47 protein-coding genes and 2 pseudogenes are annotated in these 51,919 nt (G+C 73.3%); 27 read left to right on the top strand and 22 right to left on the bottom strand.

Annotation, left to right across the window (positions count from 1 at the left end; all coding sequences use genetic code 11):
- Positions 1-91: 91 nt before the first annotated feature.
- On the bottom strand, positions 92-490 hold the full coding sequence (locus ACFYY6_RS34585; protein ID WP_351516467.1) for a DUF6221 family protein: 399 nt from the start codon (positions 488-490) through the stop codon (positions 92-94).
- A 271-nt stretch (positions 491-761) separates the two neighbouring features.
- Between ACFYY6_RS34585 and ACFYY6_RS34580 the strand changes: the two genes are divergently transcribed.
- From ACFYY6_RS34580 to ACFYY6_RS34560, 5 genes are all read left to right on the top strand, one after another.
- Complete coding sequence (locus ACFYY6_RS34580; RefSeq protein WP_351516466.1) at positions 762-1,532, top strand: dienelactone hydrolase family protein; 771 nt, start codon at positions 762-764, stop codon at positions 1,530-1,532.
- A 309-nt stretch (positions 1,533-1,841) separates the two neighbouring features.
- Positions 1,842-3,728 (top strand): transketolase, encoded by a 1,887-nt coding sequence (locus tag ACFYY6_RS34575; RefSeq protein WP_389197253.1) that lies wholly within the window; start codon positions 1,842-1,844, stop codon positions 3,726-3,728.
- A gap of 421 nt (positions 3,729-4,149) precedes the next feature.
- Positions 4,150-5,115 carry an aldo/keto reductase gene (locus tag ACFYY6_RS34570; protein ID WP_351516464.1) on the top strand — a complete coding sequence of 322 codons (966 nt, stop codon included), beginning with the start codon at positions 4,150-4,152 and terminating at the stop codon, positions 5,113-5,115.
- A gap of 103 nt (positions 5,116-5,218) precedes the next feature.
- A complete protein-coding gene (locus tag ACFYY6_RS34565) occupies positions 5,219-6,007 on the top strand; it encodes an SAM-dependent methyltransferase (protein ID WP_351516462.1) in 789 nt (262 codons plus the stop codon).
- A gap of 351 nt (positions 6,008-6,358) precedes the next feature.
- Entirely contained in the window at positions 6,359-7,027 is a 669-nt protein-coding gene (locus ACFYY6_RS34560; RefSeq protein WP_351516461.1) for a response regulator transcription factor, read from the top strand.
- 38 nt (positions 7,028-7,065) lie between these two features.
- On the opposite strand, the gene ACFYY6_RS34555 is transcribed toward ACFYY6_RS34560, so the two are convergent.
- Both ACFYY6_RS34555 and ACFYY6_RS34550 read right to left on the bottom strand, forming a co-directional pair.
- Complete coding sequence (locus tag ACFYY6_RS34555; protein WP_389197251.1) at positions 7,066-8,253, bottom strand: amidohydrolase; 1,188 nt, start codon at positions 8,251-8,253, stop codon at positions 7,066-7,068.
- Positions 8,254-8,336: 83 nt separating this feature from the next.
- Positions 8,337-8,759 carry a DUF5997 family protein gene (locus ACFYY6_RS34550; protein ID WP_386609521.1) on the bottom strand — a complete coding sequence of 141 codons (423 nt, stop codon included), beginning with the start codon at positions 8,757-8,759 and terminating at the stop codon, positions 8,337-8,339.
- Positions 8,760-8,817: 58 nt separating this feature from the next.
- On the opposite strand from ACFYY6_RS34550, the gene ACFYY6_RS34545 reads away from it, so the two are divergent.
- Positions 8,818-9,618, top strand: a complete 801-nt coding sequence (locus ACFYY6_RS34545; protein WP_388651929.1) for a LysR substrate-binding domain-containing protein — start codon at positions 8,818-8,820, stop codon at positions 9,616-9,618.
- Between the two features lie 115 nt (positions 9,619-9,733).
- Here the strand turns inward: ACFYY6_RS34545 and ACFYY6_RS34540 are convergent, their stop codons facing one another.
- Entirely contained in the window at positions 9,734-11,065 is a 1,332-nt protein-coding gene (locus ACFYY6_RS34540; protein WP_351516454.1) for a geranylgeranyl reductase family protein, read from the bottom strand.
- A gap of 997 nt (positions 11,066-12,062) precedes the next feature.
- Between ACFYY6_RS34540 and ACFYY6_RS34535 the strand changes: the two genes are divergently transcribed.
- A complete protein-coding gene (locus ACFYY6_RS34535) occupies positions 12,063-13,508 on the top strand; it encodes a helix-turn-helix transcriptional regulator (protein ID WP_351625889.1) in 1,446 nt (481 codons plus the stop codon).
- Between the two features lie 57 nt (positions 13,509-13,565).
- On the opposite strand, the gene ACFYY6_RS34530 is transcribed toward ACFYY6_RS34535, so the two are convergent.
- The 3 genes from ACFYY6_RS34530 to ACFYY6_RS34520 all read right to left on the bottom strand — a co-directional run bounded on the left by ACFYY6_RS34530 (position 13,566) and on the right by ACFYY6_RS34520 (position 19,563).
- Positions 13,566-17,072 carry a M28 family peptidase gene (locus tag ACFYY6_RS34530; protein ID WP_388651932.1) on the bottom strand — a complete coding sequence of 1,169 codons (3,507 nt, stop codon included), beginning with the start codon at positions 17,070-17,072 and terminating at the stop codon, positions 13,566-13,568.
- A gap of 357 nt (positions 17,073-17,429) precedes the next feature.
- Positions 17,430-18,620, bottom strand: coding sequence for a protein kinase (locus tag ACFYY6_RS34525; RefSeq protein ID WP_351516605.1), 1,191 nt, complete (start codon positions 18,618-18,620; stop codon positions 17,430-17,432).
- Positions 18,621-19,047: 427 nt separating this feature from the next.
- Entirely contained in the window at positions 19,048-19,563 is a 516-nt protein-coding gene (locus tag ACFYY6_RS34520; RefSeq protein WP_388651934.1) for an Lrp/AsnC family transcriptional regulator, read from the bottom strand.
- A 226-nt stretch (positions 19,564-19,789) separates the two neighbouring features.
- On the opposite strand from ACFYY6_RS34520, the gene ACFYY6_RS34515 reads away from it, so the two are divergent.
- The 5 genes from ACFYY6_RS34515 to ACFYY6_RS34495 all read left to right on the top strand — a co-directional run bounded on the left by ACFYY6_RS34515 (position 19,790) and on the right by ACFYY6_RS34495 (position 26,530).
- A complete protein-coding gene (locus tag ACFYY6_RS34515; RefSeq protein ID WP_388651936.1) occupies positions 19,790-20,767 on the top strand; it encodes an alpha/beta hydrolase in 978 nt (325 codons plus the stop codon).
- Entirely contained in the window at positions 20,760-21,938 is a 1,179-nt protein-coding gene (locus ACFYY6_RS34510) for an acyltransferase family protein (RefSeq protein ID WP_388651938.1), read from the top strand. The genes ACFYY6_RS34515 and ACFYY6_RS34510 overlap by 8 nt, the downstream gene beginning before the upstream one ends.
- A gap of 284 nt (positions 21,939-22,222) precedes the next feature.
- Positions 22,223-23,575, top strand: coding sequence for a sensor histidine kinase (locus ACFYY6_RS34505; RefSeq protein ID WP_351516446.1), 1,353 nt, complete (start codon positions 22,223-22,225; stop codon positions 23,573-23,575).
- A 243-nt stretch (positions 23,576-23,818) separates the two neighbouring features.
- Positions 23,819-25,324 carry an FUSC family protein gene (locus ACFYY6_RS34500; RefSeq protein WP_351516445.1) on the top strand — a complete coding sequence of 502 codons (1,506 nt, stop codon included), beginning with the start codon at positions 23,819-23,821 and terminating at the stop codon, positions 25,322-25,324.
- A gap of 132 nt (positions 25,325-25,456) precedes the next feature.
- Positions 25,457-26,530: a lactonase family protein gene (locus ACFYY6_RS34495; RefSeq protein WP_389197248.1), complete on the top strand. Its 1,074-nt coding sequence runs from the start codon at positions 25,457-25,459 to the stop codon at positions 26,528-26,530.
- A 114-nt stretch (positions 26,531-26,644) separates the two neighbouring features.
- On the opposite strand, the gene ACFYY6_RS34490 is transcribed toward ACFYY6_RS34495, so the two are convergent.
- Complete coding sequence (locus ACFYY6_RS34490; protein ID WP_351625906.1) at positions 26,645-27,568, bottom strand: hypothetical protein; 924 nt, start codon at positions 27,566-27,568, stop codon at positions 26,645-26,647.
- A gap of 129 nt (positions 27,569-27,697) precedes the next feature.
- Entirely contained in the window at positions 27,698-28,675 is a 978-nt protein-coding gene (locus ACFYY6_RS34485) for an N-acetylglucosamine kinase (RefSeq protein WP_386609530.1), read from the bottom strand.
- A gap of 444 nt (positions 28,676-29,119) precedes the next feature.
- Here ACFYY6_RS34485 and ACFYY6_RS34480 point away from each other — a divergent pair, with 444 nt between their 5' ends.
- Positions 29,120-29,797 (top strand): uracil-DNA glycosylase, encoded by a 678-nt coding sequence (locus ACFYY6_RS34480; RefSeq protein ID WP_351516440.1) that lies wholly within the window; start codon positions 29,120-29,122, stop codon positions 29,795-29,797.
- 138 nt (positions 29,798-29,935) lie between these two features.
- On the opposite strand, the gene ACFYY6_RS34475 is transcribed toward ACFYY6_RS34480, so the two are convergent.
- Positions 29,936-31,024 carry an exo-alpha-sialidase gene (locus ACFYY6_RS34475; protein WP_351625909.1) on the bottom strand — a complete coding sequence of 363 codons (1,089 nt, stop codon included), beginning with the start codon at positions 31,022-31,024 and terminating at the stop codon, positions 29,936-29,938.
- 185 nt (positions 31,025-31,209) lie between these two features.
- Here ACFYY6_RS34475 and ACFYY6_RS34470 point away from each other — a divergent pair, with 185 nt between their 5' ends.
- A complete protein-coding gene (locus ACFYY6_RS34470; protein ID WP_351625910.1) occupies positions 31,210-31,926 on the top strand; it encodes a cupin domain-containing protein in 717 nt (238 codons plus the stop codon).
- Here ACFYY6_RS34470 and ACFYY6_RS34465 read toward each other — a convergent pair.
- Complete coding sequence (locus ACFYY6_RS34465) at positions 31,914-32,468, bottom strand: GNAT family N-acetyltransferase (RefSeq protein WP_351516435.1); 555 nt, start codon at positions 32,466-32,468, stop codon at positions 31,914-31,916. The genes ACFYY6_RS34470 and ACFYY6_RS34465 overlap by 13 nt on opposite strands.
- A gap of 120 nt (positions 32,469-32,588) precedes the next feature.
- Between ACFYY6_RS34465 and ACFYY6_RS34460 the strand changes: the two genes are divergently transcribed.
- Positions 32,589-32,969 carry a hypothetical protein gene (locus tag ACFYY6_RS34460; protein ID WP_351516433.1) on the top strand — a complete coding sequence of 127 codons (381 nt, stop codon included), beginning with the start codon at positions 32,589-32,591 and terminating at the stop codon, positions 32,967-32,969.
- Positions 32,970-33,228: 259 nt separating this feature from the next.
- The gene (locus ACFYY6_RS34455; RefSeq protein ID WP_351516431.1) at positions 33,229-34,326 is read left to right on the top strand and encodes an NADH:flavin oxidoreductase/NADH oxidase; all 1,098 of its coding nucleotides are present in this window, start codon (positions 33,229-33,231) and stop codon (positions 34,324-34,326) included.
- A gap of 72 nt (positions 34,327-34,398) precedes the next feature.
- Here the strand turns inward: ACFYY6_RS34455 and ACFYY6_RS34450 are convergent, their stop codons facing one another.
- On the bottom strand, positions 34,399-35,034 hold the full coding sequence (locus ACFYY6_RS34450; RefSeq protein WP_389197246.1) for a DinB family protein: 636 nt from the start codon (positions 35,032-35,034) through the stop codon (positions 34,399-34,401).
- A 106-nt stretch (positions 35,035-35,140) separates the two neighbouring features.
- On the opposite strand from ACFYY6_RS34450, the pseudogene ACFYY6_RS34445 reads away from it, so the two are divergent.
- Positions 35,141-35,553, top strand: a pseudogene (locus ACFYY6_RS34445) (acyl-CoA thioesterase); the annotation flags it as partial.
- A gap of 120 nt (positions 35,554-35,673) precedes the next feature.
- Complete coding sequence (locus tag ACFYY6_RS34440; protein ID WP_386609529.1) at positions 35,674-36,051, top strand: ArsR/SmtB family transcription factor; 378 nt, start codon at positions 35,674-35,676, stop codon at positions 36,049-36,051.
- Positions 36,052-36,102: 51 nt separating this feature from the next.
- Here the strand turns inward: ACFYY6_RS34440 and ACFYY6_RS34435 are convergent, their stop codons facing one another.
- The 7 genes from ACFYY6_RS34435 to ACFYY6_RS34405 all read right to left on the bottom strand — a co-directional run bounded on the left by ACFYY6_RS34435 (position 36,103) and on the right by ACFYY6_RS34405 (position 41,837).
- Entirely contained in the window at positions 36,103-36,282 is a 180-nt protein-coding gene (locus ACFYY6_RS34435; protein WP_073782460.1) for a hypothetical protein, read from the bottom strand.
- Between the two features lie 69 nt (positions 36,283-36,351).
- Complete coding sequence (locus ACFYY6_RS34430; protein ID WP_388651945.1) at positions 36,352-37,053, bottom strand: HAD family hydrolase; 702 nt, start codon at positions 37,051-37,053, stop codon at positions 36,352-36,354.
- 19 nt (positions 37,054-37,072) lie between these two features.
- A complete protein-coding gene (locus tag ACFYY6_RS34425; RefSeq protein WP_389197244.1) occupies positions 37,073-37,789 on the bottom strand; it encodes a phosphatase PAP2 family protein in 717 nt (238 codons plus the stop codon).
- A 33-nt stretch (positions 37,790-37,822) separates the two neighbouring features.
- Positions 37,823-38,758, bottom strand: coding sequence for a M56 family metallopeptidase (locus tag ACFYY6_RS34420; RefSeq protein ID WP_351516424.1), 936 nt, complete (start codon positions 38,756-38,758; stop codon positions 37,823-37,825).
- Positions 38,759-38,842: 84 nt separating this feature from the next.
- Complete coding sequence (locus tag ACFYY6_RS34415; protein ID WP_389197242.1) at positions 38,843-39,424, bottom strand: DUF5134 domain-containing protein; 582 nt, start codon at positions 39,422-39,424, stop codon at positions 38,843-38,845.
- Between the two features lie 161 nt (positions 39,425-39,585).
- Entirely contained in the window at positions 39,586-40,410 is an 825-nt protein-coding gene (locus tag ACFYY6_RS34410; protein ID WP_073782450.1) for a phosphoenolpyruvate hydrolase family protein, read from the bottom strand.
- A 116-nt stretch (positions 40,411-40,526) separates the two neighbouring features.
- Positions 40,527-41,837: a Tm-1-like ATP-binding domain-containing protein gene (locus ACFYY6_RS34405; RefSeq protein WP_351516419.1), complete on the bottom strand. Its 1,311-nt coding sequence runs from the start codon at positions 41,835-41,837 to the stop codon at positions 40,527-40,529.
- 104 nt (positions 41,838-41,941) lie between these two features.
- Here ACFYY6_RS34405 and ACFYY6_RS34400 point away from each other — a divergent pair, with 104 nt between their 5' ends.
- The gene (locus tag ACFYY6_RS34400) at positions 41,942-43,357 is read left to right on the top strand and encodes a PLP-dependent aminotransferase family protein (protein ID WP_351516418.1); all 1,416 of its coding nucleotides are present in this window, start codon (positions 41,942-41,944) and stop codon (positions 43,355-43,357) included.
- Positions 43,358-43,432: 75 nt separating this feature from the next.
- Here the strand turns inward: ACFYY6_RS34400 and ACFYY6_RS34395 are convergent, their stop codons facing one another.
- Complete coding sequence (locus ACFYY6_RS34395) at positions 43,433-43,819, bottom strand: VOC family protein (protein WP_351625932.1); 387 nt, start codon at positions 43,817-43,819, stop codon at positions 43,433-43,435.
- 99 nt (positions 43,820-43,918) lie between these two features.
- Between ACFYY6_RS34395 and ACFYY6_RS34390 the strand changes: the two genes are divergently transcribed.
- Positions 43,919-44,482 carry a GNAT family N-acetyltransferase gene (locus ACFYY6_RS34390; protein WP_351516415.1) on the top strand — a complete coding sequence of 188 codons (564 nt, stop codon included), beginning with the start codon at positions 43,919-43,921 and terminating at the stop codon, positions 44,480-44,482.
- Here ACFYY6_RS34390 and ACFYY6_RS34385 read toward each other — a convergent pair whose 3' ends face one another.
- Entirely contained in the window at positions 44,483-45,166 is a 684-nt protein-coding gene (locus ACFYY6_RS34385; RefSeq protein ID WP_351625936.1) for a glycerophosphodiester phosphodiesterase family protein, read from the bottom strand.
- 376 nt (positions 45,167-45,542) lie between these two features.
- Here ACFYY6_RS34385 and ACFYY6_RS34380 point away from each other — a divergent pair, with 376 nt between their 5' ends.
- The 4 genes from ACFYY6_RS34380 (at position 45,543) to ACFYY6_RS34365 (ending at position 49,501) form a co-directional block, all read left to right on the top strand.
- Positions 45,543-46,940 (top strand): DUF6421 family protein, encoded by a 1,398-nt coding sequence (locus ACFYY6_RS34380; RefSeq protein ID WP_351516412.1) that lies wholly within the window; start codon positions 45,543-45,545, stop codon positions 46,938-46,940.
- A gap of 26 nt (positions 46,941-46,966) precedes the next feature.
- The gene (locus ACFYY6_RS34375; RefSeq protein WP_351516411.1) at positions 46,967-47,734 is read left to right on the top strand and encodes an SDR family NAD(P)-dependent oxidoreductase; all 768 of its coding nucleotides are present in this window, start codon (positions 46,967-46,969) and stop codon (positions 47,732-47,734) included.
- Positions 47,713-48,792 carry a low specificity L-threonine aldolase gene (locus tag ACFYY6_RS34370; protein ID WP_073782434.1) on the top strand — a complete coding sequence of 360 codons (1,080 nt, stop codon included), beginning with the start codon at positions 47,713-47,715 and terminating at the stop codon, positions 48,790-48,792. Before ACFYY6_RS34375 ends, ACFYY6_RS34370 begins: the two co-directional genes overlap by 22 nt.
- A gap of 109 nt (positions 48,793-48,901) precedes the next feature.
- Positions 48,902-49,501, top strand: coding sequence for a transglutaminase domain-containing protein (locus tag ACFYY6_RS34365; protein ID WP_389197239.1), 600 nt, complete (start codon positions 48,902-48,904; stop codon positions 49,499-49,501).
- Positions 49,502-49,581: 80 nt separating this feature from the next.
- Here ACFYY6_RS34365 and ACFYY6_RS34360 read toward each other — a convergent pair whose 3' ends face one another.
- Positions 49,582-50,304: a lysophospholipid acyltransferase family protein gene (locus tag ACFYY6_RS34360; RefSeq protein ID WP_351516408.1), complete on the bottom strand. Its 723-nt coding sequence runs from the start codon at positions 50,302-50,304 to the stop codon at positions 49,582-49,584.
- Positions 50,305-50,524: 220 nt separating this feature from the next.
- Here ACFYY6_RS34360 and ACFYY6_RS34355 point away from each other — a divergent pair, with 220 nt between their 5' ends.
- From ACFYY6_RS34355 to ACFYY6_RS34345, 3 genes and pseudogenes are all read left to right on the top strand, one after another.
- On the top strand, positions 50,525-50,851 hold the full coding sequence (locus tag ACFYY6_RS34355; protein ID WP_073782428.1) for a thioredoxin family protein: 327 nt from the start codon (positions 50,525-50,527) through the stop codon (positions 50,849-50,851).
- Positions 50,852-51,045: 194 nt separating this feature from the next.
- Positions 51,046-51,552: a flavin reductase family protein gene (locus ACFYY6_RS34350; protein ID WP_389197237.1), complete on the top strand. Its 507-nt coding sequence runs from the start codon at positions 51,046-51,048 to the stop codon at positions 51,550-51,552.
- Between the two features lie 286 nt (positions 51,553-51,838).
- Positions 51,839-51,919 (top strand): annotated as a pseudogene (locus ACFYY6_RS34345) (electron transfer flavoprotein subunit beta); the annotation flags it as partial.

Here is a 51,919-nt window from a genome sequence, read left to right as displayed (position 1 = left end):
GCTGGTCATGGTGGAGACGCCTCAGCCAGACCCGGGCCCGCCGCAGTCACTACAAACGCCGAGGCCACAACCTGCAACTGTGATTGCAGTACTAGTGGATGAACCGCGGCAGCCACTTCGCCCGGTAGTCGGGATGGCCCGCGTGTTCCGCGGCCAGCTGCCGCACGGCGAAACCGAGACCGACCGCGCGGCCGGACGAGAAGTCGTGGTCGGGACGGTCGGTGTCCTGGTCGGCCACCTCCGCGTACTCGTTGAGGAGAACCCTGCTCGTCTCGATGCGACGGCGGGTGCGCGCGGGGTCCTGGAGGGCGATGTGCTGATCGAAACCGTGACCGCGCAGGCTGAACGTGATGGCACCGGTCCGGTCGTGGACCTCGCCGGACATCCCGGACGGGCAGCGCCAGCTGTCCCCGCCCGCCGCCTGCGCGATCCGCTCCTCCTCGGCGAGACGCGCCCGAACGAATTCGATCATGTCGGAGTTGTCTGTCATCGGGGTTCCGCATCCTTCACCGTCCTGGTCCCCTGCCGGAAACCGCACCTGCTGTCCGCCCGAGTACTGTTCTTCGACCGAGGCTGCCGCTCGACGATACCGAGTCGGGGGACCGGAACAGTGCTCATGACATGGTCGGCGCCGCCCGCTCCCGCCGGGGCGCCGGTCACCTTCCGCCCGGCCGTGCCCGCGCGCCGGGCGGCGGCACGACCGGGAAGAACCGCCGCGAGCACGAAGAGCCGCCACAAGCGAGAAGTGAAGGGAACCGCCCATGACCGCCGTGCACGGGACGTCCGTGGACATCGCCACACCGGACGGCGTCGCCGACGCCTATCTGGTCCACCCGGACGACGGAGTACCGCATCCCGCGGTCCTCCTCTACATGGACGCCTTCGGACTCCGGCCCCGGCTCAGCAGCATGGCCGACCGTCTCGCCGGAGCCGGATACACCGTCCTGGTCCCCAACGTCTTCCACCGCCACGGCCGGGCCCCGGTGGTCGAACTGCCCGACTTCATCGATCCGGCCGCACGTCCGGAGATCTTCGAGCGCCTCGGGCCGATCCTGCGCTCGCTCACCCCCGACCTGGCGATGCGCGACGCGGACGCCTACCTGACGTGGCTGGCGGACTGCCCCGCGGCCGCCGACGGGCCGGTCGCCGTCACCGGGTACTGCATGGGCGCCGGCCTCGCCCTGCGCACCGCGGGCACGTACCCGGACCGGATCGCGGCCGCGGCCGGCTTCCACGGCGCGCGGCTGGCCACCGATTCCGCCGACAGCCCCCATCTGCTCGCCGACCGGATCACCGCGGAGCTGTACTTCGGCCACGCCGACGAGGACCCCGCGCTGCCGCCCGAGCAGATCGCCCGCCTCGACGAGGCTCTCACCGCAGCGGGCGTGCGTCACCGCGGCGAGGTCTATGCCGGGGCACGGCACGGATTCACCCAGGCGGACACCGCCGCGTACGACCGCGACGCGGACGAGCGTCACTGGACCGCGCTGCTGGCCCTCCTGGACCGCACCGTCGGACCGTCCCGCGCCTGAGGGCCCGTCGGGGGACCGGTGACCGGTGCGGCCACGCCCAGGTGCGCACGTTTCCGGCGCCTTGGCACCGCGCGCCGTGCCGCGTCCGGCTTCCGGCCGAAGGCCACCCGGCAGGCTCTGAATCGCGGCCCGCGCGCCCGGGACATACGGTCGGCAAGGGGCACGGTGCCGTGCCCCGCTGTGCCGCCCCGCTCCCGGGCGCGCCGCCCCGTGGCCGCGCGCCGACGGCCGTGGAACGCCCGGAACGCGGAACCGGACCGTCGGGAGGTGGCGGACGGGAGGCGGAGGACCGGACGAGAGGAGGCCGTGATGACGGCCGAGAACACCCGCACCCCCCTCGGACCCGACGGCGGCCTGGACGAGGTCTTCGAACTGGCCCAGCAACTGCGCGTCGACTCCGTTCGCGCCAGCACCTCCGCCGGTTCCGGGCACCCGACCTCCAGCCTGTCCGCCGCCGACCTGATGGCCGTCCTCATGACCCGCCATCTGCGCTACGACTGGCAGCACCCGCACAACCCCGCCAACGACCACCTGATCTTCTCCAAGGGACACGCCTCGCCCCTGCTGTACGCGATGTTCCTCGCCGCCGGCGCGATCGGCGAGGAGGAGCTGATGACCACCTACCGCCGCGCCGGTGGCCGCCTCCAGGGGCACCCCACTCCGGTGCTGCCCTGGGTGGACGCGGCCACCGGATCGCTGGGCCAGGGCATCGCGTACGGGGTCGGCATCGCGCTCGCCGGACGCGATCTGGAGCACGAGCCGTACCGCGTGTGGGTCCTGTGCGGCGACAGCGAGATGACCGAGGGCTCGGTGTGGGAGGCCCTGGACAAGGCGGGCCGCCACCGGCTGGCCAACTTCGTCGCGATCATCGACGTCAACCGGCTCGGCCAGCGCGGCCCCACGGAGCTGGGATGGGACACCGGCGCCTACGCCCGCCGCGCCGAGGCGTTCGGCTGCCGCGCCCTCGTCGTCGACGGCCACGACCTCGAGGCCGTCGACGAGGCCCTGACCACCGCGCGCGACGGGCAGGCCCCCACCGTCGTCGTCGCCCGCACCGTCAAGGGCCAGGGCGTCTTCGAGATCGCGGACGCCGAGGGCTGGCACGGCAAGGTGCTGCCCGACGACCTCGCCGCCCGTGCCGTCGCCGAACTCGGCGGGGTACGCCACCTCACCGTGCGCGGCCACCGGCCGCCCGCGGCCCCCGTGGTCGCCCCGCCCGCCCCGGTGCGGGTCGTGCTGCCGCAGTTCCGGACCGGCGAGACCGTCGCCACCCGCGTCGCCTTCGGCAAGGCGCTCGCCGCGGTCGGCGACCGGCCCGACATCTTGGCCCTGGACGCCGAGGTGGGCAACTCCACCCACGCGGAGGACTTCGGCAAGGCCCATCCCGAGCGGTACTTCCAGACCTACATCGCCGAACAGCAGATGATCGCGTCCGCGGTCGGCATGGCCGCGCGCGGCTACCGCCCCTACGCCACCACCTTCGCCGCCTTCCTCACCCGGGCCCACGACTTCATCCGCATGGCGGCCGTCTCCGGGATCTCGATGAGCCTGTGCGGAACCCACTGCGGGGTCGAGATCGGCGCCGACGGGCCCTCCCAGATGGGTCTGGAGGATCTCGCCATGATGCGCGCCGTCCACGGCTCCACCGTGCTCTACCCCTCCGACGCGACGTCCGCCGCCGCCCTGACCGCCGCCATGGCCTACCTGGACGGCATCTCCTACCTGCGCACCACCCGGGGCGCCTACCCCGTCCTCTACGCACCCGACGAGACGTTCCCCGTCGGCGGTTCCAAGACCCTGCGTTCCGGCCCCGACGACCGGGTCACCCTCGTCGGTGCGGGCGTCACCCTCCACGAATGCCTCGCCGCGGCGGACGTGCTGGCCGCCGACGGTGTCCCCGCGCGCGTCGTCGACCTGTACTCCGTCAAGCCGGTCGACCTCGACACGCTCGCCCGCGCCGCCCGGGACACCGGAGCACTGGTCGTCGCGGAGGACCACCACCCCGAGGGAGGCATCGGCGAGGCCGTGCTGTCCGCGCTCGCCGCGCAGCGGCTGACCCCGGTGTTCGCCCATCTCGCCGTACGCGACCTGCCGGGTTCCGGGACCAGCGCCGAACTGCTCGACGCGGCCGGCATCTCCCGCACCCACATCGCGCGGACCGGGCGGGAGCTCGTCGGCCGTCGAGCCGGCGGCTGAACGGGGCGCGGCGCCGGGGGAGACCGCCTTCGCACGCGGCGGCGGTCAGGATTCCGGTTCCTCCTGCGAGCGCGGTCCGGCGCGGGGCCGCACCGCGGTCCCGGGTGTATGGGCCGTCGGCAACGTCGTCGACCCGGGCCCAGGTCGTCCCCGCCGCCGGCGCGGGTTCAGCCGCCGCGTTCGCCATCGACGCCGACGTGTTGGAGGAGGACGTCGGCCGGGCCGTCGAGCGGCGTCGTACCGGCGCCGCCGCCCGGTGAGCCCGCTCCCCACCGTGGCGGGTCCGTCGTGCGCGCGCCGCGGTGGCGGTCTTCGCGAAACCCACCCGTCACATCAGCCCCAAGTCGCTTATCGTCGAGGGGGATTGCCCGGTGAGCGCGACGGCGCCGCCGGGAAGGGGACGACGACGAGGAGGACGACTGTGCGCTGTCGCGCGCTGGGACGCAGTGGGCTGTCGGTGTCCGAGATCGGTTACGGCGCCTGGGGCATCGGCGAGTCCGCCTGGGTGGGGGCCACGGAGAGCGAGTCCGTGCGCGCCCTGCACCGCGCCGTCGAACTCGGGGTCAATTTCGTGGACACCGCCCGGGGTTACGGCGAGAGCGAACGGATCGTCGGCCGGGTCGTGCGCGAACGGCCGGGCGACGAGGTGCTCGTCGCCACCAAGGTGCCGCCGAAGAACCGGATGTGGCCGGCCCCCGAGGGCATCGACCCGGCCGAGACGTTCCCGGGCGAGCACATCCGCGAGAGCCTGGAGACCAGTCTGCGCGTATCGGGGCTGGACCACTTCGACGTCCTGCAGTTCCACGTCTGGAGCGACGACTGGGTCGGCCGCGGCGACTGGCTGGAGACGATCGGCGCGCTCAAACAGGAGGGGAAGATCCGCCTGTTCGGCGTCTCCGTCAACGACCACCGGCCCGACAGCGCGCTCGCGCTCGTACGCAGCGGCGCCGTGGACAGCGTGCAGGTCATCTACAACGTCTTCGACCAGGCACCGGCCGACGAACTGCTGCCGGCCTGTGCGGAGCACGGCGTCGGCGTGATCGTCCGGGTGCCGCTCGACGAGGGCGGTCTGACCGGTCGCATCACCGCGGGCACGACGTTCCCCGAAGGGGACTGGCGCGGGCGGTACTTCCGCGACGACCGCCCGGCACAGGTCGAACGGCGCGTGGCCGCGATCGCCGCCGACCTCGGTGTCCCGACGGACGGGATCGCGGAGTACGCCCTGCGGTTCGTGCTGAGTTCGCCCGAGGTCTCCACCGTCATCCCCGGCATGCGCAGCGCGCGCAACGTCGAGCGCAACACGGCAGTGAGTGACGGGCGTTCGCTCACCGCGGAGCAGCTCGCCGTGCTGGCCCGGCACCGGTGGCAGCGCAACTTCTATTCCTGAGCACCGCGTTGCGACCGACGCACCTGCGTGGCCCGAACCTGCGCGGGCCGCGCCCGCCGCGCCGACCGGGCGCGGAGAACGACGACGAACCAGGCGGTGGAGCATGAACCAGCGGGAGACCGAACGGGTCGGCGGCCGGGCCCATTCGGCACGGGTGTACGACTGCATTCTGGGCGGCAAGGACCACTACGAGGTGGACCGCCTGGCGGCCGAGGCCTCGTTGAGGGCCTGGCCCGGTCTGCGCACGAGCATGCTGGCGAACCGGGCGGCGATGCGCCGCATGGCGCACTGGCTGGCGACGGAGGCCGGGATGCGCCAGTTCCTCGACATCGGCACCGGCATCCCGACCGAACCCAACCTGCACCAGGTCGTGCAGGACGTGGCCCCCGAGGCGCGGATCGTCTACGTCGACAACGACCCGGTCGTCCTCGCACACGCCGACGCACTGATGCGCAGCACCCCCGAGGGCCGGACCGCGTACATCCAGAGCGACATGAACGCCCCCGGCACCCTCCTGGCCGACCCGGCCCTCCACCAAACCCTCGACCTGACGCGGCCGGTCGCGGTGACGGTCATCGCCATGCTCCAGTTCGTCGCGGACGCACAGGGCCTGGTCGAGACGCTGATGGAACCGCTCGCGCCCGGAAGCCATCTGGCGGTCACGCTCGCCACCGCCGATCTCGCGCCGGGTTCGAAGGCCCTCGCGCGCGAGTACACCGAGCGCGGCATCCCCATGTACCTGCGCGACCGGGCGGAGGTCGAGGGGCTGTTCACCGGATTGGACCTGGTGGACCCCGGTGTCGTGCCGATGACTTCGTGGCGGCCTCCGGCAGGCGAGGAACCGCCCGCCACCACGACGAACATGTACGCCGGAGTGGCGCGCAAGCCCTGACCGCCCCGGTCGCACGCCCCGGGCTCCGCGGGCCCCGCGCCCGGTCCGGCAGCCCTCGGGGGCGCCGGACGGGGAGCGTACGTGTACGCACCGCGCCCTCGCCGCACGGGGCACCGTGCCCGCCCGCGTCCCCGTCGCCCACGGTCGAAGGACGCCCCGGCCCGTGTCGGAGAACGTCCCTGCGCCGGAATCGCTTCCGCGGCATCGGCCGGAACTCTCCCGCCCCGCCCCGGCGTTGTCCGGGACCCGGGGCGGCACGGCCCCGGTGTCCTCCGTAACGGGACTGCGGGATGATCGTGTCGCCGCCCGGGCGGCTCCCCGCACAACCGCCGGATCCTCTGGAGGCCCTCCGTGACGACCACCCGTGTGCTGATCGCCGACGACCAGGTGATGGTCCGTCAGGGCTTCACGGTGCTGCTCGACGCCGAACCTGGCATCGAGGTCGTCGGGCAGGCCGTGGACGGCGCCGACGCCGTCGCCAAGGCAGCCGAACTCGCCCCCGACGTCGTACTGATGGACATACGGATGCCCGGGGTCGGCGGCATCGAGGCGACCCGACGCGTCACCGCGTCGTCGTCCGCCACCAGGGTGCTCGTCCTGACCACCTTCGACCTCGACGAGTACGTGTACGAGGCGCTGCGCGCCGGAGCGTCCGGATTTCTGCTCAAGGACGCCTCGGCCACGGAACTCGCCCATGCCGTACGGGTGGTGGCGGCCGGCGAGGCACTGCTCTCGCCGAACATCACCAAGCGCCTCATCGCCGAGTTCTCCCGGATCTCCGACGTTCCCCGCGGTCCCTCCACGTCACGCAGCGGCAACCTCACGGAACGCGAGACCGAGGTCCTCGCCCTCATCGCGCAGGGCCTGTCCAACGCGGAGATCGCCGAGCGTCTGGTCGTGGCGGAGCAGACCGTGAAGACGCATGTGAGCCGCATCCTGGCCAAGCTGGGCGTGCGCGACCGCACCCAGGCCGCGATCCACGCCTACGAGACGGGGCTGGTGCGCCCGAGCGGGTACTGAGCCGCCCGGGCGTCGGGCCCCGCGCCCTTCCGGGAACGTCAGACCCGCAGCTCGCCGTCGCGCACGACCACCTGGCCGCCGGAGATCACGAGCTGCCGGCGCGGCGCGCGGACGAGGGCGTCCTGCGTGTTCTCGGCGTCGACCAGGACGATGTCCGCGCGTGCCCTCGCGACGAGGTCGTGGACCGCTCGGTGGACGAACCCGGCCGCGCGGGTGGAGGCCAGCTCCACCGCGTGGGCGAGGTCCTCGTCGGTGCGCAGGCCGTGGAGCCGTGCGAAGCCGAGGGCCACGCGCAGCAGGTCGCCATCGCCGAACGGCGACCACAGATCGCGGATTCCGTCGGTGCCGAGACCGAGCGGGACACCGCGTTCCCGCATCCCGCGCCAGGGGAGCGGCGCGGTACGGGGCGGGGCCACGGTCGTCCAGGCGATGCCGGTCTCCGCGCAGCCGTCGAGCAGGTCCTGCCGGCGCTCCGCCGGAAGCTCCCCGAGGGCGAAGCCGTGGGAGATCGTCACCCTGCCGTGGAGCCCGGAGCGCCGGGTGCGGTCGATGATGAGCTCGAACTGGAACGCGCCGAGTTCCCCGCCGTCGTGCAGATGGATGTCGAGGCCCACGCCACGCCGCTCCGCGACCGCGAACAGTCCGTCGAGCTGTGCCACGGGATCACGGTCGATGGACGCGGGGTCGATGCCGCCGATGCTCGTCGCTCCGGCCGAGGCCGCGCGGTCGAGCAGATCCAGCACCCCGGGACGGCGGACCACGCCGTCCTGCGGGAACGCGACGATCTCCACCTCGATGGCACCACCGAGGGAGTCCACCGCCTCGCGAACGGTCTCGATGCCGCGCAGCCCGACACCGAGGTCGACGTCCACGTGGCTGCGCACCGCCGTCGTGCCGTGCCGGAGGAACTCGCGGAGCACCGCAGTGGTCGAGGCCGCGTTCGGGATACCAAGCCCGTCGCGCGTCGCGCGTTCGTGGGCGATACGACCCTGCGTCGTGGCCTCGCCGCCGTACGGGACCCAGGGCTGCCCCCACCAGCTCTTGTCCACATGGGCATGCGCGTTGATGAAGCCGGGCAGCGCCAAGAGCCCGCCGCCTTCTATGCGTTCGCCGCCGCCGCTCGCCCGGCCCGCGGGCACCACGGCCTCGATCGCGGCCCCGGACATCACGATGTCCACGGGCTCGGCGCCCCAGGGGCGGACGTTCACCAGAGTCGCACGGGTCATGGAGGGATGGTATGCCGAATGGGCCCTTGGGGGGCTGGAAAGCTCCCTCGCGACGGCCCGGGGGCCGTCGCGACACGCGGGAGTCAGTCGCGCGGGTCGGCGCTCCGTCCGGAGTCCTCCGCGCGCTTCTCCTTCTGCGCCTGCTTCTCCTTGATGCGGACCGCTTCCTTCCGGACCTCCGCCTGGGTGGTGCGCTCCCGCTGGAGCCAGTCGGGGTTCTCCTTCTTCAGTTCCTCGATCTGCTCCGTGGTGAGCGCGTCCGTGATCCCGCCGCGGGCGAGACCCGAGATGGAGACCCCCAGCTTCGCCGCGACCACGGGACGGGGGTGCGGGCCGTTGCGTCGCAGCTCGCGCAGCCACTCGGGCGGATCGGACTGCAGCGCGTTCAGTTCGGTGCGCGAGACGACACCCTCCCGGAACGCGGCGGGGGTGGCCTCGAGGTACACACCCAGTTTCTTCGCCGCGGTCGCGGGCTTCATCGTCTGGGCGGTCTTGTGCGACGTCATGGTGTCCAGGGTATCGAGCGTGCGCACCGCCTCTGACCAGGGCCGGTAACCTTGCGGGGTGACCAGCTCCGAAGAAGCCCCCGTGTTCCGGCTCGCCCATGCCCCGGGGGTGACGCCCGCCAAGTGGGTGCGGATCTGGCGCGAACGGCTGCCCGACGTTCCGCTGGAGCTCGTCGCGGTGCCGGCCGCCGAGGCGGCCGGCCTGCTGCGGGACGGCGGCGCCGACGCCGGGCTGCTGCGGCTGCCGACCGACCGGACGGGCCTCAGCGCGATCCCGCTCTACACGGAGACGACGGTCGTGGTGGTGCCGAAGGACCACGTCGTCGCGGCGGCCGACGAGGTCTCCACGGAGGATCTCGCCGACGACATCGTGCTGCACCCGCTCGACGACACCCTCGACTGGGAGCGCCCGCCGGGACGTCCCGCGATCGAGCGCCCCGCCACGACCGGGGACGCCGTCGAACTGGTGGCGGCCGGAGTGGGCCTCCTCGTCGTTCCGCAGTCGCTCGCTCGCCTCCACCACCGCAAGGACCTCACCTACCGGACGGTGACCGACGCCCCTCAGTCGCGGGTCGCGCTGTCGTGGCCGGAGGACGAGACGACGGACCTGGTGGACGACTTCATCGGCATCGTCCGCGGCCGGACCGTCAACAGCACGCGGGGCCGTCCCAGGACCCCGGCGCAGCCGAAGGACGAGAGCCCGCGCACGGGCGGCGCGCGCCGCAAGCCCTCGGCCGGCGGCGCGGGCAGGGCGGCCGGCAAGTCGGCCGGTCAAACGACCGGCAAGGGCCGGCGCGGCACCTCCGGCGGCGGCACCAAGGGCGGCAGCGGGCGCAAAAGGCCCCGCCGCCGGTCCTGAGGGCTGTCCCGTCGTCCCTGGCGGACGCCCGACGGCAGCTGTCGCGGGCGACGGCACCGGGAGCCGACTCCGGCCGGCGGGCGGCGGCGCGACGCGCGGTGACGCACGCCCCGGCTCAGCGTCCGGTCCGCATCCTCGGTTCCGGCACGACGCGTACGACACCGTTCAGCAGGTGGTCGACAAGATCGCGCGAGGGCCGGTCCGTGAGGTTGGTCAGCAGCCGGGCGAGGGTGTTCAGCAGGAACGGCGACCCCATCACGTACCGGTTGAGGACCGGCTGGAACCCCGACCGGCTGAAGACGAGGTCGGCGGCCGCGTTGCCGAGGCGGTAGTAGCGCCCCCAGCGGCGGTTCATCTCCACGGGATAGCCGCGCAGCACCCGCTCCCTGCCGGGGCCCGGGGGGAGGGCGAGCGCGAGCGCGGCGGTCTCGGCCGCGACCTCCCCCGCCTCCATGGCCTGCCCGATCCCCTCACCGTTCCAGGGGCTGATCATGCCCCCGGAGTCGCCGACGAGGAGGAGTCCGCGGGTGTACAGGGGATGACGGTTGAAGCCCAGCGGAAGAGCCGCGCTCCGCACGGGACCCTCGGCATTCTCCTCGCTCAGCCCCCACGCGCTCGGGGTGCGGTCCAGCCACCGGTCCAGCGCCGCGCGCAGATCGGCCGAACCGCGCTTGCGGTGGGGCAGCGCACCCAGACCGACGTTGACCCGGCCGTCGCCCATGGGGAAGATCCAGCCGTAGCCCGGGAGGTAGTCGTCGCTGTCCGGGAAGCGCAGATCGGCCCACAGCTCCAGGTACTCCTCCCGGGAGCGCTCCGGGCTGCGGTAGTAGCGGCGGGCGGCCGTCGCGATCTGCCTGCGCGCGTCCCGTTGCAGCCCCAGGGCGATGGCGAGGCGGGCCGATGCGCCGTCGGCGGCGACCACGATCGGCGCGCGGAACGCCAGCGGTTCCTTGGTCGCGGTCGTGGTGGCCGTGACGCCCGTGACGCGCCCGGCCCGGTCGGTCGACGGCCCGGTCACCTTCACGCCGGTGCGCAGCCGGGCCCCCGCGGCGACGGCGTGCCGGGCCAGGATGTCGTCGAAGTCGTGCCGGCTGCGGGTCAGCCCGAAATCCGGATAGCGCCCGAGCGACGGCCAGTCGATGTGCACCCGGTGGCCTCCGGCCACCCAGCGCATCCCGCGCGAACGCGTCCACCCCGGAGCCTTGATGTCGACGCCCATCCGGATGAGCTGGTGCACCGCGCGAGGCGTCAGACCGTCCCCGCACACCTTCTCCCGGGGAAAACCGGACTTCTCCAGGAGCAGGACGTCGACCCCCGCCCGCGCGAGATGAAAGGCCGCCGACGAGCCCGCGGGCCCCGCCCCGACCACGATGACCTGGGCCTCCACGTCCGGACCGCGAACGGGCCCCTCGTCCGACGGAGACCGGTCCGGTGTCGCTTCCCGCATGGGACCCCTTCTTCCTGATTCCGCGTCGGCCGGTGCCGTACCGAGGACGGCGGCCCTGGGCCCCATCATCGATCAGGGAGGGGCGCCGCGGAACCGGGCCCGGGTCGTCGAGCGCGGACGGATGGACCCGCCGGGCCACCTCCCTCGGTTCGGTGAGGACATCCCGGGCCTCCTCGTGCGCCTGCCGGAGCAGCGCGCCCGCCTGCTCGGGCGTCCGGTTGCGGCGGGCCCGTGGCGGGATGGGGCAGCCTGGTCACCAGCACCCCGGCCAGGACGGCACCGCGGGCGAGCAGCGCGAGCACGGCACTCGTCAGCATGCCCGCGCAGCTGCGCACGGCGAGGTGGCGGAGCACTTCCGGCCCGGCCACCCGGCGCGCGGGGAAGCGGTCACCGAAGAAGAGGACGCGACGCCCGCGCTCCGGTTCCACGCGTCGGCGCCCTCCGCGCTCAGCACCGCCGGTGCGCGCCGACGCGTGCGGGGTCGCAGGAGGAACGGCCCGTCGGCACGCCGACGACGGTGCAGTACAGGAGTCCCGCCCAAGACGTGCAGCAGCCGACAACGGGGCCCGCGATCCGGAGGAGACGTGGAGGGGGTCCGGGCACCACCGGTGCTCTTCTCCCGCCGAGCTCCGCGTCGTGCGGGCGCGGACTCAGTACGGCAGCGGCCGACCTGACGGGGTCCGGAGGTCGAGGGGGCGCGGCCGTGACGGCGGCTGCGGACGTCGGACGATCCTGATGCGGCCCACGGCCACCACCTCCACTCGGATTACCGGTCGTATGCCCGTTGAGCGACTTCTTCATGCGGCCCTGCCCGGTCCAACCGGCATGGGGAGCACGGGGGTTGTGCACGGGCGGGGTGGATGTCCGGGCGGGGAGCGGGGCGGCGCCGTCTTGCCGACGCACCGGGGACAGCGCGCACACGCACTCGCTATTCTCCCGCCATGAGCCATGGACATGGCACGGGAGGGGCGTCCCGCACGGCTCCGCGGAGCACCGCGTGACCGAGTACGCGGGCCCCTCGCCGGATGCCCGCACCGCCGAGGCGTGGCTGGTCTTCGGGACCCGGCTGCGCCAGTGGCGCAGGCGCGCCGGGCTCACCCAGGCCCAGGTCGGTGCCCGTGTCGGATACGACCACACCGCCATCAGCAAGCTGGAGCACGGCACCCGCAAGACGCCGCTGCCGCTCGCCCGCAGGCTGGACGACCTGCTGACCGCGGGCGGCGACCTCCTCGGCGCCTGCGAGGCCGCGGAGGCGGAGGGGCCGGGAACCGTCCCGGAGGACGGGCCCTCGACGCGCCGGCCGACGACCGGTGCCCGCACGGGTCCGCTGCCCGGCGAACCGGCGGGAGGCGACCTGCTCTCGATGCTGCCGCCGGACGTCGTCCTGCCCGCACGACTGCCCACCTACGGGCTGGTGTGCCCGCTGCACGGCCGCGACGGCTGCGCCGTGCCCGCGCTGGCCGACATCGTCGCGCTGTACTCGGACTTCTGCGAGCCGGGTCCGGCCGCCGTCGCGCGCCCACCGCTGGACGCGGACACCGTGCACGCCCTGACGGCGCTGCTCGCGGCCTGTCTGCGCGCCGACGAGGAAGGGGCCTGGCCCGGGGCGACCGCCGTGGTCGAACGCACCCTGCACGCCATGCTCCGCTGGATGGCGCTGCCCGCCGCCCCGTACCAGCGTCAACTGGCGCCACTGGCCGCCGAGTACGCGCAGTCGGCCGGGTGCCTGCGGCTGCTGCGGGGCCGCAACGCGACGGCGATGGCCTGGCTCGACCGGTCGCTGATGTGGGCGGACCTGGCCGGTCATGTCGGGACGGAGGTGGCCGCGCTCAGCGACATGAGCACCCTGGCGCGGCTGGAGGGCGACGCGCCCTCCGCGCTCTCCTACGGCGGCGCCGTCCGGCAGGCCGCCGCCGGGCGGGACTGGGCCGGTGCCATGAGCGACGTCTACCTGGCGCGCGGGCACGCGGTGCGGGGCGACATCCGGCAGGCCCTGGGGCATATCGACCGCTCCCGGGCGCAGTTGGACCGGGTCGGCGAGCGGGACGAGGGGGAGGCGCCGTGGCTGTCCGTCGCCTCCGTGCGTCTGAGGGTGGAGTCCGGGGCCGCCGGTGCGCTGCGGGACCTGGCCGTCACGACCGGGGAGCGGCGGCTGGCGCTGCGCGCGGTCGAGGCGAGCCGCGCCGCACTGGAACTGCTCCCGCCGGGTATGCGCTCGGCGCGGGCACTGCTCCTGGTGCGGATGGCCGACGCCCATGCCTGCGCCCGCGACCCGCAGGCGGCGATCGCCATCGCCCGGCCCGTGCTGGACACTGCGGAGGTCACGGCATCGGCGCTGCTCGGCCTCGAACTGCGGGGTCTGCTCAGCAGGTTGGCCGTCGGACGCGCCGGCCGTGCGGAGAACGACGACTTCACCCGTCGGCTGGCGGCCGTGGTCCGCTGAACGGTGAGGGCGGGGCGCGTACGCATGCGCCCCGCCCGGTGTGCCGCGCGGGCTTCGTCAGCTCGCGTTCAGTGTCACGTCGTCGACGACGAAACTGGTCTGCAGGTAGGCGTCCTCACTGCTGGTGAACCCGAGGGTGAGCGTCTGTCCGGCGAACGCGCCGACGTCGAAGGTCTTCTGGACGTAGGAGTTCGTGGCGTCCGCGTTGGAGTACGTGGCGAGCGTCCTGGTGCCCAGCTTGACGGTGAGCGTGTCGTAGGCGGGGGAGCCCGCCGACTCGGCGGTGTCGGTGCGCAGGTGGAACGACAACTGGTACGTCGAGCAGCCGGCCGGGACCGTCAGGGGCTGGGTGAGGGTGTCGGTGTGCGTGGAGCCCCAGCCGCCGAGCCACGCCATGTACGAGCCGCTGTGCGCGGGCTTCTCCGACGTCCGGTTGTTGATCACACCGTCCGTCTGGCTCCACGGGGCGACCCCGCTCTCGAAGCCGCCGTTGACGACTGCCTGGGTCGCCTGGCAGCCGCCGCTGCCACCGCCGACGACGAGCGAATAGGTGGTGGTGTGGGTGGCCGTGCCGGTACCGGTCACGGTGAGGGTGTAGGTGCCGGGCGTGGTCCCGGACCCGGCGGAGACGGTCATGGTGGACGAGGAACCCGACTGCGCGGAGGCCGGTTCGAACGAGACGGTGACCCCGCTCGGGGCGCCCGAGGCGGTCAGTTTCACCGTCTGGGCGGAGCCGCTGGTGGTCGCGGTCTTCACGCTCGTGGTGACGGATCCGCCCGGCTGGACGCTGCCGGAGGCCGGCTGGACCGCGACGGAGAAGTCGTCGACGGGCGCGGTGCTGCCGACGGAGGTCTTCCACACCGTGTAGGCGATCCCGTCGGCGCTGCGGTCGAGCGCGGTCGTGTTGATGTTGGCGGTGGTGTCGCAGGACTGGTGGTAGCAGGGGTCGTAGGAACGGCCCGCCGTGCCGCCCCACTTGGCGGCCTGCGCCGAGGTCTTGGTGTCGCTCGCGCCCGTGGCGTAGCCCGAGGTGGGGATGCCGCCCTGCTGGAACGAGTAGTCGTCGGACCGGCCCTGGCCCTCGACGTTCTCCTCGGGGGCGAGGTTCAGCGAGTCCCAGTACTCCTTCATCGGGGCGGACGCGGCGGAGGTGAGGTTGTTGATGAAGTAGCCGCCGTTGGTCGAGGCGACCATGTCGAAGTTGTAGTACGCCTTGATGGCGGCGCGCTGGGTGGAGGTGAGCTGTCCGACGTAGAACTTCGAGCCCTGCAGCCCCTGTTCCTCACCGTTCCACCAGGCGAAGCGGACGTGCTTGGTCATCGTCGGATTCGCCTTGGCCAGGGCCAGCGCGTTCTCCAGCAGCGCGGCGGAGCCCGAACCGTTGTCGTTGATGCCGGGGCCGGCCGAGACGCCGTCCAGGTGGGCGCCGAACATGACGGTCTGGTCGGACGGGCCGCCCGGCCAGTCGGCGATCAGGTTGTTGCCCCGGTAGGTGCAACTGGTGCAGGTCTGCTCGGTGACGGTGTAACCGGCCGCCTCCAGCTTGCCCTTCACATAGGCCACCGACGCGGTGTGACCGGCGCTGCCCGCCCGGCGGTTGCCGCCGTTCTGGGTGGCGATGGTGTTCAGCTGCGTCAGGTGTGCCTGCACGGCGGCGACGCCGATGTCGGGCACCCCGCCGCCCGGGTTGCCGCCGCCGTTGTCGACCGTGAGGGTGTACTGGACGGTGTGGCTCTGGGAGCCGTCACCCTTCACCGTGAACGTGTACGCGCCCGGAGCGGCGGACGACGACGCGGACACGGTCATCGTGGAGGACGCCCCGGACTGTACCGAGGACGGGCTGAAGGAGGCGGTGACGCCGCTCGGAAGACCGCTCGCCGACAGCTGCACCGTCTGCGCGTTGCCCGAGCCGACCGTGGTCCGCACCGCGGCGGTCACCGAAGCGCCCGGCTTCACGGAGCCGGACGACGGGTCCAGGGACAGCGTGAAGTCGTTGTTGCCGTTGGAGGTGCAGGTCGGGTCGCCGCTCTGCGCGGGCACGTCGACGGCGTCCCACGCCGCCTTGGCGCGGTCGAACAGGACACAGCTCGCGTCGAGGTTCTTCGCGGCGGTGAGGGTGGCCGTGCGGTAGCGCTTGTAGGTCATCCCGCTCGTCTTGAGCAGCATGCCGCCGTAGAAGACCTTGCCGGCGCTCTGGATGCCGACACCGGTGACCGAGGAGCCGTTGCACGTCGGGCTGGCGGGCTTGCCGCCTCCCGGGCCGGAGCCCTCGGCCAGCAGGTAGAACCAGTGGTTCAGCGGACCGGCCGCCGCGTGCTCCTCGGTGTTGGGTATCGAGGAGCTGTAGCAGTTCGGGTCGCCGGTCCGCGAGGGGTCGTACATGATCCGGATCGGACCGTTGCCGACCAGGTTGATCTTCTCGCCGACGGTGTAGTCGGGGTCGTCGTACGGCGTCGGCTCGTTGGTGTACGCCTCGGTCAGGGCGCCCATGATGTCGCCGGTGGCCTCGCCGAGACCGGACTCGTTGTTGGCGCCGCCGGGTGTGTACTGGTCGATGCCGTGGCCGAACTCGTGGCCCACCACGTCCATCGCGCCGATCCACTGGTTGGCGTTGTTGTGCCCGATGGAGACCGACGAGCCGTCCCAGTAGGCATTGACGTCGTTCAGACCGACCTTGACCGGCCAGCTGCGGCCGTTGCCGTCGTGCCCGTTGCGGCCGAGCCAGTCCCGCAGCATGTTCCACTCGTGCTGGGCCGCCCACATGACGTCGACGCAGCCGGTCTCCTTGCTGGAGGCGTTGCCGGTGCCCCAGGAGTCGCTCGACTTGCCGAAGACGCCGCCGGTGCTGTAATCGGCGCAGCTCAGCCCGGTCCGGTTCGGATCGCGCAGCGAGTAGCTACCGCCCGACGCGGTGGTGTCGATGGTCAGCGGGTTGGGGCCGTTCCACTGGCTGTTGCCGGTACCGGCCTTGACGTCGTCGTAGCTGTCGAGCACCTTGCCGTTGCCCGCGTCGACGAAGACGTGCAGGCGGCTCGGCGCCTCGGCCGTGCGTCCGGTGAGGACCGTCTCCCAGGCCAGGCGAGGGGTCCTGCCCGCGGCGCGCACCACGAGGCGGTGCGATTCCACCCGGTCCACGGCGGTGAGCCGCTTGCGGGAGACGCTCTCGGCCGTGGCGGCCGGGACGGTCGGCGTGGTCGGTACGTCGATCCGCCGGGGGAGCGCCGACTGCGTGCCGCGCACCCGGCCCTCGGAGTCGGCCATCACGACGGCGTCCCCGCCGACGACCGGCAGACCGCGGTAGGTGCGCTGGTAGGCGACGGAGTACATGCCCTTGACCCAGGGGGTCACCATCTGGCGTTCGTACCGCTCGTCCGGCCCCTTCGCCAGCGTGTCGAGACCGCTGGCGGCGGCACGGTCGGCCGCCGACACCGCGGCCTGGATCGCGGCGCGGGCGGTGGGGGCGGGCGGGGAGGGTTCGGCGGAGGCCGGCCGGCCGCCGCTGACGACCAGCATTCCGGCAAGGACGGCCAGGGTGGTCCCGGCCGTCAACGGTCTGCGTTTCATCGAGGCTCCTCGGGTCGGTGGGGGCCCCGATCACGGGCAGCGACGCGCGGTGTCGCATCCGCTTCGGCCGTGTCTTCGAACCGGCGGTGTCCGGCCGTACAGCAGACGTCGGTTCGAAGGCACGGCCTCGGCCGCCCGCGTCGCCGTCGTCCGTGATCGAGCGACCGAACACTCACACGTCGTCATGGCCGCGTCAATGAATCGCGGAGGCCGCCCGGCGACTTGGCAAGTTTGGTCAAGCCGCGTGGCCGATTCGTACAAGGCCCCCGGGAGCGCGCGGAGTTCGTTCCGGTCCGCCGTGCCCCGACAAGGCGTCGGAGCGGGTCCGGCCGGATCGCCGGTACTGCGGTGCGCCCCTCAGTCCTGTTCGTCGCCCTCGTCGTCCCCGCCGTCCCGGGCGGGGGGCGCCGGGGAATCGGGGGCCCCGGTGTTCGCGGTGGGACCGCTGTCCGGGGTGTCCGCCGGGCCCGAGTCGGGGGCGAACAGGCTCATCCCCAGGTACACGGCCGCGATGAAGGCGACGGTACCGGCGATGGCACTGGCCACCCTGGGCCGACGCCTGATCGCCGCCCGGGCGGTGGTGAGCCGCAGGGCGGGCGCGGGCGGGGCCGGCTGGCGGCGCCGGTGCCCCCCGGTCTGCGGCATGCGGTACGTCGTCGGGCCCGGTGCCTCCGGTGCGCCGCCCGTCGCCGGGGCGGGGCCGAGCCGGGGCGCGGGAGCCGAGGCGTACGGGACGCCGCCCGGCGCCGCGGCGGGCGGCGTCCCGTACAACGGCATGGGCTCCGGACGACCCCGCCACGCGTCGCTCTGGAACCAGTCGGCGACCTGCTGGGCGGTGGGCCGGTCCTCGGGCTGCTTGGCGAGCAGCCCCAGCAGGTAGGAGTCGAAGGCCGGAGGCACGTCGACGCCCCGCTGCCTGAGCGGCACGGGCGCCGTGTCGACGTGCTGGTAGAGCGTGGCGGTCGCCGTGTCCGAGCGGAACGGCGGCTCGCCCAGCAGCAGTTGGTAGATCACGCAGCCGAGGGAGTACATGTCGGACGCCGCCTCGGCGGTACGTCCCAGGGCCCGCTCGGGGGCGAGATAGAGGCTGGTGCCGACGATCTGCCCCGTGGTGGTCAGCGCGGCCGACGGGTCGTCGACGAACTGGGCGATGCCGAAGTCGCCGATCTTGACGGAGCCTTCGGCGTCCAGCATCAGGTTCCCGGGCTTGATGTCGCGGTGCACGATGCCCTGCCGGTGGGCCGCGGCCAGCCCCGCGGCCGCCTGGCCGGCGATCCGGGCGACGCGCTCGGCGCCGAGCCGCTCCTCGGCGGTGAGCAGACCGCCCAGGCTGATGCCCTCGACGAGCTCCATCACGAGGAAGAAGCGGCCCTCCCAGGCCCCGAAGTCGAACACGGCCACCAGGTGAGGGTGGCTCAGGCGGGCCGCGGTCTGGGCCTCCAGGCGGAACCGGGCGGTGGCGGACTCGTCCGCGTGATCGCCCAGCAGCAGCTTCACGGCCACCGCGCGGCCGAGCACTTCGTCTTCGGCACGCCACACCTCACCCATGCCGCCACGGCCGATGGGGGACGTCAAGCGGTACCGACCAGCTACCAGCACCTGTGCACCATTCTCGAATTGTGGGCCGCTCCGACTGCCACGGCGCGCCCCGACCGTGATCGGGGCGAGGTGGGGGGCGCGCGGCATGATCAGGATATCGGGCCGCCGGACCGCGACGGCACGCCCCGCTCCCACCCGTACGGTCCGCGCGGACCCATGCGGATTCGCCGTGTTTCAGGGGGTTTCGGCGCGCGGACGGCTCGTGAGGCGCCGGTGGCCGTGCCGACGGCGGCCCAACGACGTCCTCCGGCCGCGCTCCCGGCCGGGACACCGGCACCGGTGGACCTCCGACGCCGGTCGGCCGGGCCTGCGGAACCCGGCGGTCTCCGGGACCCGGCGTCGGCGTGGGGACGCCTCGCGATCCCCCGATACGGCGTCAGCGCCTGCCGGGCGACCGGCCCGCCGACACGTCCGGGCCCGCCGCGGCCGCTCGGCCCACCGATTCGACCAGCGGCAGCAGCCGGTGCGGCACCCGCTCCCGCAGGGCCACCTCGGTCCGCGTCCGCACCACCCCGGGCAGCCGGATCAACCGCTGGATCACGTCCTCCAGATGCTCGTTGTCACGGGCCACCACCCGGGCCAGCAGATCGCCGCCGCCCGTGGTCGAGAACGCCTCGACGATCTCCGGCACCGAGGCCAGCGCCGCACCGACCTCGTCCAGATGCCCCTGGGTGACCTCCAGGTGGACGAAGGCCAGCACCGGGTGGCCCAGCGCGGCGGGGGAGAGGGCCGGCCCCGTTCCGGTGATCACCCCGGCCCGCTCCAGCCGGTCGATACGGGCCTGGAGGGTGCCTCGGGCGACGGAGAGGATGCGCGCGTACTCACGGACGCTGGTCCGCGGCTGCTCGATGAGCAGCCGCAGAATGCGGGTGTCGAGGGCGTCCACCGCCATGCTCCGTCGGCCTCCTGTGCGGGACGATCCGGCTGCGACTGTACCAATGACCCGTCAATGCCCTTGCCGGACAGACCGGGAGAGGCCGGGCGGCCCCCTCATACCCCTAGTCCTCCGGAGCTACGGGAGAGCTTCACGCCCCGGCGTGACGCCGACTACGGGGCCGCTTCCCTAGCTTCGGTACCCGATGGCGACCCGGCCGTCCGGTACGGAAGGAAACACCGTCATGCCGTCCCCACCGCGCGCCTCCCGCCTGCGTCGCGGCCTGCTCGCCGCACTGGTGGCCGCCTCGGTCGCGGTGCCCGTCGCGGGAGCCGCCGGACCCGCGGCCGTACCGGCACCCGCCCCGGCCGCACGGGACCCGTTGGGCACCGCCACCCCCGGGGCACTGGCCGAACGCTACGCCGCGACCCGCGCGGACATCCGGGCGGCCGAGCGGGCCGCCGCCGCCCACGGCGACCGCGGACGGGCCGCCGCGCTGCGCGCCATGGCACAGCCCGGACGCCGCTTCCTCTCCTTCGACGGCCGCGACGGCGGCCGTGGTGCCGAGGTCTTCGGCGACCTGGCGCACGCGGAGCGGATCGCCGTACTGGTCCCCGGCGCGGGGATGGACCTCGACCACTACGGGCGGTTGCGCGGCGGGGGAACGGCCCTCCACGAGGAACTCGGCGACGGAACGGCCGTCGTCGTCTGGCTCGGCTACCGGACCCCCGCCACGGTGAGCCCGGCCGCGCTCACCCCCGGCCGGGCCGCCGAAGCGGCGCCCGCGCTCCGGGACTTCGTCCGCGAACTGCGCGCACTCAGGCCCGGGGCCGGGACGGCTCTCCTGTGCCACTCCTACGGCTCCGTCGTCTGCGCCAGGGCCGCGCACGGACTGCCCGTCCAGGACATCGTTCTGTACGGAAGCCCCGGCACCGGCTACGCGACGGCCGCCGACCTGCGCACCACGGCCACCGTCTGGGCGGGCCGCGGCGGCGACGACTGGATCGCGGACGTGCCCCACCTGAGGCTCCGGCTCCCCTTCGCGGACATCGGATTCGGCACCGACCCGGTCTCGCCCGCGTTCGGCGCCCGGATCTTCGAAGCGGGCGACGGCGGACACAGCGACTACCTCAGCCCCGGCTCCGTGCCGCTGAGGAACATCGCCGGGATCGTGGCCGCGGCAGCCCCGGCCACCGCACCCGGGGGAGACCGCCGTGCGTGACCTCGTCCGGCGGATCGACGCCGCCACCCCCGCCGACCGCGACCGCGCCGTCGACGCCCTGCGCGCCCTCGCCATCCTCGGCGTGGTCCTCGGCCACTGGCTGGTGACCGCGCTGGTCGCCGACAGCGGCACCCTGCACGGCGCGAGCCCCCTGCGTGCCATGCCCGCACTCGCCCCGCTGTCCTGGGTGTTCCAGACCCTCGCCGTCTTCTTCGTGGTCGGCGGGCTGGTCGGCGCGCGGAGCCACGCCTCCGCACGCGCCCGCGGCGAGAGCCACGGGCAGTGGCTGCGCGGGCGGCTGACCCGGCTGCTGCGGCCGGTCGTCGTCGTGCTGGTCGTGTGGGCCGTGGCGGTGGCGGCGATGCTCGCCCTCGGCGCCGACCAGGACACCGTGCTCGCGCTCTGCCGGCTCGTCTGGTCCCCGCTCTGGTTCGTGGCGGTCTTCGCGCTGCTGACGGCGGTGACCCCGCTGGTGACGCGACTGCATCCGCTCTGGCCCTTCGCCGTCGTCCTGATCACCGACGTCCACCGGTTCGGCTCGGACGCGCCCGGCGCGTACGCCTGGGGCAACGTGGTGGCGGGCTGGCTGGTGCCGTACTGCCTGGGCGCGGCCTGGTCCCGGGGCGAACTGGGCGGTCGCCGGACCGGATGGGCACTGCTGCTCGGCGGAGCCGCTGCCGCCGTCGCGCTCGTGCGGTGGGCCGGCTATCCGCCGACCATGGTCGGCGTGCCCGGCGAGGAGATCTCCAACCTCGATCCGCCGACCCTGGCCGCGGTCTGCTTCGGCCTCGCCCAGTGCGGAGCGGCCCTGCTGCTCCTCGCACCGTTGCGCAGGGTGCTGCGCCGCCCGGCGGTCTGGGCGGCGGTGGCGGTGACGAACCTCTCCGCGATGACGATATTCCTGTGGCACCAGACGGCGATGATCGCGGTCACCGTCACCGGTCTGCTGCTGGACGCCCCCCTGCCCGGCCTGCACACCCCGCCCGACACCCCCGGCTGGGTGTTCGCCCGCCTGGCCTGGCTGCCCGCGTTCGCCCTGGCCCTGCTGATCTGCCGGGCGGCGTTCCGCGGCTACGAGACGGGCCGGTCACGGACCGGGAGCACCGTCGTACGGGAAGGGCGCTCCGCCCGGCCGCGCCGCGACGACTCCTGCCGGATCCCCGGGCCGTGACGACCTGGGGAACCATGGGGAGTGGATCAGCGAGCGGCGTCGTGGGGCTTCGAATCCAAGGCGGAGGAGGGCGGCGGATGGGGCCTCCCCTGCTCGAACGCAGCTGAGAGCTCGGGGATGGAGCGTCGGTGACCGACGACAACGCGGGAGGCGGAGTCGCAGGGCGTCGGGAGCCCGCTCCCTCTTGCTCCCAAGGTCGTAAGGTGCACGTCGTGGATCGGGGGGACACGGTGGGACGGGGAGGGACGACGCGGCGCCCGGGGCGAAGGCCGTGGGAGCGGGCCGTGCGAGCGCTGCCGCGGACGCTGCGGGGGCTGCCCCGCACCCTGCGCGCGGACCTCCTGACGTCCGGGGCGGAACCGGACGGACGGGCGGGAGCGCCGCGTTGGCTGGAATGGCGGCCGGTGATCGCCGTGCCGCTGACGCTGCTCGCGGTGGGCATGCTCGTCCTCGCCACGAACCAGTACGCCTTCCACTACCGGACGGGCATCCTGCTCGGCATCCTCTTCGCCGGGGCCCAGTCCGTGTCGCTCGTCGTCGCGCTCTACCGCCCGGTCCCGGCCTGGTGGACGTCGCTGCTCGTCATGGTCGCCGTCACCCCGTTCGCCGCGCAGGCCCACCAGGGCGACGTGTTCCCCTCGAACGGCGTGCCCGTGACCGGTGTCCCCGGCGGCCCGGCCTTCCCCTGGGACGGGGCCTCCGTCGCCCAGCAGGCCGGGGCGCTGTTCCTGCTGGCCCTGCGGGTACGGCCCCGGATCGCCGCCGAGGCGCTCGCGATCACGGTGCTGGCGGGGCTCGTCTGCGGCGCGGGCGTCCCACGCCCCGGCGGCGGCGACCTCCGCCTCGCGCTCCTGGTCCTCGTCACCACCGTCGTGGTCGGCGCCGCGCTGGGCGGACTCGGGGTGGCCCGCACCCGGCTGGTCGTCCAGGAGGAACGCACCGCCGAGGAACGCGCGCGGCGCACCCTCCTGGAGGAGCGGAACCGGATCGCCCGCGAACTGCACGACGTGGTCGCCCACCACATGTCCGTCGTCTCCATCCAGGCGCAGGTCGTCCCGCACCTGGTCGACAACCCCTCCGACGCGCTGAGGGAGAACGCCGAGGCCATCCGCCGGAACGCCGTCGACGCGCTCACCGAACTGCGCCGTGTCCTCGGCGTGCTGCGCTCCGAGGAGCCGCTGACCGAGGCCGCCCGGCACGCCCCGCAGCCCACCCTCGACCGGCTGGACGAACTGGTCGGCAACGCCCGCGGCGCCGGGCTGGCGGTCACCGTCACCGTCTCCGGGGAGCGGCGGCCGTTCCCCCCGGGCGTCGAACTGTCGGCGTTCCGCATCGTGCAGGAGGCACTCAGCAACACGATGCGGCACGCACCCGGCTCCGCGGTGCGGGTCGAGATCGGCCATCGCCCGTCCGGGCTCACGCTCCGGGTCACCAACACGGCGCCCCAACGGGCCGTTCCGTCCTCGGCGGGCGCGGGCCACGGCCTGCTCGGCATGCGGGAACGCGCCGCGATGCTCGGCGGCGAACTCGCCACCGGACCCACGCCCGACGGCGGGTACGAGGTGACGGCGATCCTCCCGGCACGGTCCGCCGACGGTCCCGCCGGTCCCGCGGAACCCGCCCCGCGCACCCCCTGACGGCGGACCGTGCCCGCGGGGACCGGTCCCGAGCCGTCCACGGCCCCGTGTCGCCCTCCGGTCCGTTGGCCTACCCCCGGCCCGGCCGGACAGCCACCGACTGGACCAATGGCCCAGTGGATCCGCCTTCGCTTGAGCCAAGGTCTTCAGGGGTGCTGTGATGTACCCGTCGATGGCGCTGCGGATCTCCGCGGCGCCTTTTTCATGCCGGTGCGCGGAACCGGTGCACGAATCGGGAGCCACGTGCTGAAGAGGATGTTCGTTTCCCCGGACCCGGGCCGGCTGCGGCTGCGCGGCGCGCTCAGGGCCGTCCTCGGCATCGGCCTGGCCGTCACCCTCTGCGGACTGGCGGGACATTCGCTCGTCGCGGCGGTCACGGGCGGACTCGCCGCACTGCTCGCGCTGTTCACCGTGCTGGACACCACGGTCAGGGACCAGGCCCTCACGACCGCGCTGCTGCCCGTCGCGGGCTTCCCGGCGCTCGCGCTCGCCGCCGTGCTCCACGACCACCCGACCGCGCGGGGCGCCGCGTTTCTCGCCGTCATGGGCCTCGGGGTGTACGCGCGCAGGTGGGGGCCGCGCGGCCACTCGCTGGGCGTCTTCGTGTTCATGGCCTTCTTCACCACGCAGTTCCTCCACACGCTGCCGCAGCAGCTCCCCGAGCTGTACTCCGCCGTCGCCCTCTCCCTCCTCGCCTCCTCGACCGTCCGCTTCGGGCTGTGGTGCTACGAACGACGGCTGCCGCCCGCCCCCGTACCCGCTCCGTCGACCGGCACGGGACTGGCCAGGGCGACCACCCGGCAGGCCGTCCAGGCCGTGGCCGGCGGCGCCGTCGCGCTCGCGGCGGGCCTGCTCCTGTCCGAACAGCGCTGGTACTGGGCCGTCGGCGCCACCTGGTGGGTCTTCGTCAACACCACCTCGCGCGGCGAGACCCTGGTGCGCGGCTTCCGCCGGGTCCTCGGCACCCTGATCGGCGTTCCCGTCGGACTGGCCGTCGTCGTGCCGCTGCACGGGGCGCCCGTGCCCAGCGCCCTCCTCGTCGCGCTCGGCGTCTTCGGGATCTTCTACACCGCCGCGGTCTCCTACACCTGGATGATGCTGTCCGTGACCGTGCTGGCCGGGGCGCTCTACGGACTCCTCGGCGTGCTCGACCCCGCCCTGCTCCTGCTGCGGGTCACGGAGACCGCCGCCGGGGCGCTCGCCGCCGCCCTCGCGGTGCTCCTCGTGCTGCCCGTCACCACCCACGCCACCACCGACGCGTGGATCCAGCGGGCCCTGCGCTGCGTGCACGCCTGCACCGCGGAGGCCGCGGCGCGGCTGGCGGGCTCGGCGACCGCCGACCCCGCGCCGCGCATCGCCGAGCTGGAGGCGCTCCTCGGCCGGGTCCGGCTCTCACTGGCGCCGCTGGTGCACCCGCTGAGCCCGCTGCGCGCCCGCCGGGCCAGGGCCCGGCAGGTGCTCGCGCTCCTGGACGCGTGCGCCCGGGAAGTACGCGGACTGGCCTCCGTCGCCGCCGACCCGGAGGCGTCCCACGACGCCCGTCTCGCCGCCGCGTGCTGGCGCGTCGAGGCGTCCGTCGAGGCACTGACCGCCCCGGACCCGGCGCGGCGGGCGGACGTGCCCGGCGTGCCGCCGCACGTCACCGTCGCCGAGCCCGCCCTCGCCCATCTGCACGGCCTGGAGCGGGCCCTGGCCGAACTCGCCGCGCCGCTGCGCAGTGCGCCAGGGGCGCCGCCGATCGGCGCGTGACACGGCGGGGCCGGGCCCGTACCACCCGCCGTGGCCCTGGTCCAGACCTTGACCGGCCGACTGCTACCGTCGCTCCGGAGAGACCGCGGCAGCACGCACGGCCGCGGTCCGTCGGCGGAGAGGGGCAGTGCGGTGACAAACGGTGCGGCGGGCGAAGGCGCGGGGCGGGCCTACATCGGATCGTTCACCTCGGCGGGCGGACGGGGAATCACCGCCGTCGCCGTGGACGCCGGGACCGGGGAGCCGAGCTTCCTCGGCGCGACGGACGCCGTCCCCGATCCCTCGTACCTGGCCGTCGGCGACGGGGCGGGCGGCGGGGTGCTCTACGCGGTCAGCGAGACCGAGCACGGCGCGGCGGCCGCTCTCGACATCACCGGCGACGTGCCGCGGCCGATCGGCGAACTCCGGCCCGTGGAGGGCGAGGGCCCGACCCATCTGGCTCTCGCGGCCGGTCATCTGCTCACCGCCAACTACGGTTCCGGCAGCGTGACCGCCCTGTCCCTGCGGCCGGACGGCTCCGTCGGCCCCGTCGGCTCCGTGCTCCGCCACGAGGGCAGCGGCCCGGACTCCGAGCGCCAACGGGCCCCGCACGCGCATCAGGTGCTGCCCGACCCCTCGGGCGCCTGGGTGCTCAGCGTGGACCTCGGAACCGACTCCGTACGGATCTGCGCCCTCGACACCGCGACCGGCGCGCTGCGTCTGCACGGCGAGACGGTCCTGCGGCCGGGCACGGGCCCGCGCCACCTCGCCTTCCACCCCGACGGCGGCCACGCCTACGTCCTCAACGAACTCGAACCGACCGTCACCGTGTGCAGGTGGGACGCCGCCGCGGGCGTTCTGGAACCGGTCGCCGAGACGGCCGTGCTGCCCGAGGGGGAGGAGGGCGCCGAGGATCTGGTGACCTATCCGTCGGAGGTGGTCGTCTCGCACGACGGTCGGTTCCTCTGGACCGCGAACCGGGGGCACGACAGCATCTCCGTCCTCGCCCTCGACCCGGCCGGTGAGAGGGCGAGGACGGTCACGACCGTGGACTGCGGCGGGCACTGGCCGCGCGATCTCGCGCTCGACCCCACCGGGCGGTGGCTGTACGCGGCCAACGAGCGGTCGGGGAACGTCAGTTGGTTCGCCGTAGACGCGACGACCGGCATCCCGCGTCGTGCGGGCTCGCTGGACGTCCCCGCCGCGTCCTGCGTGGTCTTCGCCTGACGGCCGCCGGCACGTCCCGAGCACCACGACGGCCGGCCCGGTCCGGTTCCTCCGGACCCGGCCGGCCGTCGGGAACGAACGGCGACCCCGCCGGCCGGCGCGTCCGGCCCCGGCTCAGTGCGCCGGGGCGCCCTGCGGCACGGCCGGCGTGATGCCGAGCGCGGACATGTACATCGACAGCACAAGCTTGCCGATCGCCGGGTAGGCGCCGAGCGGCTCCGCCGCCGCGCAGCCCGCCTCCTTCGCCGCGATGTCGAGCAGCCCCTCGGGCACCTCGGGGCCGACGAGGTACGGGGCCAGCGCCAGCTGCGCCGAGCCCGAGCTCGTCAGCTGCTCGGCCACCGACGCGACGGACCCGTCCACGTCGAGCGCCGCGGCCATCACCGGGACCGCCAGCCGGGCGGCGAGCAGCATGCCGGTGATCCCGGCCGCCTGCACGGCCTCCTCTCCGCCCACCGTGGCCAGCACGATGCCGTCGGCCGCCGTCGCCACGGTGAACAGCCGCGCGCGGTCGGCGCGGGCCAGGCCGGCCTCGGACAGACGGACGTGGAGCGCCTCCGCGAGCAGCGGGTGCGGGCCGAGCACGTCCGTCAGCTCCACCTGCGTGCCGCTGTCCATCACGGCCTGCCGTATCTGCCTGATCAGCGCGCTGTCCGGCCCCGCGAGCAGCGGCACCACCACGGCCGACGGGCCTTCGGGGTCGGCGACCTCGCGACCCGCGGCCCGCGCCTGCTCGACGCGCGCGACGCGCTCGGCGGCGTTCTGGGCGAGGACGGACGAGAGCGTGGGGAACTCGGCGTCGTCGCCGTCGAGGTAGCCGACCAGGGCGTTCAGACCGGGCAGCTCGGAACGGGCGATGCTGATCACTTCCTCGGCCAGGCTGCGCGTGGCCGAGGAAGGGGCACCGGGGACGGCGAGAACGAGCGCCGCGGCGCCCTCGGGTGCGACCACGGGCTCCGGGCGGCGGTGCCGTCCGGACTGGCGAGGTCGCGGCATTCGTACAGGCAGGCCGGAAGCGGGCCCAGTGGGGGTGCTCATGGCGCCGCATGCTACTGGCTTCGAGTGCCTCCCCGTTCGGGGAGGGCCCAGTCGGGCGCCATCTGTCCGCTTTTATCCGATGGGAGGCTTACCGGCTGACCGTCCCGCTCTGTCGGTGCCTGTCCGAGGTCATTGCGCAGGCCCGTCGCCGCGTACGCACAGCAGCGTCGGATGACGGGGCAGCCGCAGATCCCCGTCGGCCGCCGCCCGTGCGATGGACAGGGCGCCGGTCAGCGGATCACCCGAACCGGGGACCGCCCGGGCCTGTGGAACCTGCCGGGACAGCTCCTCGCGCAGCGGTACGAGCAGTGGATCGCCCATCCGGAACAGGCCGCCCGTCAGGGCCACTTCGCACGGTCCGCCGTCGGCGCCGGTCTCCGGGCAGACGGCCGCGGCCGCCGCCGCGATGTGCCCGGCGGCCTCCCGCAGAATGCCCGCCGCGACCGGGTCGTGACCGGCGCAGGCGGCGACCTCGGGCGCGAACGAGGCCAGCACGGCGGGCCGGTCGGTGCGCGGATACAGCCGCCCCGGGAGCTCCGGCGCGGGCCCGAACACCGCCTCCAGCCGGGCCAGCAGCGCGGCGGACCCGCCGCGGCGGCCGTCGTACGCGCGCATGGCGGCGTCGAGACCGGCCCGCCCGATCCAGGCACCGCCGCCGCTGTCGCCCAGCAGATGCCCCCAGCCGTCGACCCGGTGCCAACGCGTCAGGTCCGTGCCCAGCGCGATCAGGCCCGTGCCCGCCGCCACGACCGCGCCGGGACGCTGTCCCACCGCGCCGGCGTACGCGGTCACCGCGTCGGCGGCGAGAGCCAGCAGCCGCACCCCGAGCGCGCGTTCCAGGGCCGCGGGCAGTTCGGCACGCAACTGCCCGCCGAGGGTGGTCATTCCGGCGGCGCCGATCGCCACCGCGGCGATCCCGGAGCCGTGGGGGGCGCCCTGCCCCTCCAGCAAGTGGCGGGCGGCGGGCAGCAGTTGCTCCAGAAGGTGGCCCGCGTCGATACCCTCCGGACCGGTCCGCACCGGCTCGCCGCAGACCGCGGTGTCCAGGGCGCCGGACGCGTCCACGCTGCCCAGCGCCACCCGCAGCCCGGAGCCGCCGGAGTCCACGCCGAGCACGAAGGGGCCAGGCGCACCCGCCCCCGCCGTCGCCCTCGCCCCGGTCGCTCCCTGTGCCTCCGTCGCTCCGGAAGGCGTCTCCGTCCCCGCCGTCACGACCGCCTCCACGGGGCGTGACGCGCATCGCCGCTCACCGGCGGACGCCTGTGTGACCTCATGGACCGGCTCCAGTGCGAGGAGGAACGAGGAGTGACGGCGGCAGCCTATCCCGACCGTCACGAGCCGCCCGAGGCGGAGCCGGTCGTACGGCGGATCTCCGCGGGCCGGGTGGTGGGGCCGGGAGTCCGACGGGAGGGCGGGGCGGAAGCCGTGAGGAGGGAATTCGGATTCGGTGAACACGGAGCCGGGAGGCGGGAGGCCGGGAACGGAAGTCCGGAGGTCGGAGCTGTCGACGGGGAGCGGGAGAGGGTCGGCTACGCCGGTAGAGTGATGTTCGTGGCACCACGACCCTTGAATGAAGTAGTCGAGCCCGGCTGGGCCGAGGCCCTGGCCCCCGTGGCCGGACGCATCGCCGAGATGGGCGATTTCCTCCGTGCGGAGATCGCGGCCGGTCGCACCTATCTGCCCGCCGGCGCGAACGTCCTGCGCGCCTTCCAGCAGCCCTTCGACGAGGTACGCGTCCTGATCGTCGGTCAGGACCCCTACCCCACACCGGGAATGGCCATGGGGCTGAGCTTCTCGGTGGCTCCCGAGGTCCGTCAACTGCCCGGCAGCCTGGAGAACATCTTCCGGGAACTCCATACGGACCTGGGACTGGCGCGCCCGTCCAACGGCGATCTCACACCCTGGACGCGTCAGGGCGTGCTGCTGCTGAACAGGGCACTCACCACGGCACCCCGCAAGCCGGGCGCGCACCGCGGCAAGGGCTGGGAGGAAGTGACCGAGCAGGCCATCCGTGCCCTGGCGGCGCGCGGCAAGCCTCTGGTGTCCGTGCTGTGGGGGCGCGACGCCCGCAATCTGCGGCCGTTCCTCGGCGACTTCCCGGCGATCGAGTCCGCGCACCCCTCGCCCATGTCCGCGGACCGTGGCTTCTTCGGCTCGCGTCCCTTCAGCCGCACCAACGAGCTGCTGCTCCGCCAGGGGGCCCAGCCGGTGGACTGGCAACTGCCGTGACCGGACGCCCGCCGTCGGAGCTCTTCCGACGGCGGGTCTCCCGGCGCCGACGGGTTCTGCACACGACCCCGGTGAGCGTCCGGCCCTCCCGGTGAGAACCGTGCGTCGCCGCGGGCGGCCGGCTCCCTCCGGCGGTCGTCACGGGCCGACCACCGCCGCCCGGACGCAGAGCACGTCCGGCAGGTGGGAGGCGAGCTGCCGCCAGCTGTCCCCGTCGTCCGCGCTCGCGTACACCTCGCCGTTGCGGTTGCCGAAGTACACCCCGGCCGGGTCGGCGTCGTCGGTGCAGAGCGCGTCGCGCAGCACCGTGCCGTAGTGCGCCTCCTCGGGCAGCCCCGTCGACAGCGGCTCCCAGGTTCCGCCCGCGTTCCCGGTGCGGAACACCCGGCAGCGGTGCTCGGCCGGCACCCGGTCGACGTCGGCGTTGATCGGGAAGACGTAGGCGGTGTCCGCGCGATGCGGGTGCGCCGCCATGGCGAAACCGAAGTCGGAGGGCAGGGAGCCGCCGATGTCCGTCCAGTGGTCCCCGGAGTCGTCGCTCCGGAACACACCCCAGTGGTTCTGGAGATAGAGCCGGTCGAGATCGACCGCGTCCCGGGCCACCTTGTGCACGCACTGCCCGAACACCGGGTCCGGTCCGGGGAGGAAGGACGCCGACACCCCCTTGTTGGCCGGGGCCCAGCTCGCCCCGCCGTCCCTGGTGCGGAAGACCCCGGCCGCGGACACCGCGACCGTCACGGCCCCGGCGTCCCTCGGATCCGTCAGCACGGTGTGCAGCCCCTCGCCGCCCCCGCCAGGCACCCACGCGGAGCGCGTCGGATGCTCCCACAGCGGGCGGATCAGTTCGAAGGACACCCCGCCGTCCCGGGAGCGGAAGAGCGCGGCCGGCTCCGTCCCCGCGTACACGACGTCCGGCGCCTCGGCCCCCGCCGGCTGCAACTGCCAGACCCGCTCCAGCGAGGAGCCGGTGAACTGCGGGAACTTCACGGCCGGTTGCCCGGGTTCGATCCAGCTGCGGCCGAGGTCGTCGGAGTGGAAGACGGACGGACCCCAGTGCGCGCTGTCCCCGCCGACCAGCAGCCGGGGCACCCGGCCGCGCCTGTCGATCGCGATCGAGGAGATCGCCTGGGCGTTGAAATGCGGACCGCCGAACTCCCACGCGCCACCGCGCCCGCGGCCGATGAAGAGTCCCTTGCGGGTGCCCACGGTGAGCAGTACGTCGGCCATGGCCGAACCTCCCGAAACGCCGTTGTGCCGGATACGCGCAAGTCTGCACCCCGTCGTCGGCGCAACCCCGCAGGGTGATTCCCGGCGATCCGCCCCTGTCGCTTCGCGGCCGGTGCCGCTACGGTGCCGGAGACGCGGAAAGCGCTTTCCGAGCACTGTGACCGACACACCGAAAAGGAGTACGCGTGTCGACCTTCGAAGGGCTTCCCGGCGCCGTAGCCGTCTCTCATCTGCGGGTTTACGATCGTCCCGCCGTCGACGGGCTGCGCGGCGGGACGCCGCATCTCCATCTGGCCTGCACGGAGGCGTACGTGGTGGTCGGCGGCACGGGATCGGTGCAGACGCTCACCACCTCGGGCTTCCGGCAGACGCCGCTGGCTCCGGGCGCCCTGGTCCGGTTCTCGCCGGGCACGATCCATCGCATCGTCGACGAGGACGGGCTGCGGGTCGTCGTCCTCATGGAGAACGGCGGACTGCCCGAGGCGGGGGACGCCGTTCTCACCCTGCCGCCCCAGCACCTGACGGACCCCGGTCGCTACCGGTCGGCGGCCGCCCTTCCCGTCGAAGGGTCCGAAGCGGAGCGGGAGCGGGCCGCGTTCGCCCGCCGGGACCTCGCCGTCGAGGGATTCCTGGCGCTGCGCCGGGCCGCCGAGGCCGGTGACCCCGGTCCCCTCGCCGCCTTCCACCGGGCCGCCGCCGCGCTCGTGCGGCCGATGGCCGGTGAGTGGCGGCGGCGCTGGCGTGAGGGGGCCGCGGCCGCCGCGGCGGCGACCGGTGACCGGCTCGACGCCCTGGCACGCGGCGACGGCGGACATCTCGCCGCCGCCGCCGTGCACGCCGAACGGCCCATTGCCCACGGCAGGTTCGGTATGTGCGGCCGACTGGACGTCTACAGAGGCTGACCGGCCGCCGCTTCCGGTGCCTCGTCGGCGGTGTCCGCGGCGGCGGACCGGGTCAGTACCCGGGTCGTGGTGCCGTCGTCCTCCGTGATGTCCCGGACGTATCGGAACCCCAGCCGGTCCAGCAGCACCAGGGACGCGGTGTTCTCGGCGGCCACCGTGGCATGCACCTCGGTGAGCCCGAGGACATCGTGCCCGTACGCGATCAGCGCCCGTGCGATCTCGGTGCCGAAACCGTGCCCCCACGCGTCCGGCTCCAGGGCGTATACGAGCTCGTGACCGGACACCTCCTCGGTCGGCTTGATCTCCGCGTGTCCTATCAGGCGGCCGTCGTGCCGCACCGCCCATACGTCGAACAGTTCCTGCGCGTACACCTTGCTGAAGACGCGCTGGAACATGGCGCGGTCCTCGGCCTCGGATTTCGTCCCGTCGCCCATCCACCGGGAGACCCGGGTGTCCTGGAAGAGCTCGACGAAGGCCTCTTCGTCGGCGGGGGAGTACGGCTCCAGAAGCAGCCGTTCGGTGTTCAGAGTGGGTGTTGCCATGTATGGGACGGTATGCAGGCCCGGACCGGCCGGCAACACAATTGATCTACGGGCGGACCGGCGGGAAGGTTCGCCCGACACGGGAGGGGCGAGCGGGTCGTGCGGGAGGAGCGCGGAGCGATGACGAGTGGTGTCGAGGACCGTGAGGGGCGCGTCGCGACCCTGGAGGTGGCCCCGGCCGGGACGGGGGTCGGCATCCGTGCCGCGGCGCCGTCGGGGGAGCTGTCCCTGGTCTGCACCCCCGTCCGCGCCCGGGAACTGGCGGCGGCCCTCGTCCTCGCGGCGGACCGGGCCGAGGCCGCGGCGGCGTCGGAGCCCGTCACCGTCCGCGCGCGGGAGCTGCGCCGCGGGGACGTGAGGGACGGCGACCGGGTCATGACGGTGGAGGCCGTCAGGGGCGCCGGGGAGACCGTCCATGTCACCTGGACGTCGGACGCGGGGCGCAGCTGGACCCAGGGGTACGACGCGGACGCCGCCATCGTGCTCCGGCGGCGCGGCTGACCGTGTCGCGTCGACCGGGACGGGCGGGGCGGCGGCCCCGCTTCGTCGACGGACGGCGGGGGCGGTGCGGTCGGCGCGGTACCGCCGGGGTGTGCGGCAGACCGTTCCTGGTCGGTCTCGGCGGGAATGGGGGCGTGGGTCCGCGTTGTCGTACGAGAGCCGTCGTAATTTGACGAGCATCGTAGTACGACGTCTATCGTACTACCTGGCCGCACCCTTCCCCCGTCCGCGGGGAACACCCACCGGAACGGAGCTGCGCATGAGCGCCCTCTTCGAGCCCTTCACCCTGCGATCGCTCGTCATCCCCAACAGGGTGTGGATGGCACCCATGTGTCAGTACAGCGCCGAGCCCACGGGTCCGGACGCGGGCGTCGCGACCGACTGGCACTTCGCGCACCTCGCGGCGCGTGCCATCGGCGGGACCGGACTCGTCCTCACCGAGGCGACGGCCGTCGCTCCCGAGGGCCGGATCAGCCCGGCGGACCTCGGTATCTGGAACGACGCCCAGGTGAACGCCTTCCGCAGGATCACGGACTTTCTCAAGGCGCGCGGAACGGTGCCGGGAATCCAGCTCGCCCACGCCGGGCGCAAGGCGTCGACGGCGGCGCCCTGGCTGGGCGGCGGCCCCGTAGGCCCCGACGCGCACGGCTGGACGCCGGTGGCCCCCAGCCCGCTGCCGTTCGACGAGGGCCGTCCGGTGCCGCACGAACTGACCGCGGACGGGATCCGGGATGTCGTCGACCGGTTCCGCGAGGCCGCCCGCCGCGCACTCGACGCGGGCTTCGAGGTCGCCGAGGTGCACGGAGCCCACGGCTACCTCGTCGGGCAGTTCCTCTCGCCGTACACCAACCGCCGCACGGACGAGTACGGCGGCGGTTTCGAGAACCGTGCGCGCTTCGCCCTCCAGGTCGTGGACGCGGTGCGGGAGGTCTGGCCGGACGACCTGCCCGTCCTCTTCCGGATCTCCGCGACGGACTGGCTCACGGAGAACGAGGAGGACGAGCGCGAGGGCTGGACCGTGGAGGACACCGTGCGGCTCGCCCACGAGCTCCGCGACCACGGCGTCGACCTGCTGGACGTCTCCAGCGGCGGGAACGCGCCGGGCGTCCGGATCGAGACCGGTCCCGGATACCAGGTGCCCTTCGCCGAACGTGTCCGGACGGAGACCTCCCTGCCCGTGGCGGCCGTCGGCCTGATCACCGAGCCGCACCAGGCCGAGAAGATCGTCGCCGAGGGCCGGGCGGATGCCGTCCTCCTCGGCCGCGAGCTGCTGCGCAATCCGTCGTGGGCCCAGCACGCGGCCCGTGAACTGGGCGCCGGACCGCGCGTGCCGGACCAGTATCTGCGCGCCGTCTGACGGGATCGGGGCGCAGCCCCTCCGCCCCGGCCGTTCCCGCGCCGCGGCGGGGCCGGGCGGCGGGTATCCGGTTCAGTGCCGCCGCGCGCGGTAGAGGTCGCGCAGCAGCGCGATCTCGGCACCGTGGTGCAGGAGTTCCTGATTGACCCACCAGACGGTCTCCAGGAACGGGTCCTCCGGATCGCTGCCGTACGGGTACGTGCTGTGCCCCACCGTGTCCAGCGCCGCGTCGTCGGCGTCGAGCAGCGCCTCCCGCCAGGCCGCGGCGGCGGAGTCGAGATCGGTGATCGCGGTGGCGGCGTCCGCCACGATCCGGTAGTCGTCCCGGGCCAGGGTGTGGGTGCCGTTCGTGTGGTCGGCGCGCAGCGTGAGCATCTCGCCGAGGTGGCTCAGCCGCCAGGCCAGAGTGGTGAAGGGCGGCGGAGAGGGATGCGGGAAGTCCGCGGAATCGCGTCCCCACTCGCCCCCGCCGGCCAGGAGGGTGGCCGTCGGCCCCGGTCCGTCCGAGCGGCGGCGCAGCGACCAGCAGCCCGGCACCGGTTCCCAGAGGTACTCCTCGTCGGTCATCGGTGCGACCGCGACGGCCGTGCCGTTCCCGCTGTCCACACGGGGGCCGGCCAGGCGGTCGACGAGTCGCCGCCGTGCGAAGTCGAACTGCTCCAGCAGCGGAACCAGGCGTGGGGGAGTGGTGGGCGACGATGCCGTCATGAGGATTCTCTCCGGACGTTGCGAGGGGGCGCCGGACGTTGCGAGGGGGCGCGGGGCGGATACGGGGCGTGAGGGACGATCGAACACCGAATGACGCGGGGGCGCCATGAGTTTTTCCGTGGACGTGACCGTCCGGGGTTACGAGCTCGACACCCAGGGCCATCTGAACCGGGCCGGCTACCTCCAGTACGCCGAGCACGCGCGCCGGGAACTCCTTCGCGCCGCCGGCCTCCCGCGGGACGAGCTGCCGACCGGCGGCGTCGGGCCGGTGGCCCCCGAAACGAGGGTGAGTTACCTGCGCGAGCTCCGCGGCGGCGACCGCGTGCGTGTGACCTGCCGGTTCGTGAACGGCGAGGGCAAGACGTTCGAGGTCGTGCAGGAGGTCGTCAATGAGGACGCACGGTCGCGGCGCGGATCACCGGCCTGGCGGGGATGCTCGATCCGACCACCCGCAGACCGATCGCCGATCCGGCCGGACATCCGGCCTCGCTCGCCGACAGGCCGGACCTGCTCGGGGGCGACGTCGAGCCCGCCACCCGTCGTGGCGCCCGGCCGGAGCCATTCGCACGTGGAACGTCGAACTATGACGGGCCTCGTATCATGGCTGACCCGACCGAGGAACCTGGAAGTGACGTCGTGGTGACCCCAGCGAGCGCCCCTGCGGCGAGCGCCGCGGCCGGTGGCCGTGTGCTCGACCACCCGGAGCGGGACGAGATCCGGATCGAGGGAGTGCTCCACGCGCTCGCCGATCCGATGCGGCTGCGCGTGGTGCGTGAACTGGCCGCCGCGCGGACCGAGCTGCCCTGCTCGCGCATCGGCCTGCCGGTGTCCAAGTCCACGTCCACGCACCACTTCCGCGTGCTGCGCGAGAGCGGCGTCGTGCGGCAGTTCTACCGAGGCACGGCCAAGATGAACGGGCTGCGCCGCGACGACCTGGAGGCGCTGTTCCCCGGGCTCCTCGACAGCGTCCTCGACGCCGCGAACCGTCAGGTCCGGCGCGTCGGCGAGGGCCGGTAGCCACCACGCGCCCACCCGGTCACCGAGACCGGGGCGGAGCGCACGGCGGCGTCACGCTGCGGGCCTGGAACTCCCGCCCGTCACCGCCGCCCACTCCACCAGCAGCCGCTGGTACTGCTCCTCGTCCTCCGGGGACAGGCGGCCGCCCGAACGCTGCCACAGGTCACGAATCTCTTTGTTCACCACGGCGGCGGTGCGCGTGGAATCGGAGGGGCATGGAGAACGGGACATGCATACAGGCTAAGGCCCTGGTGTGAAAATCCGACCCATTGTGCGTCAGGGACATCCCTCACATGTTCTTCAGCCGACGCCCGACACCAGTCCGAGCGCCCGCAGCCCGTCCGGCCGCTCCTCCACCGGCAGATGGCACACGAACCGCACGTCACAGCCCAGCGCCGCCGCCCCGCCGTCCGCGTGGAGGTCGTCACCGACCATCACCACATCCGCCGGATCCAGCCCCAGAAGTGTGCAGGCCGTGTGGAAGAGACGTGCGTCCGGCTTCTGGACGCCGTGCTCGTACGACAGCACATAGGTGTCGATCAGGGGGTCCAGGCCGTGCCCCCGGAAGACCGGTCGCAGGTCCCAGCCGATGTTGCTGACCACACCGACGCGGATGCCGCCCTCGCGCAGCGCGCCGAGCACCTCCGCCGCGTCCGGGTACGGCCGCCAGGCGGCGGGCGTCCGCTGCCGCTCGTACAGCGCGTCGTACAGCCCGGGGTCCGGCAGCTCCACCTGCCGGGCCAGGGCGGTGTACGCCCGCCGGTGGAGCTCCGCGCTCTCGTCGCGGGCGGCCCACAGTCCGGCCAGCTCGTCGGGAACCCGCAAGGGAGGCGGACCGCCCGGCAGCGCCCCGGCCGCCTCCAGCTCCCGCGCGCACCGCTCGAACTCGTCCTCGCCCATCGGCACCCCGCGCTCGGCGAGGGCGGCGCGCAGCCAGGACCGGACCGGTTCGATACGGAAGAGGGTCCCGGAGAAGTCGAAGAGCACACCCTTGATTCGCATGAGGGCGATCCTTTCCGGTTCAGGAACGCCGGGGCAAGGCCGCCCTTCCGCGTCGCTCGTACCGGCCCCGCCGTTCGTACCGCTCGAACCCGGCGACGCAGAACCCGGCCAGGGCCGCCCCCAGCAGCCAGCCGCCCAGCACATCGCTCATCCAGTGCACCCCCAGATAGAGCCGGGTGACGCCGACCCCGACGACCGAGACCACCGCCACGGCCAGTGCCGCCCGCCACACCGGCCGGCCCGGACCGCTTCGGCGCAGCAGCCACAGCAGCAGGGCGCAGCTCACCATCGCGGTCATCGCGTGACCGGACGGGAACGCCGCGTAGTGGGCGGAATCCACCGGGTCCGGCCACCGGGGGCGCGGACGTCCGACCGCGGCCTTCAGCCCCTGCTGCAGGACGGCGCACAGCACGCTCGTCACGGCGACCCATCCCGCGAGCACGCGGGCGCCGCGCCACCACAGCACCACCACGGCCACCGCGATCAGCGCGCGCATGGTCCACGGATCCCACACCCAGTCGGTCAGGATCCGGTTCACATGGACGAGACCGGGTTCCGTCACCGCCCTGCGGTGCAGGGCCCGTGCGACCGAGAGGTCCGCGGCCATCAGCGGCGACCAGCGCACGGCGACCAGGACCAGCAGGACCATGGCGACAGCGGCGCAGGCCACGGCCGCGCCGAACGGTGTGACGAAGCAACGCGCACGGGGCGGCGGAGCGGGGGGCGGTGAGGGCATGAGGCGATCTTCGCGGAAAGCCCCCCGCCCCGGCTATCGCAGCGCGCTGAGCCCCGGGACGAAAGCCACCAGGAGCGGAATCACCGGCACCAGGGCGGCCGCCGCGGTCAGTCGCAGCCGATGGCCGGCGGTGAGCCGTTCCACCGGGGTCAGCAACCGGTTCACCCGCAGCGGCAGCTGGGCGTCGGCGGCGGGGGACGGGCCGAACACCCCCCGGTCCTCGTTGAGTTCCACCAGCGCCAGGGCGATCGTCAGCCGCCCGAACCGCTTCGACGCCACGTCGTCCGCGGCCAGTTCGACCAGCCGGTGCATCTCGTCGCGGAAGGCGGCGAACACCGGGACCTGCGGGAAACCGGTGGCCAGCGCGTCGGAACAATGCAGCAGCCAGTCGTGCCGGGCCTTCGCGTGTCCCTGCTCATGGGCCAGGACCGCATCCAGTTGACGCCCCTTCAGGCGGCCGAGCGCCCCGGTGGTGATGACGAGCTGCGGCGCCGCGCCCGGAAGCCACCAGGCACCGGGACGCTCGCCCTCCAGCACGACGAGCCGCTCGCTGCCGGGCTCCTCCCCGGGCAACAGCGGGGAACGCACCAGCAGTTCGGCCCTGCGCCGACGTCGGCGCACCCGGGCCCGGCGCACCTCGCGGGCCAGCATCGCGGCCGTCCACACCCCGCCCAGCGCCAGCAGCACGGCCATGGCCGCGGACCACCGGCCGTGGTCGCCCAGCGCGTACGCCTCCACCACGGCCCGCGGCGCCGGAGCGAACACGTGCCCGCGCACCGCCTGCCAGGCCGCGGCCGCGCTGAACGTCATGGACAGCGCGAAGGACAACAGCACCCCGGCCACCACGCACTGCCACACCCACAGGGCGACCACCGGCTCCCGCTCCGACCACCGGGCCCGCGCCATCAGGCGCGGGGTCACGACAGCGGCCAGTGCACCGAGCGACAGCAGTGCGAGGGAGACCAACATGGCGTCAGCCTATGAGTGTCGAGGTGCCCGCGGTATGCCCGCGCACGGCAAGTGACGCACGCCACGGTTTGCCCCACGCGCCCCTCACACGGTGAGCAGCATCGCGAACATGGCGATCCCCATCGTCATCCGGCAGGCGAGAGCGAGCTCCGGCCGTGCCGCCCAGCCGGACCCGTCCCCGGTCGGTCCGCCGCCCGCGGCCACCGGTATCAACCGGGCCCCCGCACGCAGTACATAGGCCGCGAAGTAGGCCAGCAACAGCCCGGTCAGCAGGGGTATGCCCCCGGCCGTGGCGGCCATGGCGTGATCCGCGTGCCCGCCATGACCGGCCGCGCCCCCGCCGCCGGGTGCCATAGTCAACGCCATGTAGACCATCGCCGACGACCCGACCAGATGGTGCAGATGGTGCCCGCCGCGCCGGGAGAACCACAACGCGCGCACCGAGGCCGCGCCGAACAGCACGGCGTACACCGCCCATCCCCACGCGGGCGGTGTCATGACGGCCGTCGGCACCGCCATGGCGGCCATGCCGAATCCCATCAGCGCCTCCGCGCGCGCCGCCCTGAGCCCCTCACCGGTCTCGCCGCGCGTACGCAGCAGGCAGTACGCGCCCGTCAGCGCGCACAACGCCATCAGCAGCCAGCCGGACATCGCCGGTCCGTGCACAGCGCACCCCCCTGGACGCACGAGTCGGTCCCCTGGGTCGATGCCCGGGCACGGAACGTCCTACGCGGCGCACGGGAGTACACGGGGAGCGCGCGGCGGAGCGTTCCCCGCCGCGCGCCCTGCCGTGCCGGTCCGGGCCGGCCCCGTCCTTCCCCGTTCGATCAGCCGATCGTGAGCGACTTGAAGGCGCGCGCCTGTTCCGTGATGGCGCGTTCGGTGGGGAGCCGCTCCATGGAGGAGGCGCCGAAGAACCCGGCGATGCCCGTGGTGTGCTCCAGGACGTAGCGCGCGTCCTCGGGCTCGGCGATGGGCCCGCCGTGGCAGAGCACGATGATGTCGGGGTTGACGCGCTTGGCGGCGTCGTGCATCTCCTGCACGGCCGTCGCCGCCTGATCGAGCGTGAGGGCGGTGGCGGCGCCGATGGACCCCTTGGTGGTGAGTCCGACATGGGGGACCAGGACGTCCGCGCCGGCCCGCGCCATCTCGGCGGCCTGCTCGGGATCGAACACGTAGGGCGCGGTGAGCAGATCGCGCTCGTGGGCCTGGCGGATCATGTCGATCTCCAGGCCGAAGCCCATGCCGGTCTCCTCCAGGTTCTCGCGGAACTTCCCGTCGTACAGGCCGACCGTGGGGAAGTTCTGCACGCCGGTGAAGCCGACGGCCTTCAGCTGGTCGAGGAAGTTGCCCATGATCCGGAACGGGTCGGTGCCGCACACCCCGGCGAGCACGGGCACGTCCCGCACCACGGGGAGGACCTCGCCCGCCATGTCCAGGACGATGGCGTTGGCGTCGCCGTAGGGCAGCAGGCCCGCGAGCGAGCCGCGGCCGGCCATTCGGTAGCGACCGGAGTTGTAGATGATCAGCAGGTCGACGCCGCCGGCCTCCGCGCACTTGGCGGACAGGCCGGTGCCCGCGCCTGCGCCGATGACGGGCTTGCCGGCGCCGACCTGTGCGGTCAGGCGGGCCAGGGCTTGGTCGCGGTTCACGGAAGGACTCCTGTTCGGGTGAGATCGTTCGGGATCGGTCGGATGCGGTCGAGTTCTGCTGGGCGCGCGTGACATGGGGGACGCGCGAGACAGGGGGACGCGCGAGACATGGGCGGTCACATGGCGCGGGCACGCCGTGCGGGCTCGGACGTCGAATCGGACGTCGGTCCGGAGCGGACGCCCGTGTCCGGGTCCGCGGGGGCAGAGATCAGCTGGTGGAGACGGTCGGCGGCGGCCACGGCGAAGGCCGGGTCGTTCAGATGCGCGTCCACCTCGCGCAGCTCGACCGCACTGCCCTTCAGCGCCGTGCGCAGGGACGAGAGCCCGGCCGCGTCGGCCTCCGGATCCCGGAACGGTCCGCCGGGCGCGTCCACCGCGGAGACCCCTCCCAGCGGCCACAGGACCGCCGCCGGGCCCTGGGCCGCGGCCAGCTTCCGCCCCATGAGGGTGCCGAGTTCCGTCATCTCGCCGACGGTGGTGCGCATCAGGGTCACGGTGGGGTTGTGGACGAGGAGACGGCGCTCGGCGAAGCGTTCCGGAACCGTCTCGCGGGCGCCGAAGTTGACCATGTCCAGGGCGCCGGGGGCCACGACCTGGGGCAGCCCCGCCCGGCCCGCCGCCGTCAGCCGGTCCGGCCCTGCGCTGAGCACGCCGCCGACCAGTTCGTCCGCGAGCTCGGTGGTCGTCAGGTCCAGGACGCCCGCGAGGAACCCCCCGGCGGCGAGCTTCTCCAGGGCCCGTCCCCCCGCGCCCGTGGCGTGGAAGACCAGCACCTCGTAACCCAGCTCGTCCAGACGCCGCCGGGCGACGTCGACCGCGGGCGTGGTCACGCCGAACATGCTGGCACCGATCAGCGGCCGTCCCTCCGGGTGCGACCGGTTCACGCTCCGCTCATGATGGGCGGCCATCCCGGCGGCCGCCGCCACCGCGTTCCCCAGGATCAGGGACGACACCGAGTTGATGCCCGCGACGTCGACCACGCTGTACATCATGGTGACGTCGCTGCTGCCCACGTACGGCGCCACGTCCCCGCTCGCCATGGTGGAGACCAGCAGTTTCGGCACGCCGACGGGCAGCGCCTGCATGGCGCGGGCGGCGATGAACGAGCCGCCGCTGCCGGCGACCGCCAGGACCGCGTGCAGCCGCCCCTCCCGGTGCAGGTCGCCGACGACCAGTTCGACACCCTCGGCCATGGCGGTCACGGCCGCCCCGCGGTCTCCGGCGGCGCGCAGCGCGTCCAGATCATGCCCGGCGCGCCGCGCCACGGCGGCGGCGTCGACGTCACTCCCGGGGCCGTCCTGCGGCGGCGGCAGCACGCCCGCGTCGACGAGCACGACGTCGCATCCCGACTCGCGCAGCCGCGCCGACAGCCACGCGTACTCCGCTCCCTTGGTGTCCAGTGTTCCGACGAGCACGACGGTCGCCATGTTCTGCTCCTTCGCAACGGCGTTCTCCCGATCATGTGCCCGCGGCCGGTAGGGGACCAAGACCACTTGAGGGCAATTGGCCTGTGCCGGGTGATGATGAACGCATGGACCGCATTCCTCCCACTCGCCTGTCGCGTCTGCTGACCGGGTGGTCCAAGGGCGGCGCGGGCGCGTTGCCGCAGTTGCTCGCCGAGGCGCTGCGGGAGCTGGCGGAGCGCGGGGACGTCGCTCCCGGCACCGTGCTGCCCTCACAACGGGCCCTCGCGACCGCGCTCGGGGTCGGCCGTTCCACGGTGACGGCCGCGTACGGGCTGCTGGAGGCCGCCGGATGGCTGGAGAGCCGGCAGGGCAGCGGCTCCCGGCTGCGAGGATCGGGGGGCGTGGGCGAACCGGCGACCGAGGGGCGGCTGGCCAGTTTCGGCACGAGGGACGACGGCATCGACCTCTCCAGCGGCGCGCTGGACGGCCTGCCGATGGTGGCGTCGGCGGTCGGATCCCTGACCGCTCGCGACCTCTCCACCGCGCTGACCGACGACGGGTACCTGCCGTACGGGCTGCCCGAGCTGCGCGAGGCGATCGCCGGCTACCACCGCGCGGCCGGCCTGCCCACCACGCCGGAGCAGATCCTCGTCACCGCCGGGTCCCAGCAGGCCGTCTGGCTGATCACCCAGGGACTGGTCGAGCCGGGGGACACCGTGATCGTCGAGGACCCGACCTACCGAGGCGCCCTCGAAGCCCTGCGGGCCCGCGGCGCCCGGCTGGTCCCGCTGGCGGCCGACGCCTCCCACCGCGACGCCGCCGCCCTGGCCCGGCTGGCCGGGCACGTGCGCCCACGCCTCGTCTATCTGCAGCCGTCCGTCCACAACCCCACCGGGCGCAGCATGGACGAACACACGCGCCGGGCCTGGGCGGCCGTGCTCACCGAGCAGGGCCTGTACGCCGTGGAGGACAACGCGTACGCGGAACTGGCCCTGGACCACGACGAGGCGCCCGTCTCGCTGGCCTCCCGGCTGCCGCCCGCCGGGTCCGCCACCGTCGGCACCCTCTCCAAGCTGTTCTGGGGCGGTCTGCGGCTGGGCTGGATCCGCGCCTCCACGACCGTCGTCCGCCGACTGGCCGACATCAAGAGGTCCGTCGACCTGTCCTGCCCGGTGGTCGAGCAGATGCTGGCCGTGCGTCTGCTCCAGCAACTGCCCGAGGCCCGCGCCCGGCGCCGCTCCCGGCTGCGCGAACGCCTGACGGAGACCGAACGCCTCCTGCGCGCGCAGGGGACCGGATGGCGATGGGAACGGCCCGCCGGGGGTTCGGCCCTCTGGGTGGAGATGCCCGGCGCCGACGCCGAGGCCACGGCACAACTGGCCCGCCGTGCGGGCGTCCTGATCGTGCCGGGACCCGCCTTCTCCGCCGTGGACGGTTTCCGGCACCACCTGCGCCTCCCGTTCGCGGACGACGACGGCGCCCTGGAGCGGGCCCTGCCCGTGCTGGTCGACTGCGCCGCACGCAGCCGCGCCCCGCGCTGAGGCCGTCCCCGTGGCCCGCGCCGCCGGAGCCGGTCGCCATGCGGCCGCCGCCGAGTGGCGGATGCCGACAGGCTCTCAGGGGCGGTGGCGCAGCGGATGGTCCGCCGGGACCTCCACCACGGCGATCCGGTGCCCGTCCGGGTCGCGGATCCACATCTCGACGAGCCCCCACGGTTCGCGCAACGGTGGTCTCAGCACCTCGACCCCGCCGGCCGACAGCTCGTCGTGTGCCGCGTGCACGTCCGCGACCTGCAACCACAGCGCGAGACTCGGCACCGGTGGCCCGTCCGCGCGTCCGGACACCTCCAGGAAGCCGCCGCCGAGGAAGTAGACCGTGCCCCGCTCGGGGCCGGTCCCGAACTCCCGGTACACGGGCAGTCCGAGCGACTCCCCGTAGAAGGCGCGGGACCGTTCGGGATCGGTGGGACGCAGCAGGATCCGGCTGCTCAGCACATGAACCATGCGGCGGACTCTATGCCTGCCCCACACCGCCGCCCGCCGTGCGACACCGGGTTACGCTGCTGCGGCACGTCCGCAGCCGAGGAACGGAGAATCGCCGTCATGGACATGGCCCCCACCCAGGATTCCGGACGGCTGACGTTCCGCGACGCGGTCGTCGCCGATGTCCCCGTCCTCGTGGCGCTGGTCGAATCGGCGTACCGGGGCGACTCCAGCCGGGCCGGGTGGACCACCGAGGCGGACATCCTCGACGGGCAGCGGACCGACCCGGACGGCGTCCGGCAGGTCGTCGAGGCCCCCGGCAGCCGACTGCTCGTGGTGGAGCGCGACGGCGCGGTCGTCGCCTGCTGCCAGCTCGAACGCCGGGGCGATGCGGCCTACTTCGGGATGTTCGCGGTCCGCCCCGACCTCCAGGGCGCCGGGCTCGGCAAGGTGGTCATCGCCGAGGCCGAGCGCGCCGTACGGGAGGACTGGGGGGCGGCCGAGATGCACATGACCGTGATCTCGGTGCGCGAGGAACTGATCGCCTGGTACGAGCGCCGCGGCTACCGCCGTACGGGAAGGACGAGCCCGTTCCCGTACGGCGACGAGCGCTTCGGCATCCCGCAGCGCGACGACCTCGCGTTCGAACTCCTGATCAAGGACCTGGTCGGGCCGGAGCGTTGATCAGGCGGTGAAGCGGACGGCGCGGCGGATTTCCGGATGATCCGTGGTGGCGCCGTCCAGTCGCAGGGCGCGTACCAGTCGCAGATGGTCCGGAGTGTTCACCACCCAGCCGATGACCTTCAGTCCCTCGGCGTGCGCCCGCTCGACCATCTCCAGGGTGAGGCGGCGGATGTTCAGCGCCAGCGTCGCCGCACCCACCGCCTTCGCCCGCTCCACCGCATCGTCCTGCCGGCGGCTCGCGATGAGCACGGTCCTCACCCCCGGCACCAGCCGGGCGATCTCGGCGACCGCCCCGTCGTGGAACGACGAGACCTCGACCCGCTCGACGAGGCCGCGCCGCAGCATCATCTCCGCCAGCGCGCGGGCCGCCGCCGCGTCCTTGATCTCCGCCTGGAGCGGGGACCGCACGGCGTCGAGGACCTCCTCGAAGACCGGCACCCGCTCGCCCTGTCCGGCGTCGAGTTCGCGCAGTTCGGCGAGGGTCTTCTCGGCGATCGGGCCGCTGCCGTCCGTCGTGCGGTCCACGTCGGAGTCGTGCATGACGGCCAGCGCGCCGTCCTTGCTCAGGTGCAGGTCCAGTTCGATCGCGTCCATCCCGGCCCGTTCCGCGTGGACGAACGACCGCAGGGTGTTCTCCGGCTCGACACCCATCACTCCGCGATGACCGATGGTGAGAAAAGACAAGGCGACTCGCTTCCGTAGACGGTGTTCCTCCGCATGCGGCTCCTACCCGTCGGGTGCCGGGTCATCACGGCCCGTCCGGGCGTCCGGGCGAACCGGCCGGGTCCGTACGCGGGCAGGGGAGGCGAACCGTGCCGCCCGTGCGCGGGCGCGCGTCCGGCGCGTGCGGGACCGCTCGGGCGTACGCGTACGAGACGGAGTGGGGCTGCGGCCACCGGAGCCTCCGCTTCCGACGGAAGTGCTCCTTCCGCGGTTTCGTGCAGGAAGAATCGCGGCGACATCGCGGGCGCGCAGGATAATTTACTGAGATCCACTTGTCTGGAGTAACCACGCATGGATACGGTGTTTTGACGCGAGGTTCTCCCGTGGAGGAAGTGTTATGACGGAAATTCTTGTGCACGACGTCGCCGCAGGAGGTATTGCTGCGGAGCAGCCGGTGGTCGACCACCCCGCCTGGCCCCTCCTCAAGGACGCCGTGGAGGAGATCCGTCCCTGGCAGTCGAAGGACGGTTCCATCGACTTCGACGCGGAGGGCGCCCCGTCCCGCGCGACCGCCGAGGCGACGCTGGACCGCGTGATCTCCGCGGTCGAGGAGCTCTCCCCGCTGCTCCCGCACGACGCCGCCTACCACCGTGCCCTCGTCGCCGACCTGCGCCGCTGGGCCGCGGACGGCTTCGGCGTGCCGGACTTCCTCGACTCGCTGCTCGCCTTCCAGCCCGCGAAGGGGCGTGCCGACGGGGTGCAGCACCTGGTCGTCTTCGCGATGTACACCCAGAACGGCAACCCGGACCGCAACCTCGAGGCCGTCGTGCTGCGGATGGTCTGGCCCGAGTGGCTCGCCGAGCTGGAGGCCACCCGCTACGACAACCCGCTCTTCTGCGGCATCACGTTCGAGGACTTCACCTCGGGCTACGACACCAACTCCGCGGTGCTCTTCCCGGAGACCGTCGCCGTGCGCGAGGCCCCCGAACGCTTCAGCTGGGGCGGGATCTTCTGCGACCGCGAGGCCGCCCGGTTCCGCCGGGTCACCGAGGCCGCCGTCGGCATCCTCGGCGTCGATCTGCCCGGCGACATCCGCGAGATGGTCGCGGACCAGCAGCGCTGCGAGCAGGCGTTCGTGCTCTGGGACATGATCCACGACCGCGCGCACAGCCACGGCGACCTGCCCTTCGACCCCTTCATGATCAAGCAGCGGCAGCCGTTCTGGATGTACGGGCTGGAGGAGCTGCGCTGCGACCTCACCGCCTTCAAGGAGGCCGTGCAGCTGGAGGCCGACGGCGTCCCGCAGGGCCGCGACGTCCAGTACGCCGTGCTGTTCGACCGGATGTTCCGCTTCCCCGTCACCGGCGAGCGCGTCCGCAACTACGACGGCCTGGGCGGACAGCTGCTCTTCGCCTACCTCCACAAGCACGACGTGATCCGCTGGACCGACAACACGCTGCGGATCGACTGGGAACGCGCCCCGCGGATCACCAACCAGCTGTGCGCCGAGATCGAGAAGCTGTACCGCGACGGCATCGACCGCCCCAAGCTCGTGCACTGGTTCGCCGCGTACGAACTCGTCTCCGCCTACCTCGCCCCGCACCCGGGCTCCCGTTGGGCGAAGGGCCCCGAGGCGCTGGACCTGTCGCTGCCGCCGCGTAAGCTCGTCGACGAGGTGCTTCCGGACGAGTTTCCCCTGAGCATGTTCTATGAGGCGCTCTCCAAGAAGCTGAAGAACGTGATCGCCTCGACCAAGGGGATCACCGCCGCGGGTGCCGAGCGGGCAGCCGCGTGAGCGCCGGGGCAGAGGAGGCGGTGGCCATGAACGGGAACGGCACGGGCAACGGGAGCGGTGCCCTCGAAGGTGCCGTGGTCGCGGTCGCCGGGGCCGCCGGCCCGGCGGGCCGGGCCGCGCTGCTGAGGCTCGCGGAGGCCGGCGCGACCGTCGTGGCCTCCGACGCCGACGCGGCACGCCTGGCCGAAGCGGTCGACGCCGCGCGCTACGCCCACGGCGGAGCCACCGTCACCGGTGACACGGTCGATCTGCTGGACCTGGCCGCCACTCGCGACTGGGCGGACAAGACGGAGAAGGAGTTCGGCAGGATCGACGGTCTGGTCCACCTCGTAGGCGGCTGGCGCGGCAGCGCCGGCTTCGCCGAGACCGACCTCGCCGACTGGAACCTGCTGGAGAAGCTGCTGATCCGCACCGTCCAGCACACCTCGCTGGCCTTCCACGCGGGACTGCAGCGCAGCGACCGCGGGCGCTACGTGCTGATCAGCGCGGCCGGGGCGAGCAAGCCCACCGCGGGAAACGCGGCCTATTCCGCGTCGAAGGCGGCCGCCGAGGCATGGACGCTCGCCCTCGCGGACGCGTTCCGCAAGGCGGGGGGCGAGGAGGGGCCCAGGTCCGCGGCTGCGATCCTGGTGGTCAAGGCACTGGTGCACGACGCGATGCGCGCCGAGCGCCCGAATGCGAAATTCGCGGGCTTCACCGACGTCAAGGATCTGGCCGACGCCATCGTCGGCGTCTGGGACCGGCCCGCCCCGGAAGTGAACGGAAAGCGCCTGTGGCTGACCCCACAACCGTAAGGACCGACGCGCGACGCCACCACGACCCGCAGGTACGCGGCTTCGCCAGTGACAACTACGCGGGCACGCATCCGGAGATCCTCGCGGCCATCGCCCTCGCCAACGGCGGTCACCAGATCGCCTACGGCGAGGACGAGTACACCGGGCATCTCCAGCGCGTCATGCACAGTCACTTCGGCCCCACCGCCGAAGCCTTCCCGGTCTTCAACGGAACCGGCGCCAACGTCGTCTCCCTCCAGGCGATGACCGATCGCTGGGGCGCCGTCATCTGCGCCGAGTCCGCCCACATCAACGTCGACGAGGGCGGCGCCCCGGAGCGCGTGGGCGGCCTCAAGCTGCTCACCGTCCCCACGCCGGACGGCAAGCTCACCCCCGAGCTCATCGACCGGCAGGCGTACGGCTGGGACGACGAGCACCGCGCCATGCCGCAGGTCGTCTCGATCACCCAGAACACCGAACTCGGCACGGTCTACACGCCCGACGAGATCCGCGCCATCTGCGACCACGCCCACGGCCACGGTATGAAGGTCCACCTGGACGGGGCCCGGATAGCCAATGCCGCGGCGTCGCTGGACGTGCCGATGCGCACGTTCACCAACACCGTCGGCGTCGACGTCCTCTCGTTCGGCGGCACCAAGAACGGGGCGATCTTCGGCGAGGCCGTGGTCGTGCTCGACCCGGACGCCGTGCGCGCCATGAAGCATCTGCGCAAGCTGTCGATGCAGCTCGCCTCCAAGATGCGTTTCGTCTCCGTGCAGTTGGAGGCGCTGCTCGCCGGGGACCTCTGGCTGCGCAACGCCCGGCACGCCAACGCCATGGCCCAGCGGCTGGCGGAGGGCGTGCGCGGGGTGGACGGCGTGGAGATCCTCCATCCCGTCCAGGCCAACGCCGTCTTCGCCCGGCTGCCGCACGAGGTGAGCGAACGGCTCCAGAAGCGCTTCCGCTTCTACTTCTGGGACGAGGCCGCCGGGGACGTGCGCTGGATGTGCGCCTTCGACACGACGGAGGAGGACGTGGACGCGTTCGTCCTCGCGCTGAAGGAAGAGATGGCCAGGTGACGTCGTCCGAGGACGCGGCGCGCTCCAGAGAGTCATAGTGCTGAATAGGTATGCGGTCGGCAGGAAAGTTATTGACTCCAGGCCGACCGCTTGCCTACGCTCGGCGGTCATGCAGCTGATCCAGCACGTGCCGGAACTCTCCGCCTATCTCGCCGCCGACGAGGCCATCGATCACGAGCACCCGCTCGTGCGACAAACGGTCGCCGAGCTCCGTGGCGACACCTTCGACGCATACACATACGCAGTCGCCGCCTTCGTCCACGTGCGTGACACCATCGCGCACTCCGGCGACGCGGGGAGAACGGACGTCACCTGGCGCGCCTCCGACGTCCTCGCCGCGCGCCACGGCATCTGCCACGCCAAGGCGCACGCCCTGGCCGCCCTCCTGCGCGCGGCCGGCATCCCCACCGCCCTCTGCTACCAGCGGCTCGCCGACGCCCACGGAACCCCCGGCCCCGTGCACGGCCTCGTCGCGGTCCGGCTGCCCGGCCGCGACCGCTGGGACCGCCAGGACCCCCGGGGCAACAAGCCGGGGGTCGACGCCCGATTCTCGCTCGACGGCGAACGGCTGGCATGGCCCGTCCGGCCCGAGTTCCACGAGACGGACTACCCGACGCTCCACGCGGCACCGCACCCGGCGGTGCTGAGTGCCCTGAGGTCCGCCGGGGACCGCGCGCAGCTCTGGCACGCGCTCCCCATGGAACTCTGAGCTCCCTCGCGGAACTCCGGGCCCCGACCGTCGCCGACGCCCCGGAGTGACGTTTCAGCCGGGAGCGGGGGCGATGCGTGTCAGCCCCGGGCGCGCACCTCGGCCGGGGTCGGCGCGGTCCCCCCGAGGTGCGCGGGGACCCACCAGGTGTCGCTCGCGTCCCTCGGGCGCACGGGGTAGGCGCGCTGGGCCGCTTCCAGAAGCTCCTGCACCCGCTCCCGCAGCCGCCGGGTGATGGCCCCCGCGTACTGGTCGGCGGGTGCCTCCACCGCCTCGCCCACCCGGATCGTCACGGGCAGGTGGTCGCGCTTGAAGTTGCGCGGCCGGCCCTTGGTCCACAGCCGCTGCGTGCCCCACACCGCCGTCGGGATCAGGGGCACACCGGCCTCCTGGGCCAGCCGGGCGGCCCCCGACTTGAAGCTCTTCAGCGTGAACGACTCCGAGATGGTGGCCTCGGGGAAGACGCCGACGATCTCACCGGAGCGCAGCGACGCGAGCGCGTGGGCATAGGCGTCCTCGCCCTGCTTGCGGTCCACGGGAATGTGCTTCATCCCGCGCATCAGCGGTCCGGAGATGCGGTGCCGGAAGACCGACTCCTTCGCCATGAAACGGACGAGACGCTTCTGCGGCAGCGCGGCGAGACCGGTGAAGATGAAGTCCAGGTAGCTGATGTGATTGCTGACCAGCACGGCGCCACCGGTCTTCGGGATGTGCTCCGAACCCCGAGCGTCGATCTTCAGGTCCAGCGCCTTGAACAAGGTGCGAGCGGCGCCGATGACCGGTCGATAGACGAGTTCTGCCATCTCTGGGGAGACCCTTCTTCAGCGCCTGAGGAGGGTCCTCCCGGCGGAAGTTACGCAGCCGTAGGTTTGCGGCATCGGGCCGATCGTGCCCCATGTGCGACGCGGTGGCCAGTCCTCGCGGGCGCGGGAGGCGAGATTCTCGTCACGTGCGGCCGACCGGGAATGTTCCGGTGTCACGCGGCGCTGCCTTCCTGGGAGGCGCGACGACGGGAGGGCGAGGGTGGACGGGCGGACGCACGGGAGCGCGCTGGACGCGGCCCGACTCGGTGCGGAACTGGGGGAGAGGGCGACCCTGGTGCAGTTCTCCACCGCGTTCTGCCAGCCCTGCCGGGCCACGCGCCGAGTCCTCGCCGAGGTCGCGCGCATGGTCGACGGCGTGGCCCATGTCGAGGTCGATGCGGAGGCGCGTCTGGCTCTCGTGCGTGAGCTGGGGATCACCAGGACACCGACCGTGCTGGTGCTCGACGCGGGCGGGCGGATCGTCCGCAGGGCCGTCGGACAGCCGCGCACCGTCGACGTCGTCGCGGCACTGGGCGAGGCGATGTGACGGATCGTGACGCATCTCCCCCATCGCGGAACGCGCTTGACCGGGCCCGTCACGTATCGTCAGTCTGACGCCATGCCTCCGGAACTCCTTCCCCCGGCCGGGTCCACGTGGACCTCGCCCGCAACGCGAGTGCGCGCTGTCCGGGTGCCTGAGCACCTACGGCCCCGTACGCCTCTTCGCAGAAGGACTTCTCCATGACGGCTTCACCCGAGATCGGCACCGCCCGTCCGGCCTCTCCCGGCCTTCTCCGCTCGGTCTTCCGACGACACGCCGCGGGGGTGGCGGTGATCACGGCCGCGGCCGGTCGGCCCGTCGGCTTCACCGCCACCTCCCTCAACTCCGTCGCCGCCGAACCCCCGCTGGTCTCCTTCGGCGTGGGGACCTCGTCGTTCAGTTGGCCGGTCGTCTCCGAGGCGGAGCACATCGGCGTCCACATACTCGGGGAGCACCAGGAGGAGCTGGCCGCCACGTTCGCCCGCAGCGGCGCCGACCGGTTCGGCCCGTCCACCGGCTGGCGCAACGGGCCGCAGGGGGTGCCGGTCCTCGACGGCGTGCTGGCGTGGCTGGTGTGCCGCGTGGTGGCCCGGATCCCGGCGGGTGACCACCGGATCGTGATCGCCGAGGCCGTGGTGGGAGACCCGGCCGGCGGCGGGCGTCCGCTCCTCTACCACCAGGGCCGGTTCAACGCGCTGCGGGACTGAGGCGTCCGCGCGGCGCACGGACCCCGGCGGCGCACGTGCGGCACGCCGGACGGGATCCGGGACGGCGCCGGTGAGAGGGCCGGGCGGCGCCCTGTCGCCGGCCGGCCCGTCGTACGTCGGCCAGATCACATTCCAAGCGCTTGCTCATACGCCACCCACTGGCTGTACTGGCTAGTAATATTTCCTTCGGGAGCGCGGGTCGCCCCGACCGGAAACCGCACCATCAGGCGCCTATGCTGCGTGCAACAGGGCAGCCCGGAAAAGACGATGCAGTAGGAGAGCCGGCGTGAGCTTGAGGATCGTTGTCTGTGTGAAGTATGTGCCGGATGCGACGGGTGACCGGCGTTTCTCGGATGATCTGACGGTG

Source organism: Streptomyces sp. NPDC001750 (assembly GCF_042892615.1).
Taxonomy (GTDB): domain Bacteria; phylum Actinomycetota; class Actinomycetes; order Streptomycetales; family Streptomycetaceae; genus Streptomyces.
Note: the sequence above shows the minus strand (reverse complement) of the source record. Positions and strands in the feature narration are given on the sequence as shown.

Coding starts and splice junctions, on each gene's coding strand:
- ACFYY6_RS34585 (WP_351516467.1), bottom strand. CDS start 490: ATGACAGACAACTCCGACATGATCGAATTCGTTCGGGCGCGTCTCGCC.
- ACFYY6_RS34580 (WP_351516466.1), top strand. CDS start 762: ATGACCGCCGTGCACGGGACGTCCGTGGACATCGCCACACCGGACGGC.
- ACFYY6_RS34575 (WP_389197253.1), top strand. CDS start 1,842: ATGACGGCCGAGAACACCCGCACCCCCCTCGGACCCGACGGCGGCCTG.
- ACFYY6_RS34565 (WP_351516462.1), top strand. CDS start 5,219: ATGAACCAGCGGGAGACCGAACGGGTCGGCGGCCGGGCCCATTCGGCA.
- ACFYY6_RS34555 (WP_389197251.1), bottom strand. CDS start 8,253: ATGACCCGTGCGACTCTGGTGAACGTCCGCCCCTGGGGCGCCGAGCCC.
- ACFYY6_RS34550 (WP_386609521.1), bottom strand. CDS start 8,759: ATGACGTCGCACAAGACCGCCCAGACGATGAAGCCCGCGACCGCGGCG.
- ACFYY6_RS34540 (WP_351516454.1), bottom strand. CDS start 11,065: ATGCGGGAAGCGACACCGGACCGGTCTCCGTCGGACGAGGGGCCCGTT.
- ACFYY6_RS34530 (WP_388651932.1), bottom strand. CDS start 17,072: ATGAAACGCAGACCGTTGACGGCCGGGACCACCCTGGCCGTCCTTGCC.
- ACFYY6_RS34525 (WP_351516605.1), bottom strand. CDS start 18,620: ATGGGTGAGGTGTGGCGTGCCGAAGACGAAGTGCTCGGCCGCGCGGTG.
- ACFYY6_RS34520 (WP_388651934.1), bottom strand. CDS start 19,563: ATGGCGGTGGACGCCCTCGACACCCGCATTCTGCGGCTGCTCATCGAG.
- ACFYY6_RS34515 (WP_388651936.1), top strand. CDS start 19,790: ATGCCGTCCCCACCGCGCGCCTCCCGCCTGCGTCGCGGCCTGCTCGCC.
- ACFYY6_RS34490 (WP_351625906.1), bottom strand. CDS start 27,568: ATGAGCACCCCCACTGGGCCCGCTTCCGGCCTGCCTGTACGAATGCCG.
- ACFYY6_RS34475 (WP_351625909.1), bottom strand. CDS start 31,024: ATGGCCGACGTACTGCTCACCGTGGGCACCCGCAAGGGACTCTTCATC.
- ACFYY6_RS34465 (WP_351516435.1), bottom strand. CDS start 32,468: ATGGCAACACCCACTCTGAACACCGAACGGCTGCTTCTGGAGCCGTAC.
- ACFYY6_RS34460 (WP_351516433.1), top strand. CDS start 32,589: ATGACGAGTGGTGTCGAGGACCGTGAGGGGCGCGTCGCGACCCTGGAG.
- ACFYY6_RS34455 (WP_351516431.1), top strand. CDS start 33,229: ATGAGCGCCCTCTTCGAGCCCTTCACCCTGCGATCGCTCGTCATCCCC.
- ACFYY6_RS34450 (WP_389197246.1), bottom strand. CDS start 35,034: ATGACGGCATCGTCGCCCACCACTCCCCCACGCCTGGTTCCGCTGCTG.
- ACFYY6_RS34435 (WP_073782460.1), bottom strand. CDS start 36,282: ATGTCCCGTTCTCCATGCCCCTCCGATTCCACGCGCACCGCCGCCGTG.
- ACFYY6_RS34430 (WP_388651945.1), bottom strand. CDS start 37,053: ATGCGAATCAAGGGTGTGCTCTTCGACTTCTCCGGGACCCTCTTCCGT.
- ACFYY6_RS34425 (WP_389197244.1), bottom strand. CDS start 37,789: ATGCCCTCACCGCCCCCCGCTCCGCCGCCCCGTGCGCGTTGCTTCGTC.
- ACFYY6_RS34420 (WP_351516424.1), bottom strand. CDS start 38,758: ATGTTGGTCTCCCTCGCACTGCTGTCGCTCGGTGCACTGGCCGCTGTC.
- ACFYY6_RS34405 (WP_351516419.1), bottom strand. CDS start 41,837: ATGGCGACCGTCGTGCTCGTCGGAACACTGGACACCAAGGGAGCGGAG.
- ACFYY6_RS34400 (WP_351516418.1), top strand. CDS start 41,942: ATGGACCGCATTCCTCCCACTCGCCTGTCGCGTCTGCTGACCGGGTGG.
- ACFYY6_RS34395 (WP_351625932.1), bottom strand. CDS start 43,819: ATGGTTCATGTGCTGAGCAGCCGGATCCTGCTGCGTCCCACCGATCCC.
- ACFYY6_RS34390 (WP_351516415.1), top strand. CDS start 43,919: ATGGACATGGCCCCCACCCAGGATTCCGGACGGCTGACGTTCCGCGAC.
- ACFYY6_RS34380 (WP_351516412.1), top strand. CDS start 45,543: ATGACGGAAATTCTTGTGCACGACGTCGCCGCAGGAGGTATTGCTGCG.
- ACFYY6_RS34375 (WP_351516411.1), top strand. CDS start 46,967: ATGAACGGGAACGGCACGGGCAACGGGAGCGGTGCCCTCGAAGGTGCC.
- ACFYY6_RS34365 (WP_389197239.1), top strand. CDS start 48,902: ATGCAGCTGATCCAGCACGTGCCGGAACTCTCCGCCTATCTCGCCGCC.
- ACFYY6_RS34360 (WP_351516408.1), bottom strand. CDS start 50,304: ATGGCAGAACTCGTCTATCGACCGGTCATCGGCGCCGCTCGCACCTTG.
- ACFYY6_RS34350 (WP_389197237.1), top strand. CDS start 51,046: ATGACGGCTTCACCCGAGATCGGCACCGCCCGTCCGGCCTCTCCCGGC.